Here is a 56641-nt window from a genome sequence, read left to right as displayed (position 1 = left end):
CAGGATCATGTCGGCGACCTCGCGTGCCGCACCCTGGCCACCGGCCAGGCTCGTGCGCCAGTGGGCCTGCTCGGCCACCCACGGATGCGCGTTGGCCACGGCCACGGCCAGCCCGACCGTCCGCATCGGCGGCAGGTCGGGCAGGTCATCGCCCACGAAGGCCACTTCGTCCGGGGCCAGCGCCAGTGCCTCGAGCAACTGGTTGAGGCAGGCGCGCTTGTCGCCCTGGCCCTGGTAGACGTGGGCGATATCCAGCTCCTCGGCGCGCAACGCCACCGGGTGGCTGATGCGCGCGGAAATGATGGCCACCTGCACGCCATTGGCCATCAGCCGCTTCAGGCCCAGGCCGTCGTGCACGTGGAAGACCTTGGTTTCGTGCCCGTCTTCGGCGTACCACAGGCGGCCGTCGGTGAGCGTGCCGTCCACGTCGAACACGGCGAGGCGGACCTTGGCGGCACGGGCGAGTACGTCAGCGGGGATGTCAGCCAGGGTCATGGGCGCGTTCGGCAAGGGGCAGGAGGGCGATACCGTCAAACGCCGGTGGGGCGCGACGGTGGACGTAATGGGAATGGTGTCCCGCGAACCTTTCGATCAGACCACGCGCGCGCGCAGCAGATCGTGAATGTTCAGGGCGCCGACCACCTGCTGGTCGTCGTTGACCACCAGCAGGGCGTGGATCTGGTGCTTCTCCATCAACTGGGCCGCCTCGATGGCGAGCTTGTCCGTGCCGATGGTCTTGGGGCCGCGGGTCATCAGTTCGGCCACGGTCGCGCCGCGCAGGTCCACGCCGTCGTCATCCAGCGCGCGGCGAAGGTCGCCGTCGGTGAACACGCCGAGCAGGCGGCGGTTGGAATCGATCACCGCGGTCATGCCCAGGTGCTTGCGGGTCATTTCCATCAGGGCCTGGGTCAGCGAGGCATTCGGCGGTACCGTCGGGATGCCCTCGCCGGTATGCATGATGTCGCTGATGTGCAGCAACAGGCGGCGGCCAAGGCTGCCGGCCGGGTGCGAGCGCGCGAAGTCCTCGGAGGTGAAGCCGCGGGCTTCCAGCAGGGCGATCGCCAGCGCGTCGCCCATCACCAGCGCCGCGGTCGTGCTGGCGGTGGGCGCCAGGCCGAGCGGACAGGCTTCGGCGGCGATGCTGGCGTCCAGGTGGACGTCGGCCTGGTCGGCCAGTGAGGAGTGCGCATTGCCGGTGATGGCGATCAGCGGAATGCCCTGGCGCTTGATCACCGGGAGGATGAACAGCACCTCGTCGGTTTCGCCGGAGTTGGACAGGGCCAGCACCACATCCTGCGGCAGGATCATGCCGAGGTCGCCATGGCTGGCTTCGCCCGGATGGACAAAGAAGGCCGGGGTGCCGGTGGAGGCGAGCGTCGCGGCGATCTTGCGGGCCACATGGCCGGACTTGCCCATGCCGGTGACCACCACGCGGCCCGCGCAGGCCATGATCAACCGGCAGGCCTCCACGAACTCGGGGCCGATGCGCGGTTCGAGCGCGCGGATGGCGGCCGCCTCGGTGGCGATGACCGTGCGCGCACTGCGCACGAGCGCTTCATCGTTGATCGCGTGAGGGGTGGGAGTGGCGACGTGGGCGTTCATGCGTCCTCGGGGTCCGTGCCGGAATCTTGTCATCACCCTGAACGATCCGGTCAGGGGCGGATATTCCGTTGAATCATGGGGTTGGGCCGTTGCGCGGGCCATGGTGAGGGTGGCGTCCGCAACACGTGTCGTTTCTGCGACAGAGGTTTTCCATTAACATGGCATATTCGCATTTTAACGTGATAGTCGGTGCCATTGGGCTTGGATCGTCTCCAAACCCGGCGCCGACCCAACTCCTGCAAGTGGAAAAACCCATGGACGCTGCCACCATCCAGGCAATGATCGAACAGGGCCTGCCGGGTGCGCAGGTCGCCGTAAGCGGCGACGACGGCGTGCATTTCGAGGCTGAAGTGGTGGCGGAGCAGTTCGCCGGCAAGCTTCCGCTGGCGCGGCATCGCCTGGTCTACGCCACGCTGGGCGATCTCATGGGCGGTGCGATCCATGCGCTGGCCCTGAAAACCCTTACCCCGCAGGAGCTCGCGGCGCGCCGTTGAGCGCAGCGCCACGACTCCCAAGTACTGCATTCGCAAGGACTACGATGGCCAAGATCCTGATCAGCGGCGGCGAGCCGCTTCACGGCGAAGTGGGCATTTCCGGCGCCAAGAACGCCGTATTGCCGATCCTCGCTTCCTGCCTGCTGGCTGACGAGCCGGTGGCGATCAGCAACGTTCCGCATCTGCACGACGTCACCACCTTCATCGAGCTGCTCGGCCAGATGGGCACGCAGCTGGTGCTGGACGACCGCATGAAGATGCACATCGACCCGCGTTCCACCGAGCGCTACTTCGCCCCCTACGACCTGGTGCGCACCATGCGTGCGTCGATCCTGGTGCTGGGCCCGCTGGTGGCGCGCTTCGGCGAGGCGGAAGTGTCGCTTCCGGGCGGTTGCGCCATCGGTTCGCGTCCGGTCGACCAGCACATCCGCGGCCTGCAGGCGCTGGGCGCCGACGTGGTCGTGGAGAACGGCTACATCAAGGCCAAGGCCAAGCGGCTGAAGGGCGCGCGCATCTCGATGGACATGGTCACCGTCACCGGTACCGAGAACATCATGATGGCCGCCGCGCTGGCGCAGGGCACCACCATCATCGAGAACGCCGCGCAGGAACCGGAAGTGGTCGACCTGGCGCATTGCCTGATCGCCATGGGCGCGCAGATCGAAGGCGCCGGCACGTCCACGCTCACCATCCACGGCGTCGAGCGCCTGCATGGCGCCGAGTACGAAGTGCTCCCGGACCGCATCGAGACCGGCACCTTCCTGGTCGGCGCCGCCATGACCGGTGGCAAGGTGCGCGCCCGCAACGCACGCGCCGATACGCTGGACGCCGTGCTGGCCAAGCTGGAAGACGCCGGCGCGCACATCTCCACCGGCGCCGACTGGATCGAGCTGGACATGCGCGGCCGCCGCCCGAAGGCAGTGAACATCACCACCGCGCCGTACCCGGCGTTCCCGACCGACATGCAGGCGCAGTTCACCGCGCTCAACTGCGTGGCCGAGGGCGTGGGCGTGATCACCGAGACGGTGTTCGAGAACCGCTTCATGCACGCGCTGGAACTGCAGCGCCTGGGCGCGGACATCCGCCTCGAAGGCAATACCGCCATCATCAAGGGCGTGGAGAAGATGAGCGGCGCGCCGATCATGGCGACCGACCTGCGTGCCTCCGCATGCCTCGTGCTCGCCGGCCTGGTGGCGCAGGGCGACACCACGGTGGATCGCGTGTACCACATCGACCGCGGCTACGAGAACATCGAAGAGAAGCTCGGTACGCTGGGCGCGAAGATTCGTCGTTTGCCGTCCTGATCCGGCGATCCTGGTGCAAAGAAAAGGCCGCGTCAGCGGCCTTTTTCTTTTTTCCTTGCATTCTTTTTGTGGGAGCGCACCCTGTGCGCGACGAGCCTACATGGCGGTAAACCCATGCCTCGCCGTCGCGCACAGGGTGCGCTCCCACAGAGAGCATTTGCGCTCAATGGCCGTTCTTGTAACTCACCAGCTCCAGCGTCAGGTTGCCGCCGTCGCTCTGCGCCAGCTTCACCGGCACCGGGTATTTCTGCGGCGCATACCACGCGCTGAAGGCCTTGTTGTCGTCGCTGCGTTCCACGCGTTCGGCCTGGAAGCTGCCGGCCGGGACCTTCACCGTGTCCTTGCCGGCCACCTTGAACGTCTGCGTCTCGACGTTGCGCTTCACCGCGACCGGCAACGCCACGCTCTGCTTGCCGTCGCGCAGCGCCAGGCCGATGGCATAAGGCGCGGTATTGCGGTCCACCAGGCCAGGCACGCTGGCGTAGTTCATCGGGCCCTTGCCCTCGTCCACGGTGACCTGGTTGGTGCTCCAGTTCACGTCGGTGTGGCGCTGCTTGCTCTTGATCGCCGCATCCATGCGGTAGTCGTAGCTCACCGTTTCCGGTGCGTTGTTGTTCCAGCGAAAGCGCGTGGTCTCATTGGAGTTGGCGCCGAGCGCGGCGGCCAGGCCCGAGGTGCCCTTGGTCTGGTTGCTGTATTCCCACTGGCCGTCACCGGCGGGCTTGAGCGTCACCACGGCCTGGCCGATGGCCTGGCCGCCTTGCGACACCTGGTAGGTCGCCGTGAACGGTGCAGGCGCCGTCGCGGCGAGCGCGGCCGAAGTGGAGAACGCCAGCAGCAAGCCGGCGGCAAACGTGCGGAGGATGGGGAGCGGGGTCATGGGAACCGCAGTCTACGTGTTCAGCCTGAACGACTTGTAGAGAAGCGGTGGGCCGCTCAGTCAACCAAACGGCCGTTGCGCAGTTGCAGTGGCGCGTCCTGGGGCTGCCCATCCAGCGCGACGCGATCCGGTGGCAGCAGCGACAGGCGTCCCTCGGCGATCAGGCGCAGCACCTCGGGCAGCAGCTGGTGCTCGAAGCGGAGCAGGCGCTGGGCGAGCTGCAGCTCGTCATCGCCGGGGCGGACGTCGATGGTGGCCTGTGCGATCACCGGGCCGCCATCCAGTTCGGCCGTTACGTAATGCACGCTGGCGCCATGCTCCACGTCCCCGGCTTCGAGCGCGCGCCGATGCGTGTGCAGGCCGCGGTATTTCGGCAGCAGGGAAGGGTGGATGTTGATCATCCGGCCGACCCAGGGCTTCAGCGCTTCGCCGTCGATGATGCGCATGAAGCCGGCCAGCACCAGCACGTCGGCGCCGCTGGCCTCGAGCTGGCGGAACAGCTCGAGGTCGAAGTCGCGGCGGTTGGCGAAGGCCTTGGGATTGAGCGTGAGCGTGGGAATGCACGCGTCCTTCGCCAATTGCAGGGCGCCGGCGTTGGCCTTGTCGCTGCCGACCAGCACGAACTCGACCGGCAACTGTCCCGCGTCACGGGCGACGATCAGGGCCTGCAGGTTGCTGCCGCGCCCGGAGGCGAGCACGGCGACACGAAGACGCTGGGTTGTCACGGGCTTAGCCGATGTGCACGCGCTCGTCGCCCTGGGCGGGCACGATCTCGCCGATCACCGAGCTGGCCAGGCCGTGCGTGGCCAGCAGGGCGGAGGCGGCCTCCACCGCGTCGCGCGGCAGGATCACGGTGAAGCCCACGCCGCAGTTGAAGGTGCGCCACATTTCCTCGCGCGCCACGTTGCCTTCGCGCATCAGCCACTCGAACACCGGCGGCAACACGATGGCCGCGGCGTCGAGCCGGATGCCCAAGGCGTCCGGCACCACGCGGATGATGTTTTCCTTCAGGCCGCCGCCGGTGATGTGGGCCATGCCGTGAACCGATCCACTCTTCAGCAGGTCGAGCATCGGCTTCACGTAGATGGTGGTCGGGGCCATCAGGGCGTCGGCCAGCGTCACGCCACCGACCTCGAGGTCCAGCGGGTTGCCGGCGCGCTCGAGGATCTTGCGGATCAGCGAATAACCGTTCGAGTGCGGGCCGGAGGAGGCCACGCCCAGGATCACGTCGCCCGCCACGATGGCCTCGCCGCTGAGCAGCTGCGACTTTTCCACCGCGCCCACGGTGAAGCCGCCCAGGTCGTATTCGCCCGGCGGGTACATGTCCGGCATTTCGGCGGTTTCGCCGCCGATCAGCGCGCAACCGGCCAGCTCGCAGCCCTTGGCGATGCCGCCGACCACGGCCACGGTGGTGTCCACGTCCAGCTTGCCGGTGGCGAAATAGTCGAGGAAGAACAGCGGCTCGGCGCCCTGCACCAGCACGTCGTTGACGCACATGCCGACCAGGTCGATGCCGATGGTGTCGTGGCGGCCCAGCTGCTGGGCCAGCTTGAGCTTGGTGCCCACGCCGTCGGTGCCCGAGACCAGCACCGGCTCCTTGTACTTGCCCGACAGGTCGAACAGGCCGCCGAAGCCGCCCAGGCCACCCATCACTTCGGGGCGGGAGGTGCGCTTGACCAGCGGCTTGATGCGTTCGACCACGGCATTGCCCGCGTCGATGTCGACGCCAGCGGCGCGGTAGGTGAGGGCGTCGGACATGAGGGAAACCCGGCGTGGAGAAACGTCAAAGTGTAGCAGTGAAGGCATCGCCCTGCCTGAGCGCGAACCGGAAAGCATGGCCCGAACCGGGACCGCTTCGATGGACGCTGGGGGCGGGATTGGGCAGACTTCCGACGTTTCCCCTCCGGATATCGCTTCCCCATGCGCCTGTCCCGCCTGCTGCTCGTCTGTCTCATGCTGGGCCTTGCCCCGCTGCTGTCCGTGCACGCCCAGGGACAGGTGTCGCCCTACACGGTCGTGGTGTCGGTGGCGGACACCAGCGATGCGGCCCGCAACAGCGCCTTCAGCGACGCCCTGGCCCAGGTGCTGGCGCGCACCGCGGGCGGGCAGGACCTGAGCGCCAAGGCGGGCTACCCCGATGCGCTCAAGGGCGCCAGCGGCATCGTCAAGCAGTACCAGTACCAGCGCGCCGCCACCGGGATGAGCCTGCAGGTCACCTTCGACGAGGCGGCGGTGCAGCGCACGATCGCGCAGCTGGGCGTGGCCGGGGGTGGGCCGAAGCCGCCGGTGCTGCTGGTGGTGCGCGACGAGGATGGCAGCGTGCTGACCCGCGATGCGCTGGCGCCGCTGGCCCAGGCCGTCGCGGCCCGGGGCTACGCCACGGTGCTGGCCGATCCGGGCAAGACCGGCGACACGCCGAACCTGACCACGGCCGAACCCGACCAGGTGGCCGCGCTGGCGCGCCAGTACAAGACCGGGCTGATCCTGCTCGGCCAGCTGCACGGCAACAGCGCCGACTGGATGCTGGTGTCCGGCGGCCCGCAGCAGCGCTGGACCAGCAACGGCGCCAACACGGGCGCAGTGCTGACTGACGCCGGCAACGGCCTGGCCGACCGCCTGGGCAAGCAGCTGAACGTGATCGGCTCGGCCACGGTGGACGGCAAGCTGTGGGTCTCCCAGATCAATTCCGCGATGGATTACGCCAACCTGCTCGCCACGCTGCGCGCGGACCCGTCCGTACGCCAGGTCACCACCGTTGGCGCGCAGGGCGACGGCATGCTGTTCGCCGTGAAGGCCAGCCTGCCGATGGACGTGTTGGCGGCCAACCTTGCCGCCAGCGGGCGCCTGCTGCGGGGTGAATCGCATACCGATGCGGACATCAGCCTGCGCTGGGTGCATTGAATCGCGCCGGGAATTTCCCGGCCTGAATCGCCGGCGCTACCGCTGCGCTGGCGATGCCCGGTTGCATGGGTCACACTCGCCCGTTCCGCCCGATGAGCCATGCCATGACTCATGACACCTCCCGCCGCTGGCAGATGCTTGCCATCGCCGCGGTCATCCTCTACCTGCTCTGGCTGCTCGCGCCGGTGCTGATGCCGTTCGCCTTCGCCGCGATGCTGGCCTACCTCGGCGACCCGCTGGCCGATCGTCTCGAACGCCTGGGGCTGGGGCGCACGCTGGCGGTGAGCATCGTGTTCATCGTGCTGCTGTTGCTGGCGATCGGTGCGCTGCTGCTGCTGATCCCGCTGGTCTCGCGCCAGGTCGACAACCTCGTGCAGAACCTGCCGCGCTACGTGGACTGGGCCCGCAACGTGGCGCTGCCCTGGGTACAGGCCAAGCTGCACCTGGACCCGAGCGCTTTCGATACGGATCGCCTGGTGGAGCAGCTGAAGGCGCATATCGGTTCGATCGGCGATGCCGCCTCCACCGTGCTGGGCAAGATCTCGCGCTCGAGCCTGGGCGTGATCGCCTGGCTGACCAATCTCGTGCTGATCCCCGTGGTGGCGTTCTACCTGCTGCGCGACTGGGACCGGCTGGTGGCCTGGATCGACCGCATGCTGCCGCGCTCGATCGAGCCGACCGTCGCCCACCTCGCCCGCGAAGCGGACAGCGTGCTGGGCGCGTTCGTGCGCGGTCAGCTGGCCGTGATGCTGGCACTGGGCATCTTCTATGGCGCGGCGCTCACCATCATGGGCCTGTCGGTTGGCCCACTGATCGGCATGGTGGCCGGCCTGCTCAGTTTCGTGCCGTACCTGGGTTTCATCGTCGGCTTCGGCTCGGCGCTGATCGCCGCGCTGGTGCAGTACGGCGATTGGGGCCACGTGCTGGTCGTGGTGGCCATCTTTACCGTCGGCCAATTGCTCGAAGGCTATGTGCTGGTGCCCCGCCTGGTCGGCGAGAAGATCGGCCTGCACCCGGTGGCGGTGATCTTCGCCGTGCTGGCCGGCGGCTACCTGTTCGGATTCCTGGGCGTGCTGCTCGCGCTGCCGGCGGCCTCGGTGATCCTGGTCGTGTTGCGCTACCTTAGCGAACGCTACCGGCAGAGCGATCTGTACACGGAAGAGGGCCACGGCGATCCCGTGCTCTCCGAAGTCGATGTCATCGTCGAGACGCTGCAAGGCACGGTGGAAACCGATACGGTCGTGACCCCTCGCGACGAAACGAAGGACGCAACACCTCCCGCATGATCCCGCAGTTGCCGCTCGCCCTGCGCTGGCCACGTCGCCAGCGCTTCGAACATTTCCATCCGGGGGCCAACGCGGCCACGCTCGCCGCGGTGGAACAACTCGCCCATGCGCCGGGCATGCCGTGGCTGTACCTGGCAGGCCCGGTCGGCAGCGGCAAGAGCCATCTGCTGATGGCGGCTTGCCAGGCGGCGTTCGCCGCTGACCGCATCGTGCAATACCTGCCGTTGGCCAGCCTGGCCGACAAGGCGGCCGCCATCCGTGGCGTCGCCGGTAGCGAGTTCCTCGCGCTGGACGATCTCGGTGCGATCGCCGGGGATCGCGAGGCCGAGCACGCGATGTTCGATGTCTACAACCGCGCCAGGGCAGAAGGCGCCACGCTGCTGTTCGCCGCCGAGGCCCTGTCGTCGCAGCTCGGCCTGGGCCTGCCGGACCTTCGCTCGCGCCTGGGGGCGTGCCAGCAGGCCCTGATCAAGCCGCTGGATGACGCCGAGCGCCGCGCCGTGCTGCGCCAGCAAGCCGCCTCGCGCGGCATCGAGCTGGACGATACGGTGCTCGACTGGCTGTTCAACCGCTACGCACGCGACCTGGGCGCCCTGCTGGATCTGCTCGATCGCCTCGACCAGGCGTCGCTGGCGGCACGGCGGAAGATCACGGTGCCGTTCCTGCGCGGGTTCCTGCGCGAGGCAGAGCCGGGTGCGTAAGCGGTCGACAATCCGTGTGGGAGCGCACCCTGTGCGCGACCGCAGCGCCCCGTCGGTTCCGCTTCGTTGGTTTGTCGCGCACAGGGTGCGCTCCCACAAAAGCCGGCGGCATAGAAAAAAGGCGCCTCGCGGCGCCTTTTTCGTATCCGTCAGGCCATCAGCAGCCTGGGCGTCGCGTTCGCCCCGACCGCATCCACCATCGCCTGCGCCACATTCAGGTTGCCGGCGATGATGTTGCCGCTCTCCGGGATGCCGTCACGGCCGGCGAAGTCGCAGTAGCGGCCGCCCGCTTCGCGCACCAGCAGCACGCCGGCAGCCATGTCCCAGGGCTTGAGGCCGATCTCGAAGTAGCCGTCATAGCGGCCGGCGGCGGTGTAAGCCAGGTCCAGCGCGGCCGAGCCCGAGCGGCGGATGTCCTCGGCCTGGCCGAGCAGGGCGCGGGTCATGTCCAACTGCGCGTCGAGGTGCGAACGCTGGCGATAGGGAAACCCGGTGGCGATCATCGCGCCGCCCAGGTTCTCGCGCTTGCTGACGCGGATGCGGCGGTCGTTGAGGTAGGCGCCGTCGCCCTTGCTGGCGGTGTACAGCTCGTCGCGCAGCGGATCGAACACCACGGCGTACACCGGCTCGCCCTTGTCGAGCAGCGCGATGGAGACGCAGAAGTGCGGGATGCCGCGCAGGTAGTTGTGGGTGCCGTCGAGTGGATCGATCACCCACACCAGTGGCCCCTTGCCCGTGGCGCCGCTTTCCTCGGCGAGGAAGGCGTGGGTCGGGTAGGCGCGCTTGAGTTCCTTGACGATCTCGGCTTCGGCCAGGCGGTCGACTTCCGAGGCGAAGTCCATGCGTTGCTTCTCAACGACGTTGAGTCCGTCGATGCGATTCATGTAGCGCAGGATGATGTTTCCTGCGGAGCGCGCGGCGCGCACCGCGACGTTGACGGCGGGTCTTGGCATGGCTTCGGCTTTCAAAAGAACGGGGTTTCGGCGGCAAAGTCTAGCAGAGGAGCCGCTGCGGTTCAGGTAGGGAACATGAACGGTTTGACACGGAGGCCCGCAATTTCCAAGCTTTGCGCCCGTTTGCACGAACCTTTCCCGGCATGACTACCCCTCCCGACATCGCTGCCCGCATCCGCTACGTGCTGGTGCGCACCTCGCATCCCGGCAACATCGGCAGCGCCGCCCGGGCCATCCGCACCATGGGCTTCGACCGCATGGCGCTGGTCGCCCCCCACCGGTTCCCGGATCGCGAGGCCTCGGCCCTGGCCGCCGGTGCCGACGACGTGCTGGAGCAAGCCACGGTCAGCGAAGGCCTGGTGGACGCCCTGGCCGGCACCAGCCTGGCGCTGGGCCTGTCGGCTCGGCGGCGTGGCGTGGACCTGGAGGAGATCACCCCCCGCGAGGCGGCGGCGCGCGCCCTGGCGGCCGCCGCTCGCGGGGAGCAGGTGGCCCTGGTGTTCGGCAACGAGCGCACCGGCCTGGAGAACGAGGAGCTGGCGCGCTGCCACGCCATGGTGCGCATCCCCAGCGTGGACGATTTCAGCTCGCTCAACCTCTCGCAGGCCGTGCAGGTGATGGCCTACGAACTGCGCGTCGCCTCTTTGGGCGAAGTCGCCACGCCGGTGCGCGCGGATGCCGAGCCTCCGGCCGACGCGGCGCAGATGGAGCGCTTCTTCGAGCACCTGTCGCAGATGCTCGACGACATCGACTTCCACAAGGGCCGTGCCCCGACCACGATCATGCTGCGGCTGCGCAAGCTGTTCCAGCGGGCCCAGCCGGACGAACGCGAGCTGCGCGTGATGCATGGCATTTTCGCCGATGCGCAGCGCATGGCGGCGATAGCGAGCGACAAGCTCAAGAAGGGGTAATGCGTCGCAGCGGTCTCCCCTGTGTGGGAGCGCACCCTGTGCGCGACAGGCTGTGCCGGAGCGGCCGGTTTCGGCACTGAGGCGACAACCTCCAACCGAAGGCCAGCGCGGTGCCGCGGTCGCGCACAGGGTGCGCTCCCACAAAGAAGCTTGCGGCTAAAACCCGTCTTCCTCCACATCGATCTGCGGCTTGCGCATCACCAGCAGCTTGTCGATGCGCGCGCCGTCGAGGTCGATCACCTCCACCCGGAAACCGTGCCACTCGAATATCTCGCCGGTCTGCGGGATATGGCCGAGCGCGGCCATGACCATGCCGGCGGCGGTGCGGTATTCGTGTTCTTCCTCACCGGGCAGTGCATCCACCTGCAGCAGCTCGCGCAGGTCGTCGATGGACAGCGAGCCATCGATCAGCCAGCTGCCATCGCCGCGCTGCGTGATGAGCGGGCTCTCCTCCGGGCCGCTGCCGCCGAGCTGGGTGGCGCCGACGATAGCGGCCAGCAGGTCGTTGAGCGTGACCAGGCCGACGATGTCGCCGTACTCGTCCACCACCAGGGCGAGCTGCGTTTCAGCGTCGCGGAACTCCTCCAGCAGGTCCAGCGCACGTGCCGTGGCAGGGACGTAGAGCGGCTTGACCAGTTGGCCGAACAGGTCCGGCTTGCCCTGCTCGTAGCCGCGCAGCAGCCGCTTCACTTCCACCACGCCGGCGATGTCGCTCTCGTCGCCTCGGTACACCGGATAACGCGAATAAGGGGTGTCGCGCAGGATTGCCGCGTTCTCCTTGTAACCCGCGTTCTGGTCCAGCCAGACGATGCGCGTGCGCGGGGTCATCACGCTTTCCACCGTGCGGTCGCCCAGGCGCAGCACGCGGTTGACCATGTTGTGCTCGTCGCGATCGAGGATGCCGTGCTCGGCGCTTTCGGCCACCAGCAGGCGGATTTCTTCTTCCGTCGCCACGTCGCTGCCGCGCTGCTTCACGTTGAGCATGCGCAGGATCAGCCCGCTGCAGAGATTGAGCATCCATACGAACGGCGCCGTGAGGCGCGAGAGCACCATCATCGGCATCGACACGTAGCCGGAAAACTTCTCCGGCGCGGACAGCGCCACGCGCTTGGGCACCAGTTCGCCGATGACGATCTGGATGAAGGAGATCAGCACGAAGCCAAGCACCAGGCCCACGACCTTGGCGTAGGGCTCCAGCCATGCCGCCCGGCCGCCGTGGATGGCCTGGGCGATGTGGTCACCCAGGGCATCGCCGGCCAGCGCACCGGTCACCAGGATCACCAGGGTCATGCCCACCTGGACGGTGGAGAGGAAGCGCTCGGGGGCCTCGGCATTGCGCAGCGCCACCCGCGCGCGCCGGCTGGTGCGGGACATCTGCTTCAGGCGCGTCTTGCGGGAGGCCACCAGGGCCATTTCCGACAAGGCGAAGAAGCCGTTGAACAGCGAGAGGACGATGACGGTCGCGATTTCGGTCAGCATGGCGGCCGGGCGGAGCGGGGGAGGTCGCGTGGGGACATGAGACGGAGTGTAAGGCCAGGGATGCCCTGATCACAGCCAGCCTGCAGGGCGTGTGGCGTGGCGTCGCGCAGGCTGGCCTCCTGGGCAGGCCGCGCACCGCGGTGGGTGGGCCGGCTGGATACCGCCCGCAGAACCGGTAACGCCTGCATGGGGTCATCCCCGCAAGGGGTTCGGGAGCGCGGCAGCCTGTCGCGAAGCCCGTGATGCGGTGCGGCAGGGGCGTCCTGTAACATATCCGTCATTTCAGCCCCCGCACCCTAGGCAATAACTGCATGTTTTCATTGCAAACGATTTTCGGCAAAGGCGACAAGTTCTACGGCCTGCTCGAGCAAAGCGCCGAAGCGGCGCGCGAGAGCGCCAAGGCCCTCCATGAACTGGTGACGGGCAAGGATCACGCCCCGGTCATGGCCGCCTTCGCTTCCGCGCGTGCGCGCGAAAAGGCACTTGCCGGGCAGATCAGCGAGGAGCTGGTGAACACCTTCGTCACCGCGCTCGACCGCGAGGACATCGAAGCGCTGAACTCGGCGCTCTACAAGATCCCCAAGACCATCGAGAAGTTCGCCGAGCGCTACGAGATCATCGCCGGGCGCGTGTCCGACGTGGACTTCGCCGCGCGCGCGCTGGTGCTCGAGCGCGCCACCGCCGTGGTCTCGGAAATGATCGGCGAGCTGCGCCGCGGCCTGCGCATCGACCCGGTGAAGAAGTTGCAGGATCGCCTGCAGACGCTGGAATCGGAAGGCGACCGCATGCTGCTCTCGCCGTACCGCAACCTTTACGTGGAAGGCAACGACGCCATGCGTGCGATGCTGGCCAAGGACCTGTTCGAGCTGATCGAGAAGGCCATCGACAAGTGCCGCGACGTCGGCAACATCGTCTATTCGATCGTGCTGAAGAACTCCTGAGGCCAGCGCGATGACGTCCTCTTCTCGTTGCCGCCCGGCTTTGGTCCGGGCTTTCGTCGTGGTGCACGGAGTGCATGCATGAGCATCGGTCTCGCCATTGCGGTCGTGCTCATCGCACTCGCCTTCACCTACATCAACGGCTTCCACGACACCGCCAACTCGATCGCCACCGTCGTGGCCACGAAGGTGCTGACGCCGGGGCAGGCCGTGATGCTGGCGGCGATCACCAACCTGATCGGCGCCTTGTGGGGCACCGCGGTGGCCAAGACCATCGCCGCCGGCATCATCGACACGCATGTGATCGAGGCGGGGCCGCAGCTGCTGATCTGCGCGTTGCTGGCGGCGACCGCGTGGAACCTCATCACGTGGTGGTGGGGCCTGCCGTCGAGTTCCAGCCATGCGCTGGTTGGCGCGCTCGTCGGTGCCGCCATCGCATCGTCCGGCAACAATTTCGCCGCGGTGATCTGGTCGCAGGGCGGCGCGCACTGGTGGGACGGCAAGGGCGTGGTGCCCAAAGTGATCGTGCCCATGGTGGCGTCGCCATTGATGGGTTTCGTCATCGGCTTCCTGCTGATGGGTGCGCTGTACGCGCTGCTCAGCTGGTTCTCCAGCCGCACCGGCCTCCTGCGGCGATTGGGGCGCACGCCGTTCGTCAACGCGTTCTTCGGCAAGGCCCAGATCGTTTCGGCCAGCGCCATGGGCCTGGCGCACGGCATGAACGACGCCCAGAAGAGCATGGGCATCATCGCTCTCGCACTGGCCGGCGCCACTACGGCCGGCCAGTTCGATGGCTTGCCGTCATGGCTGGGCTTCCTGCGCATCCACGGCTCGTCGACCGGCGGCTTCGACGTGCCGGCATGGGTAGCGGTGGTATGCGCGCTGACCATGGCGGGCGGCACGGCGGGCGGTGGCTGGCGCATCATCAAGACGCTGGGCCACAAGATGGTGAAGCTGCATCCCATCAACGGCTTTGCCGCCGAAGGCAGCTCGGCGGCGGTGATCCTCACCGCGTCCGCCTTCGGCATCCCGGTATCGACCACGCACAACGTGTCCGCCTCGATCATGGGCGTGGGCGCTGCCAAGCGCTGGAACGCCATCCGCTGGTCGGTGGTCGAGCGCATGGTGTGGGCGTGGATTCTGACGCTGCCGATCACCGCGCTGCTGGCCTACGGGTTCGTGCGGTTGGCTGGCATGTTCTGAGCCTGCGGCGCGCCCCGGCTTCAGCTGATGTAGGAGCGCACCCAGTGCGCGACCGCGGAGCCGCGTGCGTTTTCGACCAAGGGTGGTCGCGTTGCCGCTCTGTAGGCTTTTCGCGCACTGGGTGCGCTCCTACAGGTTAAGAGGGCGCGGGGTTACAGGTCGTCGCCGCCCGCGGCGACGATCCTCTCCAGCTGGTCGCCGAGCGCACCGAGTTCTTCGATCAGCCGCTTCAGTTCGGCGGCATCCAGCAGTTCGTACGGCCGGTTCTCGCACAGGTGCAGGTAGGGCGAGCCATCGAGGTCGGCCACCGCGAGAAAGCCCTTGCGCTGCTCCCAGTTGAAACGGAGGCAGCGCCGGGGGTCGGCACCTGCCAACGGGCCCACTGGCGTGGAGATGCGCAGGTAGCGGCGACCCGCCTCGTCTTCGAGCTCGGCGAGATAGATGCCCTGGTGCCGGTCATGCGGCAGCGACAGGTCGAAGCTGATCAAGTAGGGATCGTTGTGGCGCAGCTCGTGCAGGCTGCCGACGTGGGAACGCACGGCTTCGAAATGGCGCATGGGTGCGGTCTCCTTGGCAGGCGGCGAGAGCCCCGCTACTGTGCCACGACCTGCTGTAAAGGGCCTGTTGAAGATCATGGAAAGCGCTATCGACGATGCTTATGAGCGCATCTGGAATGCCATAGCGGCGATACCCCGTGGGCGCGTCGCCAGCTACGGCGCGATCGCCACGAGGGCAGGGCTGCCCGGGCGCGCCCGGTTGGTCGGCCGGGCGCTGGGCATGGTGCCTGACGGCATGGAGCTGCCATGGCATCGCGTGTTGCGTTCCAGCGGGCAGATCGCCTTTCCGCAGGGCAGCCGGGGTTTCCGGGAGCAGAGCAAGCGCCTGAAGGCCGAAGGCGTCGACGTGCGCAACGGGAAGGTGCCACTGGCGAGTTTCGGGCTCGATGCGAACCTGGATCGCGCGTTGTGGGGCATGCCAGGCTGAGGCGTTATGCCCCTCCTGTAGGAGCGCAGCCAGTGCGCGACCGCAGAGCCATGTCGGTTCCGCTTCGTTGGTTTGTCGCGCACTGGGTGCGCTCCCACAAAAAGCCGGCGGCAAGGAGAAAAGGTGCCTTGTGGCGCCTTTTTCGCATCCATCAGGCCATCAACCTGGGTGTCGCGTTCGCTCCGTAGGCTTTTCGCGCACTGGGTGCGCTCCTACACGCGCGGAGGGCATTGCAGGGCACGGGAGTGCGGCCGCATTTGCTAGCATTTCCCGATGCCTCCTTCCCCTCTCGACATTCTCCACAGCGTTTTCGGCTACACCCAGTTCCGCGGCCAGCAGCAGTCCATCGTCGGGCATCTGATCGAGGGCGGCGATGCGTTGGTGCTCATGCCTACCGGTGGCGGCAAATCGCTGTGCTACCAGATTCCCGCCCTGGTGCGGCAAGGCACCGGCATCGTGGTGTCGCCGCTCATCGCGCTGATGCAGGACCAGGTGGACGCGTTGCGCGAGGCCGGCGTCGCCGCGGCCTATCTCAATTCCAGCCTGGGTGCGGAAGACCAGCGCGAAGTGGAGCGGCGCTTGCTCGCCGGTGAGCTGAACCTGCTTTACGTGGCGCCGGAGCGCCTGCTGACGCCGCGCTTCCTCGGCCTGCTTGAACGCACCGAAGTGGCTTTGTTTGCCATCGACGAAGCGCACTGCGTATCGCAATGGGGCCACGATTTTCGCCCCGAGTATCGCGAACTGGTGGTGCTGCACCAACGGTTTCCCGAGGTGCCGCGCATTGCACTGACCGCCACGGCGGATGAGCGCACGCGCGACGAAATCGTCGAACGCCTGGCGTTGCAGCAGGCACGCCAGTTCGTCTCCAGCTTCGATCGACCCAACATCCGCTACCAGGTCGGCCTGCGTCACAACGCGCGCCGGCAGTTGATGGATTTCCTCGAGCGTCGCCGCGGCGAAACAGGCATCGTCTATGCGCTCAGCCGCCGCAAGGTGGACGAGACGGCGGCCTGGCTGGCCGAGGCGGGCATCGATGCGTTGCCCTATCACGCCGGCCTCGATTCGGCGACGCGCCATGCGCACCAGCGGCGTTTCCTGCGCGAGGACGGCCTGGTGATGGTGGCCACCGTGGCATTCGGCATGGGCATCGACAAGCCGGACGTGCGCTTCGTCGCGCACCTGGATCTTCCGCGCAGCATGGAAGGCTATTACCAGGAAACCGGCCGCGCCGGTCGCGACAGCCTCCCGGCCGATGCATGGATGATCTACGGACTGTCGGACGTGGTGACGATGAGCCAGATGATCGCGCAGTCCGAATCGGCCGACGATCGCAAGCGCGTCGAGCGGCAGAAGCTGGAATCGTTGCTTGCCTACGCGGAGGCGACGGAATGTCGCCGCGAACGGTTGCTGGCGGCCTTCGGCGAAACCTTCCACGGCCCCTGCGGGCGCTGTGACAACTGCATCGAGCCGCCGAAGACCTGGGATGCCACGGTGCCCGCGCAGAAGGCGCTCTCGGCGGTGTATCGCAGCGGGCAGCGCTTTGGTTCGGGCCACGTCATCAGCATCCTGCGCGGCGAAGACAGCGCGCGCATGAGCGAGCTGGGCCACGATCGGCTTTCCACGTTCGGCATCGGTGCGGACATGGACGACAAGCAGTGGCGCTCCGTGTTCCGGCAGCTCCTGGCGATGGGCCTGCTGGAGGCCGACGCGGAGGGCTTCGGCACGCTGCGGCTTACCAGGTCGAGCCGCGAGGTGCTGGTGGGCGGGCGCTCCGTGCGCCTGCGAGAAGATGCGCGACCCGTACGCGCCTCGCGCAAACGCCGCGACAGCCAGCTGGTGACAGGCGGAAGCCTGGGCGTGGAGGCCTACGAGCAGCCACTATGGGATGAATTGCGCAAATTGCGCACCCAGCTCGCCAAGCAGCATGGCGTGCCGCCCTATGTCATCTTCCACGATGCCACGCTGTTGGCGATGCTGCGCGCATTGCCGTCCAACGAAGAAGAGTTGGGCGCGATCAGCGGCGTGGGCGAGGCCAAGCTCAAGCGCTATGGCAGGGACTTCCTCGCGGTGATCAACGCGCACGAGTGATGTGGGTTTTCCCTCTCCCTTCCGGGGAAAGGGCAGGGTGAGGGTCACCCTTGCGGTGGCGGGATATCGGACGGGCTTCGTGGAAAGGCTGCCGCCAGCACCCCCTCACCCCAACCCGCTCCCCGGCGGGGAGAGGGAATAAAAGCTGCGCTCACCCTGCCAATGGCCAATGCGTGCCGTCCGCGGAAACGCGCGAATGGGCCAGCGCCAGTTCGGGGATGTAGCGCCATTGGTCGAGTTCGCCGGGCAGACGCGCTTGCGGGCAGGCAATGCGGGTGGCGATCAGCGCGGTTTCGACGGTGTCGTGGCGGCCCACTTCCTGTTCGTCATGAAGCACGCGCCATTGGCGGCCGTGGCGAATGATGCGGAACAGGCCGGTTTTCGAAGGGTAAACGTATTGCGCCAGCATGGTATGAGACGTTCTTTTTACGGCGGGTCTGCATAGACTGCCTATCGCGCATGACTTTCCCGTTATTCCGACGCGACGATTGCGTGGCATCCGCACGGATCGGACATGACGGTCAGGCTGCGTTTGTGTTGCGGCGTCACGAGATTCAGCAACAAGTGAAAAAGCTGTTCAACGCATAAAAAAACGGCCCGCATCGCTGCGGGCCGTACTTCGTCTCAACGGCGGTGTTGCTTATTTGCGCTGCGAGGCGGTCGCGTCGCGGGCGGCGCGGAACTCCGAGTCCTTGCTCCAGTTCGGCCAGGTGTCCGAATTGGCCAGGTCGCTGCCCAGCGTGTAGAGGATCTGCAGGTCACGCGCCATGCCGGTGAACGGCCAGCTGGCCTGCCATTCGTCGGACGGCTGGTGGTAGTGCTTGGCCACGTACTCGTCCTCGGCGGCCTTGCCTGCGGCGAGGCCGCCATCCACCCAGTCGTTGCCCGAGCCGAACGAGATCGCCGGCACGCCGCGCTTGGCGAACGGGAAGTGATCGGAGCGGAAGAAGTGGCCCGCTTCCGGCTTCGGATCCGCCGAGTACACCAGGCTCCACTTCTTGGCCGTGTCGGTCAGCTCGTCGAGCAGGTCGAGCTTGGCGCTGCCGGAGATGGTGAAGTTGCGTGCCGGACCGTGCGGATCGAGCGCATCCATGTTGATGTCGGCCACGGTGGTGGCGAGCGGGTAGAGCGGCTTGGACGCGTAGTACTCCGAACCCAGCAGGCCCTTTTCCTCGGCGGTGACGTTGAGGAACACCACCGAACGCTCCGGCTTGGGCTGGCCGGCGAAGGCGCGGGCCAGTTCGATCAGCGCGGCGGTGCCGGTCGCGTTGTCCACGGCGCCGTTGTAGATCTTGTCGCCCTTGGCATCGGGGGCGCCCACGCCCAGGTGATCCCAGTGCGCGCTGTAGATCACCGTCTCGTCCGGACGCTTGGTGCCTTCGATGCGGCCGACGATGTTGTACGAGGTGATGACCTTGGAATTGACCTTGAAGTCGGCCGTGAAGCCTTCGCCCTTCAGTTCCACCGGCTTGAAGTCACGCGTCTGCGCCTGTTTCTTCAGCGCGTCGAAATCCAGGCCCGCGGCCTTGAACAGGTCCACCGCGACGTCACGCTGGATCCACGCTTCCACCGGCGTATGCGCGCTGGCGGGATGGTCGCGCACCACGTCGAACTGGGTGTTGGTGTTGGAGTTGGCCACGGTCGCCCAGCCATAGGATGCCGGCGCGGTTTCGTGGACGATCAGCATGCCGGCCGCGCCCTGGCGGGCGGCTTCCTCGTACTTGTAGGTCCAGCGGCCGTAATAGGTCATGGCCTTGCCGCCGAAGTCGCCCACGCCGGTTTCGAAGTCCGGATCATTGATCAGCACGACCGCGATCTTGCCCTTGAGGTCCACACCCTTGAAGTCGTCCCATTTGCGCTCCGGCGCCTTCACGCCGTAGCCCACGAACACCAGCGGCGCGTTCTTCAGCGACACGGCCTTGGAGCCGTCCAGTGGCGCGCGCACGGCGATTTGCTGGCCCTGGGTGAGGCTCTCCGTCTTGCCGTTGACGGTGAAGGAGAGCGACGGCGTGCCCGCGATATCCGACTGCAGCAGGGGCACTGCCTGGGTCCATTCGCGCTTGCCGTTCTTGAGGTCGCCGCCGGGCTGCACGCCGGCTGCCTTGAACTGCGAGATCACGTAGTCGATGGTCTTCTTCTCGCCGGCGGTGGCGGGGCCACGGCCTTCGAAGGCATCGGAGGAAAGCGTCTTGACGTCGTCCGACAGGCGATGCGGATCGATGGTCGGGGCGGTCGCGGCAAACAGTGCCGACGACACGGACAGGGCGAGCAGGGATAAGGCCAATCGCTTCATGAGGCGCACCTAGCGGTTAAACGAGTCCCGATAGTAGATAGCGGTGCTGGCGCCGGTCCATAGCCTCGTGCCGGGCTGAGGGGGAAGACGGCGACGGGGGACACGAAAAAGGCCTGAAAAACAGCCTTTCGAGGGGCCCGATCGTGACTTTCTTCACCCCTGTCAGGCCAAAGCGGCAAAAAAACCGCATTTTTTCCGTTCTGCAGCTTGGCGTGGCGCTCGCCATGCCATACATTCCGCATGCCGAAAGGCATTCAACACATCATCTCGATGACCACGGGGAAATGTATGGCGAAGGCGCAGAAAGCAGCAGCAAAGAAGAAGGCCGCTCCGAAGGCAGCGAAGACGGCCGCCAAGGCAGTCGTGCAGAAGCCGATCAAGGAAGCACTGAGCAAGTCGGGCCTGGTTGCCCACATCGCTGAAGTCAGCGGCGTGGTCGCCAAGGACGTGCGTGCCGTGCTCGCCACGCTCGAGGGCGCTGTCACCTCCTCGGTGCACAAGAAGGGTGCTGGCCACTTCACGCTGCCGGGCCTGCTGAAGATCACCGCTGTCAACGTGCCGGCCAAGCCGAAGCGCAAGGGCATCAACCCCTTCACCAAGGAAGAGCAGTGGTTCGCTGCCAAGCCGGCCACGGTGAAGCTGAAGGTCCGCGCGCTGAAGAAGCTCAAGGACGCCGCGCAGTAAGCGTTGCTATCCGACCCCTCGATCGGATGCTCCCGCCAGGGCGCGCCCGGTCAGGGTCCGAAAGGCCGCCCTCGGGCGGCCTTTTTTTATGGGGCGCCGAGCAGGCGCCCGTCGTGCATCAATGGCGATCGGAGCCGATCACGCGGCCGGTTTCCGGATCGAGCTGCAGCTTCACCTTCTTGCCGGCCTCGTTGTCGGCCTTGGCCGTCCACACGCCCCCATCGAAATCCACGTCATGCACGTGGGTATAGCCCTGGGTCGACAGCGATGCGCGTACATCCGCTTCGCTCAACCGCGACACCGGCTTGTCCGGGAACACCTGGCCCGTCCTGGGATCAACGCGCACGGCAACATTCTTGCCGTTCGCGCTGCGCGCTTTGGCCGTCCATACGCCATTGCGAAAATCCAGGTCGTGCACCTTGCTGTAGCCCTGCCGCTCCAGCGAAGACTGCACCTGGTGTTCGGTGAGCGCATCCTGCGCCATGGCCATGCCGGCAAAGACCAGGGCCGTCGCGATGGTCAACGAAGCGATCTTCTTCATTGCTCATGCCTCTTGTTGGCGGGGAGCACGAGTTTTGGCATGCGCGCAAACAACACGCGGTGAATGCAAACGGACTATCAGCTGAACGGCGCCACCTCCGGCTGTCAGGGCTGCCGTTGCTCCGAACGCGCACGGCATCGGCACGCGGAGAGCCCCGCGCTGACGCACGGGTATCGCGCACCTTTCCCAAGGCGCCTGGCTGCGAGGCACCAAGCGGACGGGAGGGGACCTGTCGCCCGGGCGTCATCAAGCAGTCGCGAAGCCCGGTGCAAAAAGCGGAGCCGCCGGTGGCCACACGTTTTATTGAACCGGGACAGTCCATGCTCGGGCGAAGCCGGAGGTGGCCATTCGTGGCGCGGCCGGCATGGCGGCGTTTGTGCAGGGCAATCGGCCGAAGCAAGTGAAGCGGCCGCGGCAGGCATCTTTCAACGAGGGCGTCACGATGAATCACACGAGCGATCTACCGTTGGCCTTGTACAAGGCCAACAGCGAACTTCAGCTTCGCATCAGCAAGCTGGTGATGGAAAACTGGAAGAAATGGCTGGAGCTTTCCACGCGCGCCGTGGATGACGGCATCGCCGAATCGCAGGCACGCGTGGAGCAGCTGCTGAAGGCACAGGACTGGTCGGCGCTGGCGACGATGCCGGCCGAGACCTTCGGGCGCATGCTGCAGCAGCGCCTGGGCGACGCCAACGTGACCAATCACATCGCCGCGAGCGTGCAGGCCCATTTCGCCCAGGGCCTGCAGGAGGCGATCCAGACCTGGCAGAAGGACACGGCACGCGCACTGGGCAGCATGTCCGATCTGGGCAGCGTCGCGAATGCGCCCTGGAGCGACGCCATGGCGCAGTGGGGGCGGGCATGGCCGTGGGCGACGGAGCATGGCGCGGGCGGCGGCAACAAGTAGGCGGGCGCACGGAGGCACTGTCCCTCGCCTGGCCGCCGTGCCGTCGGGCAGGGTGGATGGGCGCCCAATCTGCCCACTGCATCGCTACTCCGGCGGCGCATCCATGTTGAACTGTGGAACGCCGCCGAGCTTTCGTCACGCAGCGAAGCCCGGCCCTTGCCACGCCACGGATGGCGGCTCACGGCACCCGCGTGCCATGGGGTTACATCAAGGACGATGGCGCAGGGCGATGGCACGTTTCGACGTGTTGTCACATTCGTCTAGTTAGCTAGGCGGCTCCCGCGTCGCGGCGAGCCGCCGTCGACACGGTGGGCCGAAACAGCGGGATCGGGTCCGCACAAGGGGAAAGGGGAGCATGGTTGGGGTGCTGCAGTATCGGGTCGATCGAGAGCCTGCCGTGTGGCCGGAAGCGCCGTTCGTGCCGGGGACGGCTGGCTGATGCGCTACGCCATCTATTTCTGCCCGGCTCCCGCCAGCGCCCTGGGTGCGCTGGGGCGCGACTGGCTAGGTGGCGAAGCCGCGCCCAACGGCATCCCCGGCATCCCGTTGCAGCGATGGAACGAGTTGCTCGCCGACGTGCGGCGCTATGGCTGGCATGCGACGGTGCGTTCGCCGTTCACGCTGTCGCCGGATGCGGGCTATGACGAGCTGCGTCGCGTGGTCAACGTCGTGGCCCAATCGTATGCGCCAACCACGGTCCCGCTCCGATTGAGCCGTCTGGGCGGCTTTCTGGCCCTGCGCCCGGTAAGCGACCGGGCCGCCATCAGCGCCATGGCGGCCGCATGCACCGAAGCGATCGAGGGACTGCGGGCGCCCTTGGTCGAACCCGAATTCCAGCGTCGCGTACGCGGGCTCGACGCCATCGAAACCCACTATCTACAGCGCTACGGATATCCCTACGTGTTTGAACGCTATCGTTTCCACATGACCTTGTCCGCGCCTGCCACCGTCGAGGAAGAGCATGCCCTGCAGCGCTGGCTCGCCCTGCGTGCGGCCGCGATACCCGTCGCACGCGTCGATGCGCTTTCCATTTGCGCGGAGCGGGCGGCCGGCGCGCCGTTCGAAGTGCTCGAGAGAATGCCCTTGCGCAAGGCTTCGGCGGCCTGACAGGGGCTCTCCTCCTGCGAGGAGGCATTCATGGTTGCTTTGCGTGAAATCCCGGTCCCTGCTCACGCTGGCTTGACGGCTACGCGCGGAACCTCCGTGAAGTGGCGGCGCATCTGCCTGTGAAGGCTGCATGGTGTCCCACGGCATTCCTGGTGACATCATCCTGGGAGCGCGTGATGAACAAGATCGTATGGATCATGGTTGCCAATCGCGCTGCGGCGCGCCTGTTCCAGGCCAGCCAGCCCATGGGGCCTCTCGAAGAACTCAATGCCTTCATCCATCCCGAAGGCCGCCTGCAGGAGCATGACCTGGTCTCCGATCGTCCCGGTCGTTCCTTCGACAGCCATGGCGCGGGCCGGCACGCCGAAGATCCCGACACCGCGGCGACCGAGCAGGAGGCGACCAACTTCGCCGTCCAGTTGAGCCGCTTCTTGCACAAGGCACGTTGCGAGCGGAAGTTCGATGCGCTGGTGCTCATCGCCGCGCCGGCCTTCCTGGGGGCGTTGCGCGAACGATTGGATACCTCGACGCGCGAGTGCATCACGCTGGAGGTGGACAAGAACCTTGTGCAGCGGAATGCCGCTGAAATTCGCGGGCACCTGCCGGACAAGTTGTATTCGATGGTCGGGGTCTAGGGCCTGTTGAGGGCGCCGCGTTTTCCCTCCCCTTCAGGCGACCCGAGGGTCATCCCTGTGGGGGAGGCCGCCGGGACGAGGGGCGCATGGCGCCCCGCCCCGGGAAGAGGCGCGCGCTGCCCCGGCGAGCCCACCCTTGGGCCTCAGCCCTCATCCGTTCGGAACGGGGGCGGCACCGCTCAATTCGGCCGCTGGTCCGCGAAGGCGAAGACGTGGTCGGCCCATTGCGTGGCTTCGAGGTAGATGGCGGCCATGCGGCGGATGACTTGCGGTTGGGCTTCGCCGCCGCGGAGGTCGCCGGCTTCCCAGGCGCGGATCTGTTCGAGCAAGGGCGCGAACGGGCCCTTGTTTTCCAGAAGGGCGCTGCTGATGTCGCGTGCGAGGGGCAGGTGCCACAGCACGAAATCCATCGGGGCTTCCATCAGGGTGTCGAGCAGCGAGAACAGGCCGGCGGTGAAGGCCATTTCGCGCTGTTCGCCCGGCATGTGCTGGGCCAGCTTTTCGCACATGTGCGCGCGGATAAGCGCGGCGCGCAGCAGTTCGGGCGGGCGGTCGCCCACGCCGCCGAGCGCCATGGTGTAGATCCAGTTGCGCAGGCGGTTGGCGCCGAAGAAGATCGCGGCCTGCTGCACCGACTTGAGCTGCCGCGGCAGGGCGAAGTACGCGGAGTTCACGCAGCCCAGCAGCTTGTAGCTCAGGATGGCGTCGTCGCGCACGATCTGGCCGATCTCGACCGGGCCCGGATTGCCTTCTTCCAGCGCCTTCATCAAGCGCAGCAGGCTGAGGCGGTTGGCGGTGAGCACCGGAACCGCGACGGGTTCGGGCTTGAGCAGGAACTGGCCCTGGATCGCCTGTACCGGCAGCGCTTCGCAACGGTGATAGGTATCGTGGTCGTCGACATGGCCGGCGATCACGTGGATGCCGCGCGCGTGCAGGTACTCGCTGCGCGTACGCAGCGTGGCCGGGTCCAGCTTGCTGGCATCCAGGCGCACGTACTGCACGATCTTGAGCAGCGGCTCCACCGCGACGTTGTATTCGAGCGGGGTCTCGCCGGCATCCAGCATCAGCGGGCAGCCGCGCTGGGCCATGCGCGAAAGACGATCGAGCAGGGCGGCGTCGGTGGCAGCCTCCGGTTGCAGCAGCACGCCGAAGCGCGGCTGGTGCTGCAGCACGTCGGTGTCTTCCATCAGCAGCTCGCGGGTGAGGCGCAGGAAGGTGCGGTTGCCACGCACGAGGCGGGCGAGCGCGCCGTCGGTGATGGTCGCGAGTGCGCGGCGCATCAGCGCGGCTTCGTCCTCGGCCTCGTTCTGGAACACGATCTCGTAGGCGAACAGTTCGCGCTTGGTGTCCAGCATCGGCAAGCGGATGACCGGCAGCGGTTGTTCGCTTGCATTGGCGCCTTCGTGGGCGGAGGGGATGGCCGCGGCTTCGCTCATGGTCGGTCGATGTGGTGGCAGTGGGGGAGGCCGGCGGTCGCCGGCTGACAGGTGCGCATCGAGGAGACGGGGATGCGCGCCATGATGGTTATGCCTCGGCCAGGGTCTGCGAGCGCAGGCTCGTGCGCAGTTCGCCTGCGCGGCCGTACACGCTTGCTTCCGCGTCGTTGCCGGTCAGCACGGCCAGCGCCTTGCGCACCTGCTGCAGGCGAACGCCGACCAGCTGCCCATTGCGCTGGTTGAGCATCTGGCAGGCACGCAGCGATTGCAGGATCTGCTGCCACTTCGGGGCCAGCTCGCGGGCAGCCTCGGGGGCGCCCTGGCTCAGCTGCACGCGCTCGCCGTCGAGCTGCTCCAGCTTGAGCATCAGCGAGTGTTTCGCGGCGCCTGCGCGGTTTAGCCCGTCGACATCGGCGGTTTCAAGTGCGGCGCGCTCGTCGTGGAGCGCGTCGGCCAATTGCTCCACTGCGAGCCGCATCTCCTCGACCGCGGCCGTCAGGGCATGGTCCAGTTCGGCTTGCAGAGAGGTGTTCATGACTTGAGCTGGCTTTCCAGCGACAGCATGCGATCGGCGATGCGGCCCGGATCGGCCTTGTAGGTGCCGTTGGCCAGGGACTGGCGCAGCTGTTCCACCTTCCTGGTGTCGATTTCGGCGCCACTGTGGGTGCGGGCGGCTTCCTGCATGGCCTTGGCCGAATCGGTCAGCTGGACGCGATCGTCGGCGCCGGCGGTGCCGCCGGCGGCCTCGCTGCCGGCCGTGCCGCTGGCGTTCTGCGTCGAGCTGCCCTGGCCGCTGGGGGCCTGGGGAAGCTTGGGCAAGCCATTGTTGGAGATGGTGGTGTTCATGGGGTCCGTTCTCTGGTTTTGGCCCTGTTACCGTCAGGATCGGCAGGGCGGCGCCAAACTTTAGGGTGATTCCTTAGAGCCTGGAACAGGCGCTCATGGCAGGGCGAGCACCTCGCCCGGCGCCGTGACCATCGCATCGATCACCTTGCCCGAACTGCCGTTGCGCACGCGCAGGCGGGAGCCGCTGTCGCCGCTGCCCAGCGCCACGCCGCTCGCCCGCACTTCGATACCGTCCAGGCGCGATACCAGCTGCACCTGGTCGCCGGCCTTCACCGCCGTGCGACCGCCCAGCGCGGCCGGGGTCAGCACGCTGCCGGCGGCCATGGCGCGGGAGAGCGTGCGGCCCTCCACTTCACCCATGTCGCTGACATAGCCGTAGCCCAGGCGCGTGACGTCGCGCTCTTCGCTGCGCACATCATCGGGCCTGACGCCGTCGCCACGCTGAAGCGGGCGTGCGATCACCAGCACCTGGCGAAATACCTGCAGCTGCACCGGGACGCGCAGGGTCCAGCCTTCGGCGCCGGGGCAACGCACCGTGACGTTCATGCGCGGCATCAGCCGCGTGCCTTCCTGCAGGCTTGCGTCCAGCGCGGCCGGGCAGGGTGCGAGCTGCAGCCGCTGATCGAGCGTGCCCGCCTGGGCCACCACGCGGGCGCCCGGCGTGGCGTACTGGCCGCGCAGCCACTGCTCGGCGGTGGCGCGCGCAGCCTGCGCCGGTTCCGCGGCGAAAGCGGGCAGCGCGAACACGCACAGCAGCAGGCCGGCCAGCAGGCGACGCGTCATAGGTCGGCCAGCAGCGCGTTGAGTTGGGCCAGCAGCGTTTCGCGTTCGCTCTCCAACTGCGGCACGAGCTGGCTGGCCTGATCGATGTGACCGTCGCAGAGCAGGGTCGCGAAGGTGTTGCCCTGCTCGCGCAGGCGCATGCCGGCGGCGGTGAGCGCGGATGCGGCCGGATGGGCATCGCGGCCGTGGGTCAGGCGTCGCAGGGTGCGGCTGAGCGGTTGCGTGTCGAACCAGCGACGGTCCAGCGCGGCCGGTTCCTGCAGGGCGAGATCCATCGCCTGGCGCAGGCTCTGCGCGGCCTCGCGCACGGTAAGGCTGAGGCTGGCCGGATCTTCGCCGCTCTCGCTTTCCAGCCAGTCGAGCGCAAGGCGATGGGCGAGCAGGGCGCCACGGCTGAGCGCCTCGGCCTGGCGGCTGGCCTCGGCGGCGCGGCGGTGCCACGCGCCAAGCGCGGCCTGCGCAGCGACCGCACGGGCGTGCTGTGCATCCTGGTTCTTGTGCATGGTGGCGATGCGGTCGGCGACCTGGCGCAGGGCTTCGCCGCTGTCCTGCAGCGACGTTCCGGTCTGGCTGGCGCCGGACTGCGCGCGCTCGAGGCGCTGCATGCCCTGCTGCACGTCACCGTCCAGCTGCAATGAGAACTCGCCGATGGAACCGGTGACCTGTTCGATCTCGGCGGTGGCCTGGCTGGTCTTTTCGGCGAGTTGCTTCACCTCGTCGGCGACCACGGCGAAGCCGCGGCCAGCTTCGCCGGCGCGCGCGGCTTCGATGGCGGCATTGAGCGCGACCAGATTGGTCTGGTGCGCGATTTCCTGCACCACGCCGGTGAGCTTGCGGATCTGCGCCACTTCCTCGGCCAGCTTGCTCTGGTTGCGGCTCATGGCGGAAAGGGCCGTGCGCAGAAGGCGCAACTGGCCATCGAGTTCGCTGACGCTGCGCTCGCTGGCCTGGCCGGTCTGGCGCGCGTAATCCAGGCCGGTGGCGATCTGCTGTAGCGATGTCGAGATTCCGGCGCTGCCGTCCGTCAAACGACCGACGTCCTCGCGGCTGTCCTGGGCGGACTGGTGCATGGCCGCCTGTTCGCGGGACAGCTGTTGCGCGGAGCTGAGCACCAGCCCCTGCTGTTCCAGCGTCTGCAGCGCCACGGCGGCGGGCGGCGGGGTGGTGGAAACGGCTGTCAGCAACGGCGCCAAGGCCTGCGCGGCGCGGGGATGGCGGGCTGACAGCTGCGCCACCCGTGCCTGGTCGCCCGCCGCGGCGGCGCGCGCAAGCTCGGCGAGATGCTGGCTCCAGATAAGACTCATGGGTGGATCGTTCCTTCCTAAAAGGTTCGTCTCTGGCATCGGCGCGAGACGTCGGAACTTGAGAAGCAAGCGACGTGCCACCGTTTGCCCGCGCCCCTCAAGCGCGTGCCCCGCGTGCCGATACGTCGGAAGTGATCGCGGCATCCGGCCGCCTGCGAGGAGTGCGCATGAGCGCATGGATGGACAAGGTGGAGCAGCAGACCCGGCTGGCGGGCCACAACCGCGTGGCCATGCTGTTGTTTCGCATGGGCGATGAGCAGCTCTACGGCATCAACGTCTTCAAGGTGCGCGAAGTGATGCGTCGCCCGCCAATGGAGCGCATGCCCGGCGCCAATCCGCTCATCGCCGGCAGCTGCGATTACCGCGGCATGACCATTCCCGTGATCGACCTCGCCGTGGCGCTGGGTTACGCCCCGCTGCGCGACGAAGCGGCGGCACACCTGATGGTGACGGAGTTCAGCCGGACGGTGCAGGGCTTCCTGGTGGCCGATCCGCAGCGCCTGGTGCAGTGCGACGGCGACAACCTTGAAGCCCCCGCGCCCGCGCTGGGTTTCGGCAGCCGTGTCAACGCCGTCACGCGCGTCGATGGCGCCCTCGTGGCGGTGGTCGACGTCGAGCAGGTGCTCGCCAGCCTCAACGCGACGACCACCACGCTGTCGGAACCCATGCAGCGCATCGCCCGTTTCCACGACCTGCAGCCGCGGCGCGTGATGGTGGTGGACGACTCGCTGGTCGCGCGCAACCAGCTGGTGGGCCTGTTCCGCCAGATGGACGTGGAGTGCGTGGTTGCCCAGGACGGCCGCGAGGCACTGGAGCGACTCAAGGAACTGGCCAATGCACCGGAAGGCGAGGGCGTCACGCTGGTGGTGTCCGACATCGAAATGCCGCGCATCGACGGCTATGCGCTCACGCGCGCGATTCGCGAGACGCCGGAGCTGCGGCCGCTGAAGGTGGTGCTGCACAGTTCGATCAGCGGCATTTTCAACGAGGCGATGGTGCGCGAGGTGAACGCGGATCGCTTCGTGGCGAAGTTCCAGCCGGATCTGCTGGCGCAGACGGTGTTGGAGTTGCTGCCGGAGAATTTCGAGAAGTTTTAGGGCTCGCGCCGGGTGTGGTTTGGCGCGTGTATCCAGCCGGCTTTCTGTAGGAGCGCACCCAGTGCGCGACCGCCTTTCGCGCCGGTCTGCATGTTCATCGTGTCGATGGGCGAAGATTTTTGGCGTTGTACTTGTTGGTTTATCGTGACCGGGCTCGCCTGCGGTGTGCTTCCGAGCCGTTGCCGCGGCCCGGGTCACTTTCTCGTCGCGTAGACTCCCTTGTAGGAGCGCACCCAGTGCGCGACCGCCTTTCGCGCCGGTCTGCATGTTCGTCTTTCGATAGACAAAGATTGTCGATGTTTCGGTTGCATTCTTCCTTATCGCGGCTTGGCTCGCCTGCGGCGGGCTTCCGTCCTCCTGCCGGAGGCCGGGTCACTTTCTCTTGCTTGCCCAAGAGAAAGTAACCAAAGAGAACGGCACCCCGCGTGGCGCTGCCTGGGCGATGCCCAGCCAGTGCGTGAGGGGCGGCCGGGCTTTTCGACCGGGCTCCTGCCCGGACGAAAAGTGCCCGACATCCCTGTCGGGCACCCCTGCGGGGCCTATTCGTCCACCCCTCACCGCCCCACAGGGGATGGGGGAAGGCTCGTGCCGCGGAGCGGCACATCGCGAGCGACAACCTCCCTCTCTCTGTAGGAGCGCACCCAGTGCGCGACAGCCTTTCGCGACGGTCCGCATGTTCATCGTGTCGATGGGCGAAGATTTTTGGCGTTGTACTTGTTGGTTTCTCGTGACCCGGCTCACCCGCGGCGTGCTTTCGAGCCGCTGCCCTGGGTCACTTTCTCCGCATGGTGTCCCCTTGTAGGAGCACACCCAGTGCGCGACCGCGCTTTCGCGCCTGTCTGCATGTTCATCGTTTCGATGGACGACGATTTTGGCATTGCACTTGTTGGTTTCTCGCGACCGGGCTCGCCTGCGGCGGGCTTCCGCCCTCCTGCCGGAGGCCGGGTCACTTTCTCTTGCTTGCCCAAGAGAAAGTAACCAAAGAGAAAGGCACCCCGCGTGGCGCTGGCCGGGCTACGCCCAGCCAGTCCGTGAGGGGCGGCCGGGCTTTTCGACCGGGCTCCTGCCCGGACGAAAAGTGCCCGACGTCCGTGTCGGGCACCCCTGCGGGGCCTGATCGTCCACCCCTCACCGCCCCACAGGGGGTCATTGAAGGCTCGTGCCGCTGCGCGGCACATCGCGTCGAGGAGCTGAAGGCCGCCGTCCCATTCTGTAGGAGCGCACCCAGTGCGCGACCGCGGACTGACAGGGTTGCCTCGATCCGCGATGGGCGCGACTACCGCGGCATGTTCCGGCGTGGCGGTCGCGCACTGGGTGCGCTCCTACAGAGATAGGAGAGGTTTTGGCGAGCCCCCCCCCTCACCCGAGCCCTCTCCTCGCTCCTCAAAGCCGCGGCCATCCATGGCCGCTCCCCGCGTGCCCCGGAGGGGAGAGGGGGAAAGGGTGCGGCAGCCCATAGGCTTCATCACGACTCAGCGAAGTGGCTTTAAGTCCTCTTCGCGTCGGCGCGTGGCGGTATAGCGGCTCCGTTCGAGGTAGTAACAAGCGCATCACGGCTGGCCTCGATCGGCCGACGCTTCTATCCCACGTACTGCCATGAGCCTTGGCCCTGAAGGCCATTTTCTTTGGGTTACTTTCGACGCGAAGCTAGTCCCCGTGGGATCTTTGACTCCGGGCGTTCCGCCCTCCGCCCTGCGGGCCGGCTTCGCCGTTCGCACGCAAAGAGCGCGTGCGTGGGCCAGCAAAAGAAAAGTGACTCGAGCGTCCCACGGGACTAGCTTCGCGTCGTCCCACGGGACTAGCTTCGCGTCGTCCCACGGGACTAGCTTCGCGTCGCCGGCAGGACGTCGAAACGCCCGCTGCGTAGGCGGCAACCTGGCCGTATCGCGACAGCCGAAGACTGGACACTACTGGATCCCGGCCTGCGCCGGGATGACGACCATGGAGGCTGTCGCGAAAGGCTGTCGCGAAAGGCTGTCGCGCACAGGGTGCGCTCCTACAAAGGGATGCGGGGGGGCGGGGAATGGGGGCGACGGGAAGCCGTTGCCGTCCGCGTCGGATTTCCGTCAGCCTGCCTCGGGCACCCTGCCAAACACTTGCCCCATCCCTCGCAAATCCAGCAACGGCGCGGCTTCCGCCGCCCCCAACCCCCGTGGCACGCAACTTGCTCAAACCCTCCCGCGGCCCCCGCCGCAGGAGCGAGCAATGAGTTCGATCAACGACAACCTGTTCGGTTTGCACACGCAGGCGCTGGATCTCTGGCAGCGTCGCGGCGAGGTGCTGGCCAGCAATCTGGCGAATGCGGACACGCCGGGTTATCTCGCGCGCGATGTCGACTTCAAGCAGGCGCTGGCGAGTGCCAGCGGGCAGGGCGATGGGTTGGCGATGAGCATCACGCAGCCGGGGCAGATCAACCCGCAGGCGCAGGCGGCGACGCAGCTGGCCTATCGCGTGCCGACGCAGCCGAGCATGGACGGCAACACCGTCGATGCGCAGGCCGAGCAGGCCAACTTCGCCGCCAACGGCGTGCACTACCAGGCCAGCCTTTCCTTCATCACCGCGCAGATCCACATGCTGCGCACCGCCATTACCGGGGGCCAGTGATGTCAATGTTCAAGATCTTCGATGTTGCAGGGTCCGGCATGGCGGCGCAGTCGCTGCGCCTCAACACCGTGGCCAGCAACCTCGCCAACGCCGACAGCGTGTCGGGCACGCCCGAAGGCGCGTATCGCGCGAAGGAGCCATTGTTCTCGGCGGTGCAGCGCGCGCTCGGTGGCGCGGGCAATGCCGATGGCGACAGCAGCGTCGGCGTGCAGGTGAAAGGCGTTACCGAAAGCCAGGCCGACGTGCAGGCGCGCTATGAGCCCGGCAACCCGATGGCCGATGGCGACGGCTACGTCTACGGCAGCAACGTCAACCCCATCGATGAACTGGTGAACATGATTTCCGCTTCGCGTTCGTACCAGAACAACGTCGAGGTGATGAACACCACCAAGCAGCTGATGCTCAAGACCCTCGACCTCGGCAAGTAAGCCGGGAGGAAACCCACGTGTCCACGATTCCAAGCAACAGCAGCACCACCGGCTCCAGCGCCACGACCGGCACGTCTAACGTCAACTCGGCGCTGTCCAGCACCATGACGCAGGCCGACTTCCTGAAGTTGATGACGGCCCAGCTGCAGGCGCAGGACCCGACCAATCCGGTCGACAACTCGCAGTTCGTCTCGCAGATGGCGCAATTCAGCCAGCTGTCGACGACGCAGCAGCTGGATACGGACCTGCAGACCTTGAGCAGCAATATCAACTCGGCGCTGCAGACCTCGCAGGTGCTCAGTTCGTCCAACCTGGTGAACCGCCAGGTGATGGTGCCCTCCAGCACGATGAGCTACGACGGCACCGGCAGCATGAAGGGTGCGGTGAACGTCACCGCGGCCAGCAGCGTCACGGTGCAGGTGCTCGACGGCAGCGGCAACGTGGTGCGCACGATTCCCCTGGGTTCGCAAAGCACGGGCCTTTCCCAGTTCACCTGGGACGGCAAGGACGACAACGGCAACACGGTGGCCAGCGGCAACTACACGCTCAAGGCAACCGCCGGCAGCAGCACGCTCGACACCTACGTGACCGGCACGGTCACCGGCGTCGGTTACGGCGGCGATTCGGTGGGCACGTATCTGCAGGTCTCGGGCGTGGGCGGCGTGTCGCTCAGCCAGGTGGCACAAATTCTTTAAACGCTCGCTGCGTTTACTTACGAGGAACCGAACATGGCACTGAATACAGCGCTCAGCGGCATCAATGCGGCCCAGTCCGATCTCAACGTCATCGCCAACAACATCGCCAACGCGAACACCACGGGCTTCAAGGGTTCCCGCGCGGAGTTCGCCGATGTCTTCGCGGTGACCGGCCTCAACCTCAATTCCACGGCCGTCGGCAGCGGCGTAATGCTGCAGAACGTGGCGCAGCAGTTCAACCAGGGCGACCTGCAGACCACCGGCAACAGCCTGGACCTGGCCATCAACGGCAACGGCTTCTTCGTGGTCAACAACGGCAATGGCGCGCAGTACACCCGCGCCGGCGATTTCATGAAGAACTCCAACGGCTACGTCACCACGCCCGATGGCGCTCGCCTGCAGATCTACCCGCCGAACGGCGCGGGCGGCTTCGACATGAGCACGCTGTCGGACTTCAACTGGGTGACGGCGCAGAGCAATGCCACGGCCACGTCGGCCATCACGCTGGCCTCGAACCTCCCCGCCAGCGCCACCGTGCCGACCGGCGCGTTCAGCACCACCGACTCCACCACGTACAACAACGCGGCGCCCGTGACGGTGTACGACTCGCAGGGTGGTTCGCACCAGGCGACCATCTACTACGTCAAGACCGGCACCAACACCTGGGACGCCAATCTCTACGTCGACGGCCAGAGCGCCGGCACGCAGCCGATGACCTTCGACAGCACGGGCAAGCTCACCACGCCGACCAACGGCACGCTTGCCTTCAACGCCGTCAACCTGGGCAATGGCTCGTCGCCGCTGACGCTCTCGCTCGGTGTCACCAACCTCACGCAGTACGGCACCGACTATGCGGCCGGAAGCATCCTGCAGAACGGTTTTGAAGCGGGCACCCTGACCGGCATCGACATCGACGAAAAGGGCGTGATCACCGCCACCTACTCGAACAACCAGAGCACGCAGATCGGGCAGGTGGCGGTCGCCAATTTCGCCAACGTGCAGGGGCTGCGCCAGCTGGGCAACACCACCTGGGCATCCAGCACGGATTCCGGACCGGCGGTGATGGGCACGGCCAGCTCCGGCGAGTACGGCAACATCAAGTCGGGCGAGCTGGAAAGTTCCAACACCGCCGACACCACCGCGCAGCTGGTCAACATGATCCAGGCGCAGCGCGACTACCAGGCGAACGCACAGGTGCTGTCCACCGACAACACGCTGGCCTCCGCGCTGTTCAACGCCGTATCGCGCTGACCATGGACCGTTCCGTCTACGTCTCGATGACCGGCGCCACGCAGATCATGCGTGCGCAGGAAGCGGTGAGCCACAACCTGGCCAACGCGTCCACGGTCGGCTTCAAGAGCGAGCTCACCGCGTTCCAGAGCGTGCCGGTGCTGGGGCAGGGTTCGCCCTCGCGCATCAATGCCGTCGCGCAGGGCGTGGGCCAGAGCTTCACCCAGGGCTCGCAAATCGACACCGGGCGCCCGCTCGACGTGTCGGTGCGCGGTCCGGGCTGGATCGCGGTGCAGGCGCCGGACGGTTCGGAAGCGTACACGCGCGCGGGCGACCTGCAGCTCACCGCCGACGGCGGGCTGGTCGATGCGCGCGGCAACCCGGTGATGGGCGGTTCCGGTCCCATCACCATCCCGCCGGCGGCGGAGATCAACATCGGCAGCGATGGCACGATTTCCTCGGTGCCGCTGGGCCAGGGGCCCAACTCGGTCACCACGCTCGATCGCCTCAAGCTGGTGAATCCCGACGCGGCGCAGCTCGTCCAGGGCAGTGATGGCCTGATGCATATCGCCGGCGGCGGCACCGCCGATGCGGATCCCACGGTGACGGTGGCCTCGGGCGTGCTCGAAGGCAGCAACGTCAATCCGTCGGCGGAGCTCGTGAAGATGATCGCGCTCTCGCGCCAGTACGACATGCAGGTGAAGTCCATCAAGGCCTCCGAGGACAACGCCGATTCCGCCACCAAGCTGCTTCAGTCCAACTGAGCCAGGAGAGTCCAAATACGGTTGGTACGCCCGCGCCGGTTCTGTTTGCCTGCCAGACCAGGAAGAACGAGGGAATGTATGTCGATACGTGACGCAGTGATGACGCCGGCTGGCGGGCAAACAGAGCCGGCCCGGAGGGTTGGTTTCATGTGCCCGCCAGGAAGCGATGCACGGCTTGAGCTGACGGCCAGTCAGCCCCGCGCCACGCCCCGTTCCCTGGCGGGCACATGAAACCAACGCAGGCTACGTACCAACCGTATTTGGACTCTTTCCAGGAGTAACCGATGTTTTCTTCCTTGTGGATCGCCAAGACCGGCCTCGATGCGCAGCAGACGCGCATGGACGTCATCTCCAACAACCTGGCCAACGCCAATACCACCGCGTTCAAGAGTTCGCGCGCGGCGTTCCAGGACCTGATGTACCAGAACAAGGGCCAGCCGGGCGGCCAGACCACCGAGCAGACGCTGTCGCCCTCGGGCCTGATGCTGGGCACCGGCGTGCGCGTGGTGGGCAACGAGAAGTTGTTCACCGAAGGCAACATCACGCAGACCGGCAGCTCGATGGACGTGGCCATCCAGGGTCGCGGCTTCCTGCAGGTGAGCATGCCCGACGGTACCGTGGCCTATACGCGCGACGGTTCGCTGCACACCGATGCCAACGGCCAGCTCGTCACTTCGGACGGCTATCCGCTGGAGCCGGCGATCACCGTGCCGCCGAACGTGCAGTCGATGACCATCGGCAGCGACGGCACCGTGTCGGCCACCACCACGGCATCCGCCACGCCGCAGACGCTGGGCACGCTGCAGCTGGCCGACTTCATCAACCCCGCCGGCCTGCAGCCGATGGGGCAGAACATGTATCTCGAGACTGCTTCGAGCGGCGCGCCCCAGACCGGGCAGCCCGCGCTCAACGGCATGGGTTCGCTGCTGCAGGGCTCGCTGGAGTCCTCCAACGTCAACGTGGTGGCCGAGATGGTCAACATGATCGAAACGCAGCGCACCTACGAAATGAATTCCAAGGCCATCAGCAGCACCGACCAGATGCTGCAGGACCTGACCGACAAGATGTGAGCACCGCCATGTCCTTCCGTTCCCTGTCCCGTCTTTCCACTGCGCTGGCGCTCGTGCTGCTGGCGGGCTGCGGCATGCAGCCGCCGCGCGACGAGCACCAGTGGGCTGCCACCATGCCGGTGGAGCAGAACGCGGCGCCGCCGACCGACGGCGCGATCTATCACGCCGAGCAGGGCATGGAGCTGTTCAACGATGCGCGCGCCCATCGCGTGGGCGACATCCTCACCATTTCGCTGGTGGAGAGCACGCAGGCGTCGAAGAAGGCCAGCACCAGCACCAGCAAGAAGGACAACACCGACATCACCGCCCCGACCATCCTCGGCCATGCGCTGAAGGTGGGCGGCAAGGCGGCGGATATTTCCACCGCCGGCAACCGCAGCTTCGACGGCAGCGGCGACAGCAGCCAGAGCAACCAGCTCACCGGCTCGATCACCGTCACCGTGGCGCAGCGTCTTTCCAACGGCAACCTGCTGGTGCGCGGCGAGAAGATGCTCACCATCAACCAGGGGCAGGAGCTGATCCGCATCTCCGGCATCGTGCGCCCGCAGGACATCCTGCAGGACAACAGCGTGCCGTCCACTCGCGTGGCCGACGCGCAAATCGCCTATACCGGCAAGGGTTCGCTGGCCGACGCGAACACGCAGGGCTGGCTGTCGCGCTTCTTCAATTCCAAGTGGATGCCGTACTGATGAACGTGCTGAAGATGGGTTCGTTCCTGCGTGGACTGGCGCAAGGTTGTACCCCCTCCCAACCTCCCCCTGCAGGCAGGGGGAGGGGACTGAAGCCTGCCTTTCCCGCAAGTAGGGGGAAGGGACTGAAGTCTGCCTTCCCTGCAAGCAGGGGGAAGGGACTGAAGCCTGCCTTCCCTGCAAGTAGGGGGAGGGGACCGAAGCCTGCCTCCCCTGCAAGCATGGGGGTGGAGCTGAGGCTTGTCGCAAGCGCTCCCTCCCCTGCACGCAGGGGAGGGCTGGGGTGGGGTGGCGCTCTTGCCTTGCTGCTCTGCGCCTTCATTCCCCTGGCCCACGCCGACAAGATCCGCGACCTCGCGCAGGTCGGCGGCGTGCGCAGCAACCAGTTGATCGGCTACGGCCTCGTCGTTGGCCTGGATGGCAGCGGCGACCAGACCACGCAGGCGCCGTTCACCACGCAAAGCCTCGAGAACATGCTGGTGCAGTTCGGCATCACGGTGCCGGCCAACGTGCGCCCGCAGCTGAAGAACGCCGCGGCCGTGACGATCACGGCGCAGCTGCCGCCGTTCGCCAAGCCGGGCCAGACCATCGATGTCACCGTGGCCTCCATCGGCAACGCCAAGAGCATCCGCGGCGGCGAGCTGCTGATGACACCGTTGCGCGGCGCGGACGGCAACGTCTATGCGATGGCGCAGGGCAGCGTGGTGGTGGGCGGCATCAGCGCGCAGGGCAAGAGCGGTTCCAGCGTGCAGGTGAATATTTCCGCCAGCGGCCGCGTGCCGAACGGCGCGACGGTGGAGCGCAGCGTGGCCTCGTCGTTCGCCAACAGCAATGGCGATCTCATGCTCAACCTCAATACGCCGGACTTCACCACCGCCACGCGTATCGCCGAAGCCGTGAACCGTACCTATGGCGCGGGCACGGCGAATGCGATGGACGGCGGCTCGGTGGCCGTGCGCGGTCCGGCCGACGCCAGCCAGCGCGTGGCGTGGCTGGGCGCGATCCAGGCGCTGGACGTGAACCCGGGTGACGCACCGGCGCGCGTAGTGGTGAATTCGCGTACCGGCACCGTGGTGATCGGTTCGGAGGTGCGCGTGACGCCGGCCGCCGTGGCGCATGGCGCGATCCAGGTGACCATCAGCGAGCAGTCGAGCGTCAGCCAGCCGGAAGCCTTCAGCAAGGGGCAGACCGTGGTGGTGCCCAACAGCAACGTGCAGGTGAGCGAAGACGGCGGCCACATGTTCAAGTTCGGCCCCGGCACCAATCTCGACACCATCGTGCGCGCGGTGAACCAGGTGGGCGCTTCGCCGAGCGATCTCATTTCCATCCTGCAGGCCTTGAAACAGGCCGGCGCGCTCCACGCGGAGCTGGTAGTGATCTGATGGCCATCTCAGGGGACGCCGCCAAAAGCCTCAACACCTGGACGGATCTGTCCGGGTTCGGAGCGTTGCGCCAGACGGCGCAGTCGGACGCGAAGTCCGCCTTGCCGGCCGTCGCCAAGCAGTTCGAGTCGATCTTCACGCAGATGATGCTGAAGTCGATGCGCGAGGCCAGCCCGGGCGACGGCCTGGGCGACAGCGAGGCGGGCAACGCCTGGCGCGACATGTTCGACCAGCAGCTGTCGGTGAACCTCTCGCAGGGCAACGGCCTGGGCATCGCGCAGATGCTGATGCGCCAGTTGGGCGGCGCCTCCTCCTCTTCCTCGGGCGCGGCCGGGGGCGCGAAAACCGACGATTGGCAGCAGCGCCTCGGCACCGTCGTCCATGCGGCCAAGTCAGTCGGCGCCGACGTGGTGAAGTGGCTGCCGCAGGACGCGCAGACATTCGTGAAGGAACTGGCGCCATACGCGCAGAAGGCGGCCGAGAAGCTTGGTGTATCGGTGCGCGCCGTGCTGGCCCAGGCCGCGCTGGAAACGCAGTGGGGCAAGCACATGCCGTCCCATTCCAACGGCGACACCAGCAACAACCTGTTCGGCATGAAGGCGGGCAGCAGCTGGGACGGCCAGAAGGTCAGCGTGCCCACGCTGGAATTCGAGGATGGCGTGGCGGTGCACCGTCGGGCGCAGTTCCGCTCGTACAACAACCCGGGCGAATCGTTCAACGACTACGCCCAGTTGATTGCCGACAACCCGCGCTACGCCAAGGCGCTGAACCACGGCGAGGACGTGGTGGGTTTCGCGCGCGGCCTGGTGAGCGGCGGTTACGCCACCGACCCCTCCTATGCGCAAAAAATCGTGGCCATAGCCAACAGCCCTGCGATGAAAGAAGCGCTGGCGGCACTCAAGAATGTCAGCGCCCAGCCGAACTCCTTCGAATAACGTCAGGGAATGATCCATGTCCAACCTTCTCAGCATTGGCGCCTCGGGGCTGAATGCCGCCCAGGTGGCGCTGACCACGGTCGGCAACAACATCAGCAACGTCAACACGCCGGGTTACAGCCGGCAGACCGTGCTGCAGACCGAGAACATGTCGAACTCCGCCGGTCGCTACAGCATCGGCAGTGGCGTGGACGTGCAGTCGGTGCAGCGCGCCTATAGCGACTTCCTGACCAGCGCGGTGTGGAGCAGCAACTCCGGCATGCAGCGCGCCACCACGTACAACAACCTGACCACGACGCTCAACAGCATGCTGAGCGCCAGCGGCAACCTGCAGAGTGCGCTGGACAGCTTCTACGGCGCGTTCGATACGGTGGCCAATACGCCGGGCGTGGCATCCAGCCGGCAATCGCTGCTGGGCAGCGCCGGTTCCATGGTCACCGTGTTCAACACGCTGGCGCAGCAGTTCACTTCGCAGCAAAGCCAGGTGAACAGCCAGATCGGCACCACGGTGGACAGCATCAACAGCGTGGCCGGCAGCATTGCCGACCTCAACGCGAAGATCCACCAGGCGGGCACCAACGTCCCCAACGACCTGCTGGATCAGCGCGACACCATGATCCAGACGCTGTCGGGATATCTGGGCGTGTCCACCTATGCGCAGGCGGACGGCACCATCAGCGTGTACGCGTCGAGCGGACAGGCGCTGGTCAGCGGGGACAAGTCCTTCGCGCTGTCCACCGGCACCGACAGATACGATGCCTCGCGCACGGTGGTGCTCGACACCACGGGTACGGACATCACCAGCAAGCTCAGCGGCGGCACGCTGGGCGCGTTGCTCGACTATCGCAGCAGCGTGCTGGACAGTGTACAGAACCAGCTTGGCCAGGCCGCGGTGGCGCTTGCCGGCAGCGTCAACACGCAACAGGCCAAGGGCCTGGATCTCAACGGCAACCAGGGCGGCGCGATGTTCAGCGTGCCGGACCCCAAGGTGCTCGCGGCCGGCAACAACAAGGGCAGTGCAAGCGTCGCGGCCAGCATCACCGATGTCTCGAAGCTCACCACGTCCGACTATGTGCTCAGCTACGACGGCAGCAACTGGAACCTCGCCACCACGGCCGGCCAGAGCGTGCCGATGACGGCCAACCCGGACGGTTCCTACTCGGCGGATGGCCTGACCTTCAACCTGTCCGGCGCGGCGCAGAAGGGCGACAGCTTCCAGATCCAGCCTACGCGTGGGGCGGCCAGTGGCCTGACGCTGACGATGACCGATCCGAACGGCATCGCCGCGGCCGCCGCGCTGACGTCCAAGGCGGCGAGCACCAACACGGGCACGGGCAGCATCGGTGCGGTGACGGTGGATGATCCGACCAACGCCGCATTGCTCGGCAACGCCACGCTGAGCTTTCCGACGGCTGGCAGCTATCAGGTGACCGACGGTAGCGGCAACGTGCTTGGCAGCGGCAGCTACACGCCGGGGCAGACCATCAGCGCCAATGGTTGGAGCGTGACGCCTTCCGGCACGCCGGCCGCGAACGACAGCTTCACCATTGGCATCAATGCCAATGGCCTCAACGACACCAGCAACGCGCTGGCCATGGCGCAGTTGGCGGACAAGGGCATCCTCAACGGCGGCAAGCAATCGGTGGTGGCTGCCTACGGCACGCTGACCACCAACATCGGCACGGTGGGCAGCCAGGCGCAGACCAATCTCACCACGCAGACCAGCCTGTACAACCAGGCCGTGTCGTCGCAGCAGAGCGTGTCGGGCGTGAACCTCGACGAGGAGGCGGCGAGCCTTGTGCGCTACCAGCAGGCCTACCAGGCCTCGGCGCAGATCATCTCGACCTCGCAGAGCATCTTCAGCAGCCTGATCAGCGCGATCAACGGATAACGGATAAGAGCCTGTTCAATGCCTGCACGTAGCCCGCGTTGCTCGCCCCTCAAAGCCGGCGCCATCCATGGCGCCTTCCCGCGTGCGGGCCGGGTCTGTTTGTCCACCATCCGTCGTCATCACTCAGTCGTGTGTCGACACACGCTCCATCGTTCTTCCTTGGCTGGCGCGCAAGCAGATCCCGGCGCGGGCCACGTGCAGACATTGAACAGGCTCTAGCCATGCGCCTCTCGACCAGTTGGATGTACCAGCAGTCCCTTGCCACGATGCTCAACCAGCAGAGCGCACTGGCGGCCACGCAGAACGAAGTCACGACGGGCGTGCGCATCAATGTCGCGTCCGACGATCCGGCGGGTGCGGGGCAGGTGGTGAGCCTGAGCCACGTGATTGCGGCGAACACGCAGTATTCGAGCAACATCGACAGCGCGAACACGCGCCTCAACACCGAAGCGAGCACGCTCAGCTCGGTGAACAGCGTGCTGGACAGCGCGCGCACGCTGGCCTTGCAGGCGATCAACGGCACGCTGGGTGATTCCGATCGCCAGAGCATTGCCAGCCAGCTCAGCCAGATCCGCGACCAGCTCGTGCAGCTGGCCAATACCACGGACAGCAACGGCAATGCGTTGTTTGCCGGCACCAGCACCACGCGCGCACCGTTCCAGGTGGGCGCCAATGGCGTGGTGGGCTACGTGGGCAACGACGATTCGCAGCACGCGTCGGTGGGTTCGGGCCTCCAGGTGGTCACGGGCGATGCGGGCTCCGGCCTGTTCATGAACATTCCGGCGGGCAATGGTTCGTTCTCCGCCAGCGTCGGCAATGCCAATGCCGGCACGCTGGTGGTGGGCGCCAACAGCGTTACCGACCTCGGCGCGTGGAACAGCACCAAGGCGTCGAGCGGTGGCGGCTACACCATCACCTTCGGTACCGGCGGCAGCTGGACGGCGGCGGACGCCAATGGCAATCCGGTGCTCGACGGCAGCGGCAATCCGGTCGGCGGCACTTACCAGGATGGCGGCTCAATCAGCTTCAACGGCATGAACATCGCGATGAGCGGCACGCCCGCGGCGGGCGATACCGTGTCGGTGTCGACCGGCGGCCAGCAAGATGTGTTCACCACGCTGAGCAACATGATCTCGGCGTTGCAGGGCGGCACCACCGATACGCAGCTGGCGAACCAGATGAGCCGGCAGATCGAATCGATCGACCAGGCGCAGTCGACGATCAGCGCGACGCAGGTGTCCATTGGTGGACGGCTCAACACGCTCACGCAGCAGCAGGGTGCGTACCAGGATCTCAACGTCACGTACCAGTCCGCGCTCAGTGACGTGGCAGGCGCCGATCCCTACAAGGCGATCAGCAACCTGTCGCTTCAATCGGCGGCGCTGCAGGCATCGCAGCAGGTATTTGCGCAGGTGAAGTCGATGAGCCTGTTCAATTATCTCAAGTAAGCAACGCGCAAGGATGGCGGCATGTGTGCGGCCATCGGCATATCACGGCGATCAACGGCAGCGAACGGGAGGCACGGCGTAGCGGAAAAGCACGGTTGCATTGGCAGCACAAGGTGAGCCCCGTCACGAAATGGGGGAATCGGCTCAAGTAATCGGAAAAGGCGCCGAAAAACTCACTGAGGCGGATGGCACAGCACATGACGGGCCGTTGCCGCCGGCAAGAACAAAGCCAATCAAACCGGCCACCGGTTTACGCAGGAGAAATCCATGTCTCTCGTTATCAACACCAACGTCTCGTCGCTGAACGCGCAGAACAACCTGACCAAGTCGAAGAACGCCCTGTCGCAGGCGACGGCGCGTCTGTCCTCGGGTCTGAAGATCAACAGCGCCGCCGACAACGCCGCCGGCTTCGCCATCTCGCAGCGCTACACCACGCAGATCGGTGGCCTCAGCCAGGCCAGCTCGAACGCCTCGGACGCCATCAACCTGGCGCAGACCGCCGGCTCCGCGCTGGACCAGGTGACCTCCAACCTCCAGGCCATCCGTGACCTGGCCGTGCAGTCCGCCAACGGCACCTATACCGACGCCGACCGTTCCTCGATCGACCAGGAAGTGCAGCAGCGTCTGGCGGAAATCACCCGCATCGCCAACCAGACCACCTTCAACGGTTCGAAGGTGCTCGACGGTTCGATGCAGACCAAGAGCTTCCAGATCGGCGCCGACGTCGGCCAGACCATCAGCGTGAGCCTGGGCACCAGCGTGAAGTCCAGCGCGATGGGCCAGGTGGCGGAAGTGTCCACGGGCGACATCAGCAGCGCGTTCGCCACGGGTGCCTCGGTGACCGGTTCGGCCGCGGGCTTCAAGGCTGACTTCAGCACCACCAACGCCAAGTTCGACGTCGACGGCAAGACCGTCACGCTGAGCAAGGACTACACCACCGACCAGAGCACCCTCGCTTCCGACGTGCAGACCCAGCTGGGTTCGGGCTACGCCGTGAGCTGGGACGCCACCAACGGTCTGTCCATCGCCGAAACGTCGCAGACGGGCGCCAGCGTGCCGGCTTCGGCTGCTCCGGCGATCACCAACGACACCGGTACGCTGTTCGGCGCGACGCCGACCACGGCCGGCGGTACGGCGGGCACGATCGCTTCGGAAGGTCTGTCGATCAATGGCACCGCCATCGATACCAGCGGCGTGAAGTCGCTGCAGGACCTGTCCGACGCCATCAACGCCGCCGGCGTCAGCGGCGTCAGCGCGGCGGTCAGCGGTGACGGCAAGGGCATCAACTTCTACTCCAGTGCTGGCCTGAAGATCGCCGACACCAAGGGTGGCGTGATCGGCGCCAACGCCAAGGACGTGAACGCCGGTGCGACCTACGCGGTGGGTACCGACGCCACGGTCGGCGGTTCGCTGTCGACGGGTAGCGTGTCCACGGTGGACAAGGCCAATGACCTGATCTCCCGCGTCGACGTGGCGCTGAAGACGGTCAGCGACTTCGCTGCCCAGCTGGGTGCGGTGCAGAACCGCTTCCAGTCCACCATCTCCACGGTGGCGGCGCAGACGACCAACCTGCAGGCCTCGCAGTCGACCATCCAGGACGCGGACTTCGCGGCCGAGACGGCCAACCTGAGCAAGGCGCAGGTGCTGCAGCAGGCCGGTATCTCGGTGCTGGCCCAGGCCAACTCGAACCCGCAGCAGGTGCTGAAGCTGTTGCAGTAACGGACTGAGGCCCCGGTCGCGGCTCTCCCGGGTCGCGGCCACCTCGGCCGGAAACACCATCGGGCGGATCGATGCCGATCCGCCCGATATCACGGGAGCCGCCGGCAAAGTCCTTGCGTGCGAGGGTTTTGCCGGGGGCTCGAACACGCCGCCGCAAGGCGGGCTCATTCGGGAACCGACAAGGTAGTGCGATGACCACGACCAGTGCCACCAGCAGCAACAGCCTGAGCTCCCTGCTCAACACGCTCACCGCGAACAGCACGGGCGGCAGCAACGGCGGCTCCTCGACGGGCGGCTCGTCCAGCACGGGTTCGTCTGCCAGCGGCACCGGCTCGGGCAGTTCGTCCGGCAGCGGCTCCGGCGGCGGCATTCTCAGCGCCAGCGGCATCGGTTCGGGCCTGGACGTGAGCTCGATCGTCACGGCGCTGGTCAACGCGCGCAAGGCGGCGTCGCAGAACCAGATCGACACGCGCACGACGCAGACCAACAACCTGCTCACCGGCCTGTCGTCGTTGAACTCCGCGTTGGGTGGCATCCAGAGCGCGCTGGCGACGCTCAATTCGGTCAACACGTTCAACAGCTACAACGCCACGCTGACGGCGACCGGCGGCAGTTCCAGCATCGGCACCGCCAGCACGCTGTCCAGCGCGCACCCGGGCACCTACACCATCGCGGTGAGCCAGCTCGCCACGGCGCAGAAGCGCACCAGCGATCCCGTCGCCAGTGGCACGGCCGTGGGGCAGGGCACGCTGAGCATCACGGTCGGCAGCAACACGATGAACGTGGCGGTGTCCGCCACCAACACGCTGGCCGACATCGCCACGTCGATCAACAGTTCTTCGTCCAACCCGGGCGTGACCGCCACCATCGTCAACGGTGTCAACGGCCAGCAGCTGGTGCTCAGCTCCAGCAAGACCGGCGTGGCCAACGGCTTCAGCGTGAGCGCCAATGCGACCAGCAGCGGCGGGCTGCAGGCCCTGGCCACCAAGCTCGACACGGCCGGCAGCAACGAGGCGCAGGACGCCAAGCTCACCATCGACGGCATCGACGTGACCAGCGCATCGAACTCGGTGTCGGGCAAGATGGACGGCGTCACCCTCAACCTGACCGGCACCGGCACCAACACGCTGACCGTCGCGCAGGACAACACGGCCGCGACCAACGCCATCCAGGGCCTGGTCGATGCGTACAACAGCTACGTAAACACGGTGTCCTCGCTGTCGAGCTACGACAAGAGCACCGGCGCGGCCGGCGTGCTGCTGGGCGATTCCACGCTCACCTCGGTCCAGCGCGGCATCGCTTCCGTGCTCAGCGGCTCGGTGAAGGGCAACAGCATCGGCACGCTGGCCAACCTCGGCATCACCCGCAACGCGGACGGCACGCTGGCCCTCGACACGGACAAGCTCGCGTCCGCTTTCCAGTCCAACGCCGCGGCGGTCAAGGATCTCTTCGCCGGCACCAACGGCTATGGCACCAAGCTCAACAGCACCATCAACGCGTACACGGCGACGGGCGGGATCATCCCGGCCCGGATGGACAGCCTCAACAACACGCTGACCCAGCTGAGCCAGCAGCAGACCGCGTTGAACGCGCGCATGGCCACCTACCAGAAGCAGCTGCAGAGCCAGTACACCGCGCTGGACACGCTGATGTCCTCGCTCAACAACACCAGCAGTTACCTGACCACGGCACTCGAGCAGCTCAACAACTCCAACAGCTCGAAGAACTGAACGGGAAAGTGACCATGACTTACGGCTATGCGCGCAATGCCAGCGCGGTTTACCAGGACAACAGCGCACGCGGCAGCGTCGAGGGCGCCGACCGCCACCAGCTGACCAGCATGCTGTTCGATGGCGCGATCGATCGCATCAACCAGGCGCGCGGGGCGATCCGCCGCGGCGACGTACCGGCGAAGGGCCTGTACTTCGGCAAGGCGCTGGCGATCATCAACGAACTGCGCGGCAGCCTCGACCACAAGACCGGCGCCGAACTGGCCGGTCGCCTGGATGCGCTTTACGACTACGTGACCCGCCGCCTCTTGCATGCCCAGCTCAACGATGACGAGCGCGCCATCGACGAAGCCATCGATCTGCTGACGCCGGTGCGCGATGCCTGGCGCCAGATCCGCGACACCTTCCTGGCTTCGCAAGGCGGCGCCTCGACCGCGGCGGCCTGAGGACGAACGGCATGATCGACCAGCTTCTGGGCATCAGTGCGCGCATGGTCGACGCCGCGCGCGCCGGCGACTGGGATGCGGTCGTGCAGCTGGAGGCCGAACGCAGTCCGCTGATCGCGGGGCTGTCGCTCGGTGACCCGTCGGCCCTGGCCACCTTCAAGGCCTTGCTGGTTCACACGGAAGAAGTAAGGGCACTGGCGAAGCAGCAGCGCGAGCGCCTGGGCGAGGCGCTCGGCGAGCACCAGCAGCGTCATCGCGCGCTCAGCGCCTATCTCCAGACCGCCAACGACTGACAAGACGGCCTGTTCGGCACTGAGACGATCGCGCGCATAATCCCTACATATCGCGGCGGCTCGCGGAGCCCCGTCCAGAAACATGGGGGGAGCCCATGCAAGACCCGTCCTGGCTGGCCTTTTCCGAACGCGTTACCTACGAAGACGGACTGCACGTGAGCTGCGCGGCGTTGCCGCAGCCGCTGGGTGATCTCCAGCTGTCGGCCATGCGCGAGCGCAATCTCAGCGTGCTCAATACGCTGGCCGTTTTCACCGAGCGTCGCGTGGAGGCGCTGGATGAAGAAGGTCCCGTGTCGCAGGACATCCTGCGGCTGGACAGCAAGCTCAACGTATTGATGGCGATGCTGGACCAATTGCTGCGCCGTGACACCGAGCTGCCGCCACGGCAGACGGTATCCTTCAACGCCGTCGGGGCGCTGCTGTCGCCCTCGCTTTGGCCCGCGGGCCAGTCGCATGGACTGCTCCGGCTGCACTTCGACGGCTGCCTCGCGCTGCCCCTCGAATTGCCGGCACGCCTCGTGCAAGAGCGTGATGGCGATCACATTTTTGTTGCCTTTGAATCCATCGACGAAGTGACATGTGACGCACTTGAGCGCCTCGTGTTCCGCCACCACCGACGTAAAGTGGCAGGTCGTCGGCTGACAGCTTCTTAGGACTGTGCCGACAGCACGAGTGGCTATGTGATGGACATCACGTTACGAAAAGCCGACGCGAAAATTCTTTGACGCCGATCTCAGTCGACTGCCGTACAAGGTCACTTTCCCGCGCTGCGGATTGGAACGATTTAATCCAACGGATTCAGCGACATGGCGCATACCCCTGAGGCGTGCGTCAGCGCATGTCCGCATAGGTGACGCAGGCCGACAGATGAGCCTGACAGTCAGTGTCGGCATTTCGTTACGCACTGGCCTTCTTCTTGCTCCCTCCCGTTCGAGAGTCGACGACGGACCGTCGACAACGAGCAGCGCAGTCCGGGTTAGGGGTCCACGATGAAGCAGCACGCACGAGAGTCAGGCATGGGGAAATTCGACGTACTGGTGATCGAATCCGATCGCCGCAGGGCGGAGTCCGTCGTATCGGCGCTGGAGTTTCTCGGTTATCGGCCGCAATGCGGCGACGAATGCGAAACGGTGGACGAATCGACCCACGCGTGGCGCGTGGTGTATGTGGGCACGGTGAAGGACGACGCGGAAGCCGAGCGTCAGTTCTCCCGGCTCGGTGCCGCCGCGGCGCATGCGATGGTGCTGCTGGCCGCCGATTCGGAATGGGTGGCGCGCCTGGGTACGGATGCCTCGCCCTTCAGCGCGCGCATCGGCATGGTGGAATTCCCGTTGCGCTACGAACAGTTGACCGAAGCGCTGCGTGGCCACCAGGCCACCGCGCCGAGCCGTCGCCCGGAGCTTCGCCTGGTCGGCAGCTCGGGTCCGATGAGCCGCGTGAATGCACTGGTGCGCCAGGTGGCGCCGTTCGATTCCAGCGTGCTGGTGCTGGGCGAATCCGGCACCGGCAAGGAAATGGTGGCCCGCGCCATCCATGATTGCTCCTCGCGACGCGACAAGCCGTTCGTGGCGATCAACTGCGGCGCCATTCCGGCCGAACTGCTCGAAAGCGAACTCTTCGGTCACGAGAAGGGCGCTTTCACCGGCGCCATCGCCACCCGCAAGGGCCGCTTCGAGCTGGCCGAGGGCGGCACGCTGTTCCTCGACGAAATCGGCGACATGAGCCTGCCGATGCAGGTGAAGCTGCTGCGCGTGCTGCAGGAGCGCGTGTTCGAGCGCGTGGGCAGCAATCGCACGCAGCGCTGCGACGTGCGCATCATCGCCGCCACGCATCGCAACCTCGAAGCCGCGATCGCCAACGGCCACTTCCGCGAAGACCTCTATTACCGCCTCAGCGTGTTTCCGCTGGAGATGCCCTCGCTGCGCGAGCACCTGGAAGACCTGCCGGAGCTGGTGGCCGAGTTCAACCAGCGCCTCTCGCGCCGCGGCCTGGCCAACGTGCGCTTCAGCGCCGGCGCCATGCATGCGCTGCACGGCTATGGCTGGCCGGGCAACGTGCGTGAGCTGTGCAACCTGGTGGAGCGCCTGTCCATCCTTTACCCCCACGCCGAAGTGCGCGTGAGCGACCTGCCGGAAAAGTACCGCGGCCAGCAGGTGATCGAGGAAGTGCGCGGCACCGCGCTGCTGTCGCTGATGACCGGCCAGTCCAGCGTGATGTCCGAGCCGATGGCCGTGGTGCCGACCGATTCGCTGGTGATGCTGCCCGAAGGCGGCCTGGACCTTAAGGATCACCTGGCCGACATCGAGGTGGGCCTCATCCGTCAAGCGCTTGACGTGACCGGCGGCGTGGTGGCGCATGCGGCGAAGCTGTTGCGCATGCAACGCACCACGCTGGTGGAGAAGCTGCGCAAGTATGGCTTGCAGCCGAGTTTGCAGGCCTGATTTTTCCCTGGTTTTTCGGGGTTTGCAGGAGCGCACCCAGTGCGCGAAAAGCCGGCGAAGCGGTGACGTCGAATCGCTGCGGTCGCGCACTGGGTGCGCTCCTACAGGGGACATCGGGGCGAAAAAATACGGTGGCACGCATCGTGCTTCTACACACCAGAACATCGTCACGCGTTGGAATTCCGACATGAGCCAGATCGACGTCAACAACCTGCTGTCGCAAATGCGCCAGATGTCTTCGCAGGTGAAGCCAGCCGAACAGGCGTTCACCGCGGCCAAGCCCGGCCAGGCGGATTTCTCGAGCCTGCTGAAGCAGTCCATCGCTTCGGTGGCCGACGCGCAGACCGATGCGGGGCGACTCGCCCTCGGTTTCGAGCGCGGCGATGCCGGCGCCGACCTCGGCCGCACGATGGTGGCCGTCCAGAAGGCCGATCTCTCGTTGAACACGCTCGCGCAGGTGCGCAACAAGCTGGTCGATGCCTACAACAACATCATGAACATGCCGGTCTGACCGGCTCTCTGACGCGCACGAGCCCCTTCCATGGCCGATAACGCCCTCGCGACCACCGACGACAAGGCCGGTTCTCGCCTGGACCTCAAGCAGCTCGCACGTACGCCGGCAACGCGGCAGCTCTTGCTGTTGTTCGGCGTGGCGGCCGCCGTGGCGCTGGGCGTCGCGGTGGTGCTGTGGTCGCGCGGTCCCAATTACAGCCTGCTGTATACAGGGCTGGAGCAGAAGGACGCTGCCGCCGTCACGCAGGCGCTGCAGGCTTCCAATACGCCGTTCACGCTGAGCGCGGACGGTAGTTCGATCATGGTGCCCGCGTCCGATCTCGCGGCGATCCGCCTGAAGCTCGCTTCGCAAGGCTTGCCGCAAGGCAGCGCCAGCGCGACCGCGGTGCCCGGCGCCGATTCGCCGTTCGGCATGAGCGACCTCGCCGAGCGCACGCGCTACCAGCAGATGCTGGAAACCGACCTGGGCAACACCATCGCGGGCCTGCAGTCGGTACGCGCCGCACGCGTGCATCTGGCCTTGCCCAAGCCGTCGGCCTTCATTCGCGACAACCATGAAGCCAGCGCCTCGGTGCTGGTGACGCTGTATCCGGGTCGCCAGCTCGATGCGAGCCAGGTGGCGGCGATCGTGCACCTGGTGGCGTCGAGCGTGCCCAATCTCGATCCCAAGCAGGTGTCGGTGGTCGACCAGCAGGGCCAGTTGCTCACCACGACCGATCCGGGCAGCGCCAGCGCCATCGGCGATACGCGCCTGCGCCTGGCCACGCGCCTGGAGAACACCTACGCGCAGCGCATCGAAGAACTGCTCACGCCGCTGGTCGGCCCGGGCAAGGTTCGCGCGCAGGTCTATGCGGACCTCGACTTCAGCGAGACCGAGAAGGCCACGGAGACCTACGGCCACGACCATCCGGCGCTGCGTAGCGAGCAGACCAACAGCCAGTCGCGCACCGGCAATGCAACCGATGGCGGTGTGCCGGGCGCGCTGAGCAACCAGCCGCCCAACACCGTCGCGCAGCCCACCGCGGCACAGCCGAATGCCGGCAAGGGCGCGGCGGGCAAGGGCGCGGCCGCGACGACGGCCCAGGCGGCCGGCCCGTCGGAGAATTCCAGCAGCGCCACGCGCAACTACGAACTCGATCGCACCATCAGCCATGTCAGCGATCCGGCGGGTCGCCTGGCGCGCCTGACCGTGGCGGTGGTGGTCGACAACAAGACGGTGGCCGGCGACAAGGGCGGCAACAAGAGCGTGCCGTTCACGCCGCAGGAACTGGAGCACCTCACCACGCTGACCCGCAACGCGGTGGGCTACAACGAAACGCGCGGCGACAGCGTCAGCGTCATCAACCAGCCGTTCCACCAGGACACGACGGGCGACACCTCGCAGCCGCCGCTGGCGTTCTGGGAGCGCCCCGGCATGCTCGACCTGATCAAGCAGGGCGCGGGCATCCTGGTGGCGCTGCTGGTGGCGTTTGGACTGCTGCGCCCGCTGCTGCGTGGACTCACGCGCAGTCCGGCGCCGGGCAAGGCCCTCGCGGTGGCGAAGGAACAGGTGCCGCCAACCATTTCGGTGCGTATCGACGACAAGGAAGACGTCGACGAACTGGCGCGCCTCAACAACGGCATCGCGCCGGCCATGGCCTACGAGCAGCGCATCGGCCTGGCGCGCCGCATGGTGAGCGAGAACCCCAAGCAGGTGGCGCAGGTGGTCAAGAGCTGGGTGGGCGAAGATGGCGGCTAAGCATACGGCAAGCCCATCCGTTCGCCCGGCGCTTCGGAATCGTCGCGCGCAGCCGATATCGCGGGGACAGGCACGCGCAACCGGTGCATCCGTGATGCGCCCGCGCGTGCAGCCATTCGGGCGGATTGAATCATGAAGGCAGAGACACCCATTACCGGTGCGCAGCGCGCCGCCATTCTGTTGCTCACGCTGGGCGAACAGGACGCCGCCGAGGTGCTCAAGCACCTCAGCGCGCGCGATGTCCAGGCGGTGGGCACGGCCATGGCCAGCCTTACCAACGTATCGCGCGAGCAGGTGGAGCTGGTGCTTTCCCGTCTCAACGACGACATGGGCCGCCACACCTCGCTGGGCGTGGGCACCGAGGAATACATCCGCAAGATCCTGGTCAACGCACTGGGCGAGAGCAAGGCTGGCGGCCTGATCGACCGCATCCTGCTCGGCCGTTCCAGCAAGGGCCTGGAGTCGCTCAAGTGGATGGAAAGCCGCGCCATCGCCGAGATGATCAGCCAGGAGCACCCGCAGATCATCGCGCTGGTGCTGGCGCACCTGGAGCCCGACCAGGCGGCCGAAGTGATCGGCTACCTGCCGCCGCGCACGCGCAGCGACGCGGTGATGCGCATCGCCACGCTCGACGGCGTGCAGCCACATGCGCTCAACGAGCTCGACGAGATCATGGAACGCCAGTTCTCCGGCAACACCAAGAAGCTCAAGTCCGCCACCGTGGGCGGCCTCAAGGCGGCGGCCAACATCCTCAACGCGATGGAAACCACGCGCGAGAACGAGCTGATGGCCGCCATCCGCACCCATGACGCGGGCCTCAGTGGCCGCATCGAAGAACTGATGTTCGTGTTCGAAGACCTGGGCGACCTGGACGACCGCAGCATGCAGACGCTGTTGCGCGAAGTGCCCACCGCCCGCCTGGTCACCGCGCTCAAGGGCGCCGAACCCGGCGTGCGCGAGAAGATCTTCGCCAACATGTCCAAGCGCGCGGCCGACATGCTGCGCGACGACCTCGAAGTATCGGGCCCCGTTCGCCTCAGCGAAGTCGACGCGGCGCAGAAGGAAGTGCTGGGCATCGCGCGCAAGCTGGCCGATTCGGGCCAGATCAATCTTTCCGGTACGGGTGACGAGCTGGTCGCATGAATAGGCTCTCGAACCGCGACAACCTCGTGCAGTTCGAACGCTGGCTTCCGCCGGAAATGGGCGAGCCCGTCGTCGAGTCCGCGCCGGCCGAACCGGTGATCCAGCCGACCGTGCGCGACCTGGAAGCGTTGGAGCAACAGGCGCGCGAGGAAGGCTATGCGGCCGGACATGCCGAAGGCATGGCTGCGGCGCGTGACCTGATGAATTCGCGCATGGCCAAGCTCGATGCGCTGCTGGAATCCGCCGCGCGTCCCCTGTGTGCCTTGGACGAACTGGTGGAGCTGGAACTGGCGCGCCTGGCCATGACCGTCGCGCGCCAGGTGCTGTCGCATGAACTGCGCACCTCGCCCGACCTGGTGGTGGAAGCCGTGCGCCAGGCCGCGCTGGCGCTGCCGGCGGCCTCGGGCAACCTGCGCGTGCGCCTGCATGCGGAAGATCTCTCGCTGCTGCGCACGCTCGGCGTGGCCGAGGAAAACTGGCAACTGGTGGCCGATCCCGCGCTGCAGCGCGGTGACTGCATGCTCGAAACCGAACGCTCGCGCCTCGATGCGCGGTTGGAAACACGGCTCGCCGCCGTGGTCGATGCCGTGCTCGGCGCCGAGGCCGAAGATCTCGATGCCGACGCCGATGAGGTGCGCGGGTGAAGGCGGCGTCCGGCCAGACGCGCACCGCGCTTTGGCAGGAACGGCTGGCGCGCCGGCGCATGCGTGCCCAGGGCGCGCATACGCTTACCGTGGAAGGGCGCCTGCGCCGCGTGGTCGGTCTCACGCTGGAGGCCGAAGGCTGCGAAGCGCCGCTCGGCGCGCGTTGCATGGTCACCACGGCCGATGGCAGTGAACTGGATACCGAAGTGGTGGGCTTCGCCGACGAACGCCTGCTGCTGATGCCCGTGACCGAAATGCACGGCGTGCTGCCCAACGCGCGCGTGCGGCCCTGCGCGCATACCAGCGGCTTGCCGGTCGGTACGGCCCTGCTCGGGCGCGTGGTCGGCGCCGACGGCCTGCCGCTCGACGGCATGGGCCCGCTCGACGTCGACGAACATGCGGGCCTCAAGCGCGAGCCGATCAACCCGATGTCGCGCAAGCCGATCGATACGCCGCTGGACACCGGCGTGCGCGCCATCAATGCATTGCTCAGCGTGGGCCGTGGCCAGCGTATCGGCCTGTTCGCCGGTTCCGGCGTCGGCAAATCGACGCTGCTGGGCATGATGACCCGCTACACCGATGCCGACGTGGTGGTAGTGGGACTGATCGGCGAACGCGGCCGCGAAGTGAAGGAATTCGTCGAGCACACGCTGGGCCCCGAAGGCCGCGCGCGCTCGGTGATCGTCGCCGCGCCGGCCGATGCGCCGCCGCTCAAGCGCCTGCGCGGCGCGCAGTACGCGACGGCCATCGCCGAATGGTTCCGCGATCGCGGCCAGCGCGTGTTGCTGCTGATGGATTCGATCACCCGCTATGCCCAGGCGCAGCGCGAGATCGCCCTCGCCATCGGCGAGCCTCCGGCCACCAAGGGTTACCCGCCGTCGGTGTTCGCCATGCTGCCCGCACTGGTGGAACGCGCCGGCAACGATGCCGAAGGCCGCGGTTCGATTACGGCGTTCTATACCGTGCTGGCCGAAGGCGACGACTATCGCCACGACCCCATCGCGGACGCGGCGCGCGCCATCCTGGACGGCCATATCGTGCTCTCGCGCGATCTGGCCGAGGCGGGGCATTACCCCGCCATCGATATCGAAGCGTCGATCAGCCGCGTGATGCCCGCCGTGGTCCGGCGCGAGCACATGCGCGCGGCGCAGCGCTTCCGCCAGGTGTATTCGGCCTATCGCCAGCAACGCGACCTGATCGCGGTCGGCGCCTACCAGAAGGGCTCCGACCCGCAGGTGGACCACGCCATCGCGATGTGGCCCAGGTTGCGCGACTTCCTGCAGCAGGAAGTGGACGCGCCCACCACGTTGTCCGACGCGATCGCCATGCTTGAGCAACTCACCGCCGGGGGTACGCCGTGAAGTCACGCGCCAATCGCCTGCAGCCGGCGGCCGACCTGGCGCATGACCGCCAGGAAGCGGCCATGCAGAAACTGGCCGAACAGCAGCAGCGCCTGGCCAAGGCCGAGGCACAGCTGGCCGAACTGCGCCGCTATCGCGAGGAGTACGCCGAGACGGGCGGCGGCGTTACCGTGAGCGCCTTGCTCAACCGTCGCCAGTTCGTCGAGCGCATCGACAGCGTCATCGCACAGCAGGTCAACGAAGTGGCGCGCCAGCAGCGCCAGCTCGAACACGTCCGCGTCCAGTGGCGCGATGCGCATGCCCGCGAACAGGCACTGGGCAGCGTGATCGACCGCTACCGCGAGCAGGAACGCAAGGTCGAGGAACGGCGCGAGCAGGCCGAGATCGACGAACGCATGCAATACCGGCGCCCGCCCGGGGACGCCCGTCGATGAGCCGCCACTATCTGGAGATCGCACCATGACCTCTGCCGCCGTGCTGTCCGTGACTACGGCCGTGGCCGCAAATGCCACCACCAGCCATGCTTCGTCGTCGCACGAGGCGACGGGCAACGCCCCACGCAGCGATTTCCGCAAGCCGCTGCTGCAGGCGCGCCAGCAACAGCAGCAGGCCTCTTCCTCGCAGCAGGCGCCGTCCGGCCGCGACGCCAGGCCTGCCGCCACGGATTCCCGCACGGACCATCACGCCGCCGATCCGCAGGACAAGGCCGGCAAGGACGACGCCACCGCGACGACGGCCACGCCCGATCCCGCCACCGCCATGCTGGCATTGCTGGGGCAGAGCATGCCCGCGCAGCCCACGGCCACGCCCGGATCCGATGCCGCGACGCAGGGCGACGCGGTGGCATCGCCGCCCGCCGCCACACTGCCCGCGGGCATGCAGGCCATCGCGAACCAGCAAGCCGCGATGCCGGGCCTGCAGCCGGACGCGGACGACCTGCTCGATTCGAAGGACGTCGGCGCGACCAAGGGCGATGCAACGGAGACGACATCCGCTGCCGCCGACGACAGCGAAGAAACCGCCACGAGTTTTGCCGACGCACTGGCGGCGATGGCCAAGAACACCGGCGCCGACCAGGCGTCCCCGTCGGCGTCCAACGATCACAGCCATCCGTTGGATGCGCTGAACTCGCTGATGACCTCGCCGTTGCCACAGCCGGCGGCCGCGGCCGCGCCGGCCGCGCATGTGCTCACCATGCAGTCCAGCGTCGGCACGCCGGCGTTCGCGCAGGAGCTGGGGCAGCAGGTCGCCTGGCTGGGCGGGCAGGACGTCAAGGAGGCGCGCATCCGCCTGCACCCCGAAGACCTCGGGCCGCTCGACGTGAAGGTCAGCGTGAAGCAGGACCACGTCGACGTCAGTTTCATCGCCCAGCACCCGCAGGCGGTGCACGCCGTGCAGCAGACACTTGGCCAGCTCGACACCTTGCTGGCGCACCACGGCCTTTCGCTCGGCCATGCGGAAGTGGGGCAGGGCGGGCGCGGCCAAGAAAGCGGGCAGGGCGCGTCGTCGTCCGGCACCAATGGCGCCGCCGACGACACGCCGCAGGAAGGCGGCATCGCCGCGGTCGCCGCGCCGGTGATCAAGGCGATCGGGTTGCTCGATACCTTCGCCTGATCAAACCGAACTCTTCCGCTGCGGGAACCCACCCCGTGCGCGCCTGCGGATCGAATGCTGGCCGCATGGGGGCCGTCGCGAATATCCGCGGCGCCCGGCGACCATCGGAAACCGAGGTGACGCCCCGGCGGTGCGGTCGCGCACAGGGTGCGCTCCCACAAGGTGGGTCTGCGTCGAGTGGTGCGCCGCGCGTCATTGTAGGAGCGCACCCAGTGCGCGACCGCAGGGATGCGGAATGTTTCAGCGGTCGGGTCGTTGCGGGCGGATCTGGCGATAACTGCGTACCGAGGTGGCGGCCTGGCGTCGTGGTCGCGCACTGGGTGCGCTCCTACATAGGTAGGAAGGAACTTCGCGAGCCCCGCCCCTCACCCCAGCCCTCTCCCCGGAGGGGAGAGGGGGAAAGTGCGTGGCGGCCCATAGGCTTCATCACGGCTCAGCGAAGTGGCTTTAAGTCCTCTTCGTTAGGACGCGTTGCGGTGTAGCGGCTTCGTTCGAGGTAGAAATGA

The 56641-nt window shown here is 66.8% G+C and carries 56 protein-coding genes (1 of these 56 cut by a window edge); 40 read left to right on the top strand and 16 right to left on the bottom strand.

What is annotated here, in order from left to right:
* Together JMF82_RS07545 and JMF82_RS07540 are read right to left on the bottom strand one after the other, a co-directional pair.
* On the bottom strand, positions 1-495 hold the 5' portion of the coding sequence (locus JMF82_RS07545) for an HAD hydrolase family protein (protein ID WP_201313921.1). Its footprint begins 45 nt before the window's first position; 495 of the gene's 540 nt are visible here — the first part of the coding sequence; it begins with the start codon at positions 493-495; its stop codon lies beyond the left edge, outside the window.
* Positions 496-591: 96 nt separating this feature from the next.
* Positions 592-1602 carry a KpsF/GutQ family sugar-phosphate isomerase gene (locus JMF82_RS07540; RefSeq protein WP_201313920.1) on the bottom strand — a complete coding sequence of 337 codons (1011 nt, stop codon included), beginning with the start codon at positions 1600-1602 and terminating at the stop codon, positions 592-594.
* A 254-nt stretch (positions 1603-1856) separates the two neighbouring features.
* On the opposite strand from JMF82_RS07540, the gene JMF82_RS07535 reads away from it, so the two are divergent.
* On the top strand, positions 1857-2096 hold the full coding sequence (locus tag JMF82_RS07535; protein WP_201313919.1) for a BolA/IbaG family iron-sulfur metabolism protein: 240 nt from the start codon (positions 1857-1859) through the stop codon (positions 2094-2096).
* A gap of 44 nt (positions 2097-2140) precedes the next feature.
* Positions 2141-3400, top strand: a complete 1260-nt coding sequence (gene murA / locus JMF82_RS07530; RefSeq protein ID WP_201313918.1) for a UDP-N-acetylglucosamine 1-carboxyvinyltransferase — start codon at positions 2141-2143, stop codon at positions 3398-3400.
* Between the two features lie 163 nt (positions 3401-3563).
* Here the strand turns inward: murA and JMF82_RS07525 are convergent, their stop codons facing one another.
* The 3 genes from JMF82_RS07525 to purM are packed head-to-tail and all read right to left on the bottom strand — an operon-like array spanning position 3564 to position 6038.
* The gene (locus JMF82_RS07525; RefSeq protein ID WP_201313917.1) at positions 3564-4280 is read right to left on the bottom strand and encodes a DUF3108 domain-containing protein; all 717 of its coding nucleotides are present in this window, start codon (positions 4278-4280) and stop codon (positions 3564-3566) included.
* Between the two features lie 56 nt (positions 4281-4336).
* Positions 4337-5005 (bottom strand): phosphoribosylglycinamide formyltransferase, encoded by a 669-nt coding sequence (gene purN, locus JMF82_RS07520; protein ID WP_201313916.1) that lies wholly within the window; start codon positions 5003-5005, stop codon positions 4337-4339.
* Between the two features lie 4 nt (positions 5006-5009).
* A complete protein-coding gene (purM, locus tag JMF82_RS07515) occupies positions 5010-6038 on the bottom strand; it encodes a phosphoribosylformylglycinamidine cyclo-ligase (RefSeq protein ID WP_201313915.1) in 1029 nt (342 codons plus the stop codon).
* A gap of 162 nt (positions 6039-6200) precedes the next feature.
* On the opposite strand from purM, the gene JMF82_RS07510 reads away from it, so the two are divergent.
* From JMF82_RS07510 to hda, 3 genes are all read left to right on the top strand, one after another.
* Positions 6201-7181, top strand: coding sequence for a DUF2066 domain-containing protein (locus JMF82_RS07510; protein WP_201313914.1), 981 nt, complete (start codon positions 6201-6203; stop codon positions 7179-7181).
* A gap of 104 nt (positions 7182-7285) precedes the next feature.
* Entirely contained in the window at positions 7286-8467 is a 1182-nt protein-coding gene (locus JMF82_RS07505; protein ID WP_201313913.1) for an AI-2E family transporter, read from the top strand.
* The gene (hda, locus tag JMF82_RS07500) at positions 8464-9168 is read left to right on the top strand and encodes a DnaA regulatory inactivator Hda (protein ID WP_201313912.1); all 705 of its coding nucleotides are present in this window, start codon (positions 8464-8466) and stop codon (positions 9166-9168) included. Before JMF82_RS07505 ends, hda begins: the two co-directional genes overlap by 4 nt.
* Positions 9169-9317: 149 nt before the next feature.
* Here the strand turns inward: hda and JMF82_RS07495 are convergent, their stop codons facing one another.
* Positions 9318-10121, bottom strand: coding sequence for an inositol monophosphatase family protein (locus JMF82_RS07495; RefSeq protein WP_201313911.1), 804 nt, complete (start codon positions 10119-10121; stop codon positions 9318-9320).
* A gap of 143 nt (positions 10122-10264) precedes the next feature.
* Here JMF82_RS07495 and JMF82_RS07490 point away from each other — a divergent pair, with 143 nt between their 5' ends.
* Positions 10265-11032: an RNA methyltransferase gene (locus JMF82_RS07490; RefSeq protein ID WP_201313910.1), complete on the top strand. Its 768-nt coding sequence runs from the start codon at positions 10265-10267 to the stop codon at positions 11030-11032.
* Between the two features lie 156 nt (positions 11033-11188).
* Here JMF82_RS07490 and JMF82_RS07485 read toward each other — a convergent pair whose 3' ends face one another.
* A complete protein-coding gene (locus JMF82_RS07485; RefSeq protein WP_201313909.1) occupies positions 11189-12511 on the bottom strand; it encodes a hemolysin family protein in 1323 nt (440 codons plus the stop codon).
* 311 nt (positions 12512-12822) lie between these two features.
* On the opposite strand from JMF82_RS07485, the gene JMF82_RS07480 reads away from it, so the two are divergent.
* Complete coding sequence (locus JMF82_RS07480) at positions 12823-13452, top strand: pit accessory protein (protein ID WP_201313908.1); 630 nt, start codon at positions 12823-12825, stop codon at positions 13450-13452.
* Positions 13453-13530: 78 nt separating this feature from the next.
* Entirely contained in the window at positions 13531-14652 is a 1122-nt protein-coding gene (locus JMF82_RS07475; protein ID WP_201313907.1) for an inorganic phosphate transporter, read from the top strand.
* A 152-nt stretch (positions 14653-14804) separates the two neighbouring features.
* On the opposite strand, the gene JMF82_RS07470 is transcribed toward JMF82_RS07475, so the two are convergent.
* A complete protein-coding gene (locus JMF82_RS07470; RefSeq protein WP_201313906.1) occupies positions 14805-15209 on the bottom strand; it encodes a hypothetical protein in 405 nt (134 codons plus the stop codon).
* 88 nt (positions 15210-15297) lie between these two features.
* Here JMF82_RS07470 and JMF82_RS07465 point away from each other — a divergent pair, with 88 nt between their 5' ends.
* Both JMF82_RS07465 and recQ read left to right on the top strand, forming a co-directional pair.
* Positions 15298-15636 carry an MGMT family protein gene (locus JMF82_RS07465; RefSeq protein ID WP_201313944.1) on the top strand — a complete coding sequence of 113 codons (339 nt, stop codon included), beginning with the start codon at positions 15298-15300 and terminating at the stop codon, positions 15634-15636.
* A gap of 273 nt (positions 15637-15909) precedes the next feature.
* The gene (recQ, locus tag JMF82_RS07460) at positions 15910-17724 is read left to right on the top strand and encodes a DNA helicase RecQ (RefSeq protein WP_201313905.1); all 1815 of its coding nucleotides are present in this window, start codon (positions 15910-15912) and stop codon (positions 17722-17724) included.
* Between the two features lie 151 nt (positions 17725-17875).
* Here recQ and JMF82_RS07455 read toward each other — a convergent pair whose 3' ends face one another.
* The gene (locus JMF82_RS07455) at positions 17876-18133 is read right to left on the bottom strand and encodes a hypothetical protein (protein ID WP_201313904.1); all 258 of its coding nucleotides are present in this window, start codon (positions 18131-18133) and stop codon (positions 17876-17878) included.
* Positions 18134-18364: 231 nt separating this feature from the next.
* On the bottom strand, positions 18365-20017 hold the full coding sequence (locus tag JMF82_RS07450) for a M28 family metallopeptidase (RefSeq protein ID WP_201313903.1): 1653 nt from the start codon (positions 20015-20017) through the stop codon (positions 18365-18367).
* A gap of 143 nt (positions 20018-20160) precedes the next feature.
* Between JMF82_RS07450 and JMF82_RS21970 the strand changes: the two genes are divergently transcribed.
* A complete protein-coding gene (locus JMF82_RS21970; RefSeq protein WP_236585347.1) occupies positions 20161-20439 on the top strand; it encodes a hypothetical protein in 279 nt (92 codons plus the stop codon).
* Positions 20381-20701 carry an HU family DNA-binding protein gene (locus tag JMF82_RS07445; protein WP_236585346.1) on the top strand — a complete coding sequence of 107 codons (321 nt, stop codon included), beginning with the start codon at positions 20381-20383 and terminating at the stop codon, positions 20699-20701. The genes JMF82_RS21970 and JMF82_RS07445 overlap by 59 nt, the downstream gene beginning before the upstream one ends.
* Positions 20702-20819: 118 nt before the next feature.
* Here the strand turns inward: JMF82_RS07445 and JMF82_RS07440 are convergent, their stop codons facing one another.
* On the bottom strand, positions 20820-21242 hold the full coding sequence (locus JMF82_RS07440; RefSeq protein ID WP_201313901.1) for a PepSY domain-containing protein: 423 nt from the start codon (positions 21240-21242) through the stop codon (positions 20820-20822).
* A 442-nt stretch (positions 21243-21684) separates the two neighbouring features.
* Between JMF82_RS07440 and JMF82_RS07435 the strand changes: the two genes are divergently transcribed.
* The 3 genes from JMF82_RS07435 to JMF82_RS07425 all read left to right on the top strand — a co-directional run bounded on the left by JMF82_RS07435 (position 21685) and on the right by JMF82_RS07425 (position 23891).
* Positions 21685-22149 (top strand): phasin family protein, encoded by a 465-nt coding sequence (locus JMF82_RS07435; RefSeq protein WP_201313900.1) that lies wholly within the window; start codon positions 21685-21687, stop codon positions 22147-22149.
* 438 nt (positions 22150-22587) lie between these two features.
* Positions 22588-23256 carry a DUF1045 domain-containing protein gene (locus JMF82_RS07430; RefSeq protein ID WP_201313899.1) on the top strand — a complete coding sequence of 223 codons (669 nt, stop codon included), beginning with the start codon at positions 22588-22590 and terminating at the stop codon, positions 23254-23256.
* Positions 23257-23432: 176 nt separating this feature from the next.
* On the top strand, positions 23433-23891 hold the full coding sequence (locus JMF82_RS07425; protein WP_201313898.1) for a host attachment protein: 459 nt from the start codon (positions 23433-23435) through the stop codon (positions 23889-23891).
* Between the two features lie 179 nt (positions 23892-24070).
* On the opposite strand, the gene JMF82_RS07420 is transcribed toward JMF82_RS07425, so the two are convergent.
* The 5 genes from JMF82_RS07420 to JMF82_RS07400 all read right to left on the bottom strand — a co-directional run bounded on the left by JMF82_RS07420 (position 24071) and on the right by JMF82_RS07400 (position 28260).
* Positions 24071-25327, bottom strand: a complete 1257-nt coding sequence (locus tag JMF82_RS07420) for an HDOD domain-containing protein (RefSeq protein ID WP_201313897.1) — start codon at positions 25325-25327, stop codon at positions 24071-24073.
* An 88-nt stretch (positions 25328-25415) separates the two neighbouring features.
* Positions 25416-25862, bottom strand: a complete 447-nt coding sequence (locus JMF82_RS07415) for a flagellar protein FlgN (protein ID WP_201313896.1) — start codon at positions 25860-25862, stop codon at positions 25416-25418.
* Complete coding sequence (flgM, locus tag JMF82_RS07410; protein ID WP_201313895.1) at positions 25859-26173, bottom strand: flagellar biosynthesis anti-sigma factor FlgM; 315 nt, start codon at positions 26171-26173, stop codon at positions 25859-25861. Before flgM ends, JMF82_RS07415 begins: the two co-directional genes overlap by 4 nt.
* A gap of 93 nt (positions 26174-26266) precedes the next feature.
* Complete coding sequence (gene flgA / locus JMF82_RS07405) at positions 26267-26956, bottom strand: flagellar basal body P-ring formation chaperone FlgA (protein WP_201313894.1); 690 nt, start codon at positions 26954-26956, stop codon at positions 26267-26269.
* Positions 26953-28260, bottom strand: a complete 1308-nt coding sequence (locus tag JMF82_RS07400) for a methyl-accepting chemotaxis protein (RefSeq protein ID WP_201313893.1) — start codon at positions 28258-28260, stop codon at positions 26953-26955. The genes flgA and JMF82_RS07400 overlap by 4 nt, the downstream gene beginning before the upstream one ends.
* A gap of 167 nt (positions 28261-28427) precedes the next feature.
* On the opposite strand from JMF82_RS07400, the gene JMF82_RS07395 reads away from it, so the two are divergent.
* The 25 genes from JMF82_RS07395 (at position 28428) to JMF82_RS07275 (ending at position 56135) form a co-directional block, all read left to right on the top strand.
* Positions 28428-29357: a chemotaxis protein gene (locus tag JMF82_RS07395; protein ID WP_201313892.1), complete on the top strand. Its 930-nt coding sequence runs from the start codon at positions 28428-28430 to the stop codon at positions 29355-29357.
* A gap of 2205 nt (positions 29358-31562) precedes the next feature.
* A complete protein-coding gene (gene flgB / locus JMF82_RS07390) occupies positions 31563-31961 on the top strand; it encodes a flagellar basal body rod protein FlgB (RefSeq protein ID WP_201313891.1) in 399 nt (132 codons plus the stop codon).
* A complete protein-coding gene (gene flgC, locus JMF82_RS07385) occupies positions 31961-32389 on the top strand; it encodes a flagellar basal body rod protein FlgC (RefSeq protein ID WP_201313890.1) in 429 nt (142 codons plus the stop codon). The genes flgB and flgC overlap by 1 nt, the downstream gene beginning before the upstream one ends.
* 17 nt (positions 32390-32406) lie before the next feature.
* On the top strand, positions 32407-33084 hold the full coding sequence (locus JMF82_RS07380; protein WP_201313889.1) for a FlgD immunoglobulin-like domain containing protein: 678 nt from the start codon (positions 32407-32409) through the stop codon (positions 33082-33084).
* 33 nt (positions 33085-33117) lie between these two features.
* A complete protein-coding gene (gene flgE / locus JMF82_RS07375) occupies positions 33118-34335 on the top strand; it encodes a flagellar hook protein FlgE (protein WP_201313888.1) in 1218 nt (405 codons plus the stop codon).
* Positions 34336-34337: 2 nt separating this feature from the next.
* A complete protein-coding gene (flgF, locus tag JMF82_RS07370; protein ID WP_201313887.1) occupies positions 34338-35078 on the top strand; it encodes a flagellar basal-body rod protein FlgF in 741 nt (246 codons plus the stop codon).
* Positions 35079-35362: 284 nt separating this feature from the next.
* Positions 35363-36148 (top strand): flagellar basal-body rod protein FlgG, encoded by a 786-nt coding sequence (gene flgG, locus JMF82_RS07365; protein ID WP_201313886.1) that lies wholly within the window; start codon positions 35363-35365, stop codon positions 36146-36148.
* Positions 36149-36156: 8 nt separating this feature from the next.
* The gene (gene flgH / locus JMF82_RS07360) at positions 36157-36837 is read left to right on the top strand and encodes a flagellar basal body L-ring protein FlgH (protein ID WP_201313885.1); all 681 of its coding nucleotides are present in this window, start codon (positions 36157-36159) and stop codon (positions 36835-36837) included.
* 302 nt (positions 36838-37139) lie between these two features.
* Positions 37140-38219: a flagellar basal body P-ring protein FlgI gene (locus JMF82_RS07355; RefSeq protein ID WP_307837956.1), complete on the top strand. Its 1080-nt coding sequence runs from the start codon at positions 37140-37142 to the stop codon at positions 38217-38219.
* On the top strand, positions 38219-39154 hold the full coding sequence (flgJ, locus tag JMF82_RS07350; RefSeq protein ID WP_201313883.1) for a flagellar assembly peptidoglycan hydrolase FlgJ: 936 nt from the start codon (positions 38219-38221) through the stop codon (positions 39152-39154). The genes JMF82_RS07355 and flgJ overlap by 1 nt, the downstream gene beginning before the upstream one ends.
* Positions 39155-39170: 16 nt before the next feature.
* Positions 39171-41045 (top strand): flagellar hook-associated protein FlgK, encoded by a 1875-nt coding sequence (flgK, locus tag JMF82_RS07345; protein ID WP_201313882.1) that lies wholly within the window; start codon positions 39171-39173, stop codon positions 41043-41045.
* 221 nt (positions 41046-41266) lie between these two features.
* On the top strand, positions 41267-42493 hold the full coding sequence (flgL, locus tag JMF82_RS07340; protein ID WP_201313881.1) for a flagellar hook-associated protein FlgL: 1227 nt from the start codon (positions 41267-41269) through the stop codon (positions 42491-42493).
* Positions 42494-42760: 267 nt separating this feature from the next.
* A complete protein-coding gene (locus JMF82_RS07335; protein WP_201313880.1) occupies positions 42761-44212 on the top strand; it encodes a flagellin in 1452 nt (483 codons plus the stop codon).
* 191 nt (positions 44213-44403) lie between these two features.
* Complete coding sequence (gene fliD, locus JMF82_RS07330; RefSeq protein WP_201313879.1) at positions 44404-45942, top strand: flagellar filament capping protein FliD; 1539 nt, start codon at positions 44404-44406, stop codon at positions 45940-45942.
* 14 nt (positions 45943-45956) lie between these two features.
* A complete protein-coding gene (fliS, locus tag JMF82_RS07325; protein ID WP_201313878.1) occupies positions 45957-46388 on the top strand; it encodes a flagellar export chaperone FliS in 432 nt (143 codons plus the stop codon).
* 11 nt (positions 46389-46399) lie between these two features.
* Positions 46400-46681 carry a flagellar protein FliT gene (locus tag JMF82_RS07320; protein ID WP_201313877.1) on the top strand — a complete coding sequence of 94 codons (282 nt, stop codon included), beginning with the start codon at positions 46400-46402 and terminating at the stop codon, positions 46679-46681.
* 95 nt (positions 46682-46776) lie between these two features.
* On the top strand, positions 46777-47334 hold the full coding sequence (locus JMF82_RS07315; RefSeq protein ID WP_201313876.1) for a PilZ domain-containing protein: 558 nt from the start codon (positions 46777-46779) through the stop codon (positions 47332-47334).
* 363 nt (positions 47335-47697) lie between these two features.
* Entirely contained in the window at positions 47698-49122 is a 1425-nt protein-coding gene (locus tag JMF82_RS07310) for a sigma-54-dependent Fis family transcriptional regulator (RefSeq protein ID WP_201313875.1), read from the top strand.
* Between the two features lie 187 nt (positions 49123-49309).
* Positions 49310-49633 carry a flagellar hook-basal body complex protein FliE gene (fliE, locus tag JMF82_RS07305; RefSeq protein WP_201313874.1) on the top strand — a complete coding sequence of 108 codons (324 nt, stop codon included), beginning with the start codon at positions 49310-49312 and terminating at the stop codon, positions 49631-49633.
* Positions 49634-49663: 30 nt separating this feature from the next.
* Positions 49664-51373, top strand: coding sequence for a flagellar basal-body MS-ring/collar protein FliF (fliF, locus tag JMF82_RS07300; protein ID WP_201313873.1), 1710 nt, complete (start codon positions 49664-49666; stop codon positions 51371-51373).
* A 150-nt stretch (positions 51374-51523) separates the two neighbouring features.
* The gene (fliG, locus tag JMF82_RS07295; protein ID WP_201313943.1) at positions 51524-52516 is read left to right on the top strand and encodes a flagellar motor switch protein FliG; all 993 of its coding nucleotides are present in this window, start codon (positions 51524-51526) and stop codon (positions 52514-52516) included.
* Positions 52513-53160 (top strand): flagellar assembly protein FliH, encoded by a 648-nt coding sequence (locus JMF82_RS07290; protein ID WP_201313872.1) that lies wholly within the window; start codon positions 52513-52515, stop codon positions 53158-53160. The genes fliG and JMF82_RS07290 overlap by 4 nt, the downstream gene beginning before the upstream one ends.
* A gap of 44 nt (positions 53161-53204) precedes the next feature.
* A complete protein-coding gene (gene fliI / locus JMF82_RS07285) occupies positions 53205-54521 on the top strand; it encodes a flagellar protein export ATPase FliI (RefSeq protein ID WP_255559944.1) in 1317 nt (438 codons plus the stop codon).
* Positions 54518-54955: a flagellar export protein FliJ gene (gene fliJ, locus JMF82_RS07280; protein ID WP_201313870.1), complete on the top strand. Its 438-nt coding sequence runs from the start codon at positions 54518-54520 to the stop codon at positions 54953-54955. Before fliI ends, fliJ begins: the two co-directional genes overlap by 4 nt.
* A 25-nt stretch (positions 54956-54980) precedes the next feature.
* Positions 54981-56135 carry a flagellar hook-length control protein FliK gene (locus JMF82_RS07275; RefSeq protein WP_201313869.1) on the top strand — a complete coding sequence of 385 codons (1155 nt, stop codon included), beginning with the start codon at positions 54981-54983 and terminating at the stop codon, positions 56133-56135.
* The last annotated feature ends 506 nt before the right edge of the window (positions 56136-56641 follow it).

This window comes from Dyella sp. EPa41 (assembly GCF_016586165.1).
In the GTDB taxonomy this organism is placed as follows: Bacteria; Pseudomonadota; Gammaproteobacteria; order Xanthomonadales; family Rhodanobacteraceae; genus Dyella.
Note: the sequence above shows the minus strand (reverse complement) of the source record. Positions and strands in the feature narration are given on the sequence as shown.

Coding starts and splice junctions, on each gene's coding strand:
- JMF82_RS07540 (WP_201313920.1), bottom strand. CDS start 1,602: ATGAACGCCCACGTCGCCACTCCCACCCCTCACGCGATCAACGATGAA.
- JMF82_RS07535 (WP_201313919.1), top strand. CDS start 1,857: ATGGACGCTGCCACCATCCAGGCAATGATCGAACAGGGCCTGCCGGGT.
- murA (WP_201313918.1), top strand. CDS start 2,141: ATGGCCAAGATCCTGATCAGCGGCGGCGAGCCGCTTCACGGCGAAGTG.
- JMF82_RS07525 (WP_201313917.1), bottom strand. CDS start 4,280: ATGACCCCGCTCCCCATCCTCCGCACGTTTGCCGCCGGCTTGCTGCTG.
- purM (WP_201313915.1), bottom strand. CDS start 6,038: ATGTCCGACGCCCTCACCTACCGCGCCGCTGGCGTCGACATCGACGCG.
- JMF82_RS07510 (WP_201313914.1), top strand. CDS start 6,201: ATGCGCCTGTCCCGCCTGCTGCTCGTCTGTCTCATGCTGGGCCTTGCC.
- JMF82_RS07505 (WP_201313913.1), top strand. CDS start 7,286: ATGACTCATGACACCTCCCGCCGCTGGCAGATGCTTGCCATCGCCGCG.
- hda (WP_201313912.1), top strand. CDS start 8,464: ATGATCCCGCAGTTGCCGCTCGCCCTGCGCTGGCCACGTCGCCAGCGC.
- JMF82_RS07495 (WP_201313911.1), bottom strand. CDS start 10,121: ATGCCAAGACCCGCCGTCAACGTCGCGGTGCGCGCCGCGCGCTCCGCA.
- JMF82_RS07490 (WP_201313910.1), top strand. CDS start 10,265: ATGACTACCCCTCCCGACATCGCTGCCCGCATCCGCTACGTGCTGGTG.
- JMF82_RS07485 (WP_201313909.1), bottom strand. CDS start 12,511: ATGCTGACCGAAATCGCGACCGTCATCGTCCTCTCGCTGTTCAACGGC.
- JMF82_RS07480 (WP_201313908.1), top strand. CDS start 12,823: ATGTTTTCATTGCAAACGATTTTCGGCAAAGGCGACAAGTTCTACGGC.
- JMF82_RS07475 (WP_201313907.1), top strand. CDS start 13,531: ATGAGCATCGGTCTCGCCATTGCGGTCGTGCTCATCGCACTCGCCTTC.
- JMF82_RS07470 (WP_201313906.1), bottom strand. CDS start 15,209: ATGCGCCATTTCGAAGCCGTGCGTTCCCACGTCGGCAGCCTGCACGAG.
- recQ (WP_201313905.1), top strand. CDS start 15,910: ATGCCTCCTTCCCCTCTCGACATTCTCCACAGCGTTTTCGGCTACACC.
- JMF82_RS07455 (WP_201313904.1), bottom strand. CDS start 18,133: ATGCTGGCGCAATACGTTTACCCTTCGAAAACCGGCCTGTTCCGCATC.
- JMF82_RS07450 (WP_201313903.1), bottom strand. CDS start 20,017: ATGAAGCGATTGGCCTTATCCCTGCTCGCCCTGTCCGTGTCGTCGGCA.
- JMF82_RS07440 (WP_201313901.1), bottom strand. CDS start 21,242: ATGAAGAAGATCGCTTCGTTGACCATCGCGACGGCCCTGGTCTTTGCC.
- JMF82_RS07435 (WP_201313900.1), top strand. CDS start 21,685: ATGAATCACACGAGCGATCTACCGTTGGCCTTGTACAAGGCCAACAGC.
- JMF82_RS07430 (WP_201313899.1), top strand. CDS start 22,588: ATGCGCTACGCCATCTATTTCTGCCCGGCTCCCGCCAGCGCCCTGGGT.
- JMF82_RS07425 (WP_201313898.1), top strand. CDS start 23,433: ATGAACAAGATCGTATGGATCATGGTTGCCAATCGCGCTGCGGCGCGC.
- JMF82_RS07420 (WP_201313897.1), bottom strand. CDS start 25,327: ATGAGCGAAGCCGCGGCCATCCCCTCCGCCCACGAAGGCGCCAATGCA.
- JMF82_RS07415 (WP_201313896.1), bottom strand. CDS start 25,862: ATGAACACCTCTCTGCAAGCCGAACTGGACCATGCCCTGACGGCCGCG.
- flgM (WP_201313895.1), bottom strand. CDS start 26,173: ATGAACACCACCATCTCCAACAATGGCTTGCCCAAGCTTCCCCAGGCC.
- flgA (WP_201313894.1), bottom strand. CDS start 26,956: ATGACGCGTCGCCTGCTGGCCGGCCTGCTGCTGTGCGTGTTCGCGCTG.
- JMF82_RS07400 (WP_201313893.1), bottom strand. CDS start 28,260: ATGAGTCTTATCTGGAGCCAGCATCTCGCCGAGCTTGCGCGCGCCGCC.
- JMF82_RS07395 (WP_201313892.1), top strand. CDS start 28,428: ATGAGCGCATGGATGGACAAGGTGGAGCAGCAGACCCGGCTGGCGGGC.
- flgB (WP_201313891.1), top strand. CDS start 31,563: ATGAGTTCGATCAACGACAACCTGTTCGGTTTGCACACGCAGGCGCTG.
- flgC (WP_201313890.1), top strand. CDS start 31,961: ATGTCAATGTTCAAGATCTTCGATGTTGCAGGGTCCGGCATGGCGGCG.
- flgE (WP_201313888.1), top strand. CDS start 33,118: ATGGCACTGAATACAGCGCTCAGCGGCATCAATGCGGCCCAGTCCGAT.
- flgF (WP_201313887.1), top strand. CDS start 34,338: ATGGACCGTTCCGTCTACGTCTCGATGACCGGCGCCACGCAGATCATG.
- flgG (WP_201313886.1), top strand. CDS start 35,363: ATGTTTTCTTCCTTGTGGATCGCCAAGACCGGCCTCGATGCGCAGCAG.
- flgH (WP_201313885.1), top strand. CDS start 36,157: ATGTCCTTCCGTTCCCTGTCCCGTCTTTCCACTGCGCTGGCGCTCGTG.
- flgJ (WP_201313883.1), top strand. CDS start 38,219: ATGGCCATCTCAGGGGACGCCGCCAAAAGCCTCAACACCTGGACGGAT.
- flgK (WP_201313882.1), top strand. CDS start 39,171: ATGTCCAACCTTCTCAGCATTGGCGCCTCGGGGCTGAATGCCGCCCAG.
- flgL (WP_201313881.1), top strand. CDS start 41,267: ATGCGCCTCTCGACCAGTTGGATGTACCAGCAGTCCCTTGCCACGATG.
- JMF82_RS07335 (WP_201313880.1), top strand. CDS start 42,761: ATGTCTCTCGTTATCAACACCAACGTCTCGTCGCTGAACGCGCAGAAC.
- fliD (WP_201313879.1), top strand. CDS start 44,404: ATGACCACGACCAGTGCCACCAGCAGCAACAGCCTGAGCTCCCTGCTC.
- fliS (WP_201313878.1), top strand. CDS start 45,957: ATGACTTACGGCTATGCGCGCAATGCCAGCGCGGTTTACCAGGACAAC.
- JMF82_RS07320 (WP_201313877.1), top strand. CDS start 46,400: ATGATCGACCAGCTTCTGGGCATCAGTGCGCGCATGGTCGACGCCGCG.
- JMF82_RS07315 (WP_201313876.1), top strand. CDS start 46,777: ATGCAAGACCCGTCCTGGCTGGCCTTTTCCGAACGCGTTACCTACGAA.
- JMF82_RS07310 (WP_201313875.1), top strand. CDS start 47,698: ATGGGGAAATTCGACGTACTGGTGATCGAATCCGATCGCCGCAGGGCG.
- fliE (WP_201313874.1), top strand. CDS start 49,310: ATGAGCCAGATCGACGTCAACAACCTGCTGTCGCAAATGCGCCAGATG.
- fliF (WP_201313873.1), top strand. CDS start 49,664: ATGGCCGATAACGCCCTCGCGACCACCGACGACAAGGCCGGTTCTCGC.
- JMF82_RS07290 (WP_201313872.1), top strand. CDS start 52,513: ATGAATAGGCTCTCGAACCGCGACAACCTCGTGCAGTTCGAACGCTGG.
- JMF82_RS07275 (WP_201313869.1), top strand. CDS start 54,981: ATGACCTCTGCCGCCGTGCTGTCCGTGACTACGGCCGTGGCCGCAAAT.